This is a genomic window from Psychrobacter sp. M4, from assembly GCF_055699795.1.
This window is the reverse complement of record NZ_CM146740.1, coordinates 3,460,290-3,517,960: the sequence shown is the minus strand read 5'-3', so window position 1 is coordinate 3,517,960 and position 57,671 is coordinate 3,460,290. Positions and strand designations below refer to the sequence as shown.

General features: G+C 43.4%; 41 protein-coding genes, 2 tRNA genes and 3 rRNA genes (2 of these 46 cut by a window edge). 19 read left to right on the top strand and 27 right to left on the bottom strand.

All coding sequences use genetic code 11. The annotated features are described in order from the left end of the window. From ACR63N_RS14775 to ACR63N_RS14710, 14 genes are all read right to left on the bottom strand, one after another. Positions 1-2,121: the 5' portion of an ABC transporter permease gene (locus ACR63N_RS14775; RefSeq protein ID WP_472782256.1), read on the bottom strand. Its footprint begins 519 nt before the window's first position; 2,121 of the gene's 2,640 nt are visible here — the first part of the coding sequence; its start codon is at positions 2,119-2,121; its stop codon lies off the left edge, out of view. Continuing rightward, entirely contained in the window at positions 2,114-2,812 is a 699-nt protein-coding gene (locus ACR63N_RS14770) for an ABC transporter ATP-binding protein (protein WP_472782255.1), read from the bottom strand. The genes ACR63N_RS14775 and ACR63N_RS14770 overlap by 8 nt, the downstream gene beginning before the upstream one ends. Positions 2,813-3,015: 203 nt before the next feature. Then, on the bottom strand, positions 3,016-3,813 hold the full coding sequence (locus ACR63N_RS14765) for an arylesterase (RefSeq protein WP_472782254.1): 798 nt from the start codon (positions 3,811-3,813) through the stop codon (positions 3,016-3,018). Positions 3,814-4,095: 282 nt separating this feature from the next. Then, a complete protein-coding gene (locus ACR63N_RS14760; protein ID WP_472782253.1) occupies positions 4,096-5,145 on the bottom strand; it encodes an alpha/beta hydrolase in 1,050 nt (349 codons plus the stop codon). A gap of 59 nt (positions 5,146-5,204) precedes the next feature. Further along, positions 5,205-6,461 (bottom strand): MFS transporter, encoded by a 1,257-nt coding sequence (locus ACR63N_RS14755; protein WP_472782252.1) that lies wholly within the window; start codon positions 6,459-6,461, stop codon positions 5,205-5,207. A gap of 353 nt (positions 6,462-6,814) precedes the next feature. Continuing rightward, positions 6,815-7,060, bottom strand: a complete 246-nt coding sequence (nqrM, locus tag ACR63N_RS14750) for a (Na+)-NQR maturation NqrM (RefSeq protein WP_367104754.1) — start codon at positions 7,058-7,060, stop codon at positions 6,815-6,817. Positions 7,061-7,200: 140 nt separating this feature from the next. Continuing rightward, entirely contained in the window at positions 7,201-8,328 is a 1,128-nt protein-coding gene (locus ACR63N_RS14745) for an FAD:protein FMN transferase (protein ID WP_472782251.1), read from the bottom strand. Positions 8,329-8,503: 175 nt separating this feature from the next. Then, positions 8,504-8,746, bottom strand: coding sequence for a hypothetical protein (locus tag ACR63N_RS14740; RefSeq protein ID WP_367104752.1), 243 nt, complete (start codon positions 8,744-8,746; stop codon positions 8,504-8,506). 192 nt (positions 8,747-8,938) lie between these two features. Next, positions 8,939-10,174 (bottom strand): NADH:ubiquinone reductase (Na(+)-transporting) subunit F, encoded by a 1,236-nt coding sequence (gene nqrF, locus ACR63N_RS14735; RefSeq protein WP_367104751.1) that lies wholly within the window; start codon positions 10,172-10,174, stop codon positions 8,939-8,941. Positions 10,175-10,302: 128 nt separating this feature from the next. After that, a complete protein-coding gene (nqrE, locus tag ACR63N_RS14730; RefSeq protein WP_367104750.1) occupies positions 10,303-10,911 on the bottom strand; it encodes an NADH:ubiquinone reductase (Na(+)-transporting) subunit E in 609 nt (202 codons plus the stop codon). Continuing rightward, entirely contained in the window at positions 10,911-11,582 is a 672-nt protein-coding gene (locus ACR63N_RS14725; protein WP_367104749.1) for an NADH:ubiquinone reductase (Na(+)-transporting) subunit D, read from the bottom strand. The genes nqrE and ACR63N_RS14725 overlap by 1 nt, the downstream gene beginning before the upstream one ends. 1 nt (position 11,583) lies before the next feature. Continuing rightward, a complete protein-coding gene (locus ACR63N_RS14720) occupies positions 11,584-12,492 on the bottom strand; it encodes a Na(+)-translocating NADH-quinone reductase subunit C (protein ID WP_367104748.1) in 909 nt (302 codons plus the stop codon). Next, positions 12,470-13,708 carry an NADH:ubiquinone reductase (Na(+)-transporting) subunit B gene (locus ACR63N_RS14715; protein ID WP_367104747.1) on the bottom strand — a complete coding sequence of 413 codons (1,239 nt, stop codon included), beginning with the start codon at positions 13,706-13,708 and terminating at the stop codon, positions 12,470-12,472. The genes ACR63N_RS14720 and ACR63N_RS14715 overlap by 23 nt, the downstream gene beginning before the upstream one ends. 5 nt (positions 13,709-13,713) lie before the next feature. Then, entirely contained in the window at positions 13,714-15,063 is a 1,350-nt protein-coding gene (locus ACR63N_RS14710) for a Na(+)-translocating NADH-quinone reductase subunit A (protein ID WP_367104746.1), read from the bottom strand. A 766-nt stretch (positions 15,064-15,829) separates the two neighbouring features. Here ACR63N_RS14710 and hisA point away from each other — a divergent pair. Together hisA and ACR63N_RS14700 are read left to right on the top strand one after the other, a co-directional pair. Continuing rightward, positions 15,830-16,570 carry a 1-(5-phosphoribosyl)-5-[(5-phosphoribosylamino)methylideneamino]imidazole-4-carboxamide isomerase gene (gene hisA, locus ACR63N_RS14705; RefSeq protein WP_367104745.1) on the top strand — a complete coding sequence of 247 codons (741 nt, stop codon included), beginning with the start codon at positions 15,830-15,832 and terminating at the stop codon, positions 16,568-16,570. A gap of 117 nt (positions 16,571-16,687) precedes the next feature. Continuing rightward, positions 16,688-18,310, top strand: a complete 1,623-nt coding sequence (locus tag ACR63N_RS14700) for a mechanosensitive ion channel domain-containing protein (protein WP_367106612.1) — start codon at positions 16,688-16,690, stop codon at positions 18,308-18,310. A gap of 168 nt (positions 18,311-18,478) precedes the next feature. On the opposite strand, the gene rnr is transcribed toward ACR63N_RS14700, so the two are convergent. From rnr to ACR63N_RS14675, 5 genes are all read right to left on the bottom strand, one after another. After that, positions 18,479-20,776 (bottom strand): ribonuclease R, encoded by a 2,298-nt coding sequence (rnr, locus tag ACR63N_RS14695; RefSeq protein WP_367106611.1) that lies wholly within the window; start codon positions 20,774-20,776, stop codon positions 18,479-18,481. 124 nt (positions 20,777-20,900) lie between these two features. Further along, a complete protein-coding gene (locus ACR63N_RS14690) occupies positions 20,901-22,145 on the bottom strand; it encodes a toxic anion resistance protein (protein ID WP_367104742.1) in 1,245 nt (414 codons plus the stop codon). 428 nt (positions 22,146-22,573) lie between these two features. Beyond that, the gene (gene infC / locus ACR63N_RS14685) at positions 22,574-23,077 is read right to left on the bottom strand and encodes a translation initiation factor IF-3 (RefSeq protein WP_367104741.1); all 504 of its coding nucleotides are present in this window, start codon (positions 23,075-23,077) and stop codon (positions 22,574-22,576) included. Between the two features lie 23 nt (positions 23,078-23,100). Continuing rightward, complete coding sequence (gene thrS / locus ACR63N_RS14680; protein ID WP_367104740.1) at positions 23,101-25,035, bottom strand: threonine--tRNA ligase; 1,935 nt, start codon at positions 25,033-25,035, stop codon at positions 23,101-23,103. A 315-nt stretch (positions 25,036-25,350) separates the two neighbouring features. Continuing rightward, positions 25,351-25,791 (bottom strand): GNAT family N-acetyltransferase, encoded by a 441-nt coding sequence (locus ACR63N_RS14675; RefSeq protein ID WP_367104739.1) that lies wholly within the window; start codon positions 25,789-25,791, stop codon positions 25,351-25,353. A gap of 808 nt (positions 25,792-26,599) precedes the next feature. On the opposite strand from ACR63N_RS14675, the gene ACR63N_RS14670 reads away from it, so the two are divergent. The 6 genes from ACR63N_RS14670 to ACR63N_RS14645 all read left to right on the top strand — a co-directional run bounded on the left by ACR63N_RS14670 (position 26,600) and on the right by ACR63N_RS14645 (position 33,533). Then, a 16S ribosomal RNA gene (locus ACR63N_RS14670) occupies positions 26,600-28,138 on the top strand. 64 nt (positions 28,139-28,202) lie between these two features. After that, positions 28,203-28,279 (top strand) — tRNA-Ile (locus ACR63N_RS14665). Positions 28,280-28,371: 92 nt separating this feature from the next. Next, positions 28,372-28,447, top strand: a tRNA-Ala gene (locus tag ACR63N_RS14660). A 397-nt stretch (positions 28,448-28,844) separates the two neighbouring features. Further along, a 23S ribosomal RNA gene (locus tag ACR63N_RS14655) occupies positions 28,845-31,716 on the top strand. A 123-nt stretch (positions 31,717-31,839) separates the two neighbouring features. Then, a 5S ribosomal RNA gene (rrf, locus tag ACR63N_RS14650) occupies positions 31,840-31,954 on the top strand. Together the 16S, 23S and 5S rRNA genes with 2 tRNA genes alongside form the textbook arrangement of a ribosomal RNA operon. A gap of 118 nt (positions 31,955-32,072) precedes the next feature. After that, the gene (locus ACR63N_RS14645) at positions 32,073-33,533 is read left to right on the top strand and encodes a P-loop ATPase, Sll1717 family (protein WP_472782250.1); all 1,461 of its coding nucleotides are present in this window, start codon (positions 32,073-32,075) and stop codon (positions 33,531-33,533) included. Between the two features lie 159 nt (positions 33,534-33,692). Here ACR63N_RS14645 and ACR63N_RS14640 read toward each other — a convergent pair whose 3' ends face one another. Then, positions 33,693-34,586, bottom strand: coding sequence for a pirin family protein (locus ACR63N_RS14640; RefSeq protein WP_472782249.1), 894 nt, complete (start codon positions 34,584-34,586; stop codon positions 33,693-33,695). A gap of 162 nt (positions 34,587-34,748) precedes the next feature. Then, positions 34,749-35,009 carry a DUF1289 domain-containing protein gene (locus ACR63N_RS14635; RefSeq protein WP_367107519.1) on the bottom strand — a complete coding sequence of 87 codons (261 nt, stop codon included), beginning with the start codon at positions 35,007-35,009 and terminating at the stop codon, positions 34,749-34,751. A 201-nt stretch (positions 35,010-35,210) separates the two neighbouring features. Here ACR63N_RS14635 and ACR63N_RS14630 point away from each other — a divergent pair, with 201 nt between their 5' ends. The 3 genes from ACR63N_RS14630 to ACR63N_RS14620 all read left to right on the top strand — a co-directional run bounded on the left by ACR63N_RS14630 (position 35,211) and on the right by ACR63N_RS14620 (position 38,718). Continuing rightward, positions 35,211-35,843, top strand: coding sequence for a YqiA/YcfP family alpha/beta fold hydrolase (locus ACR63N_RS14630; protein WP_367107518.1), 633 nt, complete (start codon positions 35,211-35,213; stop codon positions 35,841-35,843). Positions 35,844-35,978: 135 nt separating this feature from the next. Continuing rightward, entirely contained in the window at positions 35,979-37,868 is a 1,890-nt protein-coding gene (gene parE, locus ACR63N_RS14625) for a DNA topoisomerase IV subunit B (RefSeq protein WP_367107517.1), read from the top strand. A gap of 154 nt (positions 37,869-38,022) precedes the next feature. Beyond that, on the top strand, positions 38,023-38,718 hold the full coding sequence (locus ACR63N_RS14620; protein WP_367105370.1) for a lysophospholipid acyltransferase family protein: 696 nt from the start codon (positions 38,023-38,025) through the stop codon (positions 38,716-38,718). Between the two features lie 79 nt (positions 38,719-38,797). Here the strand turns inward: ACR63N_RS14620 and budC are convergent, their stop codons facing one another. Both budC and ACR63N_RS14610 read right to left on the bottom strand, forming a co-directional pair. After that, positions 38,798-39,580, bottom strand: coding sequence for a meso-2,3-butanediol dehydrogenase (gene budC / locus ACR63N_RS14615; protein ID WP_367105371.1), 783 nt, complete (start codon positions 39,578-39,580; stop codon positions 38,798-38,800). Between the two features lie 172 nt (positions 39,581-39,752). After that, complete coding sequence (locus tag ACR63N_RS14610) at positions 39,753-41,534, bottom strand: mechanosensitive ion channel (RefSeq protein WP_472782248.1); 1,782 nt, start codon at positions 41,532-41,534, stop codon at positions 39,753-39,755. A 419-nt stretch (positions 41,535-41,953) separates the two neighbouring features. On the opposite strand from ACR63N_RS14610, the gene ACR63N_RS14605 reads away from it, so the two are divergent. Then, positions 41,954-42,685 (top strand): FKBP-type peptidyl-prolyl cis-trans isomerase, encoded by a 732-nt coding sequence (locus ACR63N_RS14605; RefSeq protein WP_367105373.1) that lies wholly within the window; start codon positions 41,954-41,956, stop codon positions 42,683-42,685. Between the two features lie 92 nt (positions 42,686-42,777). Here the strand turns inward: ACR63N_RS14605 and argA are convergent, their stop codons facing one another. After that, a complete protein-coding gene (argA, locus tag ACR63N_RS14600) occupies positions 42,778-44,100 on the bottom strand; it encodes an amino-acid N-acetyltransferase (protein WP_367105374.1) in 1,323 nt (440 codons plus the stop codon). Between the two features lie 421 nt (positions 44,101-44,521). On the opposite strand from argA, the gene ACR63N_RS14595 reads away from it, so the two are divergent. Further along, the gene (locus tag ACR63N_RS14595; RefSeq protein WP_367105375.1) at positions 44,522-45,151 is read left to right on the top strand and encodes a hypothetical protein; all 630 of its coding nucleotides are present in this window, start codon (positions 44,522-44,524) and stop codon (positions 45,149-45,151) included. A gap of 96 nt (positions 45,152-45,247) precedes the next feature. On the opposite strand, the gene ACR63N_RS14590 is transcribed toward ACR63N_RS14595, so the two are convergent. Further along, positions 45,248-46,309, bottom strand: coding sequence for a patatin-like phospholipase family protein (locus ACR63N_RS14590; protein WP_472782247.1), 1,062 nt, complete (start codon positions 46,307-46,309; stop codon positions 45,248-45,250). 164 nt (positions 46,310-46,473) lie between these two features. On the opposite strand from ACR63N_RS14590, the gene recG reads away from it, so the two are divergent. Next, on the top strand, positions 46,474-48,813 hold the full coding sequence (gene recG, locus ACR63N_RS14585) for an ATP-dependent DNA helicase RecG (protein WP_472782246.1): 2,340 nt from the start codon (positions 46,474-46,476) through the stop codon (positions 48,811-48,813). A gap of 199 nt (positions 48,814-49,012) precedes the next feature. Here the strand turns inward: recG and ACR63N_RS14580 are convergent, their stop codons facing one another. Then, on the bottom strand, positions 49,013-49,204 hold the full coding sequence (locus tag ACR63N_RS14580) for a hypothetical protein (RefSeq protein WP_367105378.1): 192 nt from the start codon (positions 49,202-49,204) through the stop codon (positions 49,013-49,015). Positions 49,205-49,586: 382 nt separating this feature from the next. On the opposite strand from ACR63N_RS14580, the gene ACR63N_RS14575 reads away from it, so the two are divergent. The 3 genes from ACR63N_RS14575 (at position 49,587) to ACR63N_RS14565 (ending at position 54,794) form a co-directional block, all read left to right on the top strand. Then, complete coding sequence (locus tag ACR63N_RS14575; RefSeq protein ID WP_367105379.1) at positions 49,587-50,942, top strand: efflux RND transporter periplasmic adaptor subunit; 1,356 nt, start codon at positions 49,587-49,589, stop codon at positions 50,940-50,942. Beyond that, positions 50,939-54,040 (top strand): efflux RND transporter permease subunit, encoded by a 3,102-nt coding sequence (locus tag ACR63N_RS14570; RefSeq protein ID WP_367105380.1) that lies wholly within the window; start codon positions 50,939-50,941, stop codon positions 54,038-54,040. The genes ACR63N_RS14575 and ACR63N_RS14570 overlap by 4 nt, the downstream gene beginning before the upstream one ends. Positions 54,041-54,167: 127 nt before the next feature. After that, the gene (locus ACR63N_RS14565) at positions 54,168-54,794 is read left to right on the top strand and encodes a YceI family protein (RefSeq protein WP_472782245.1); all 627 of its coding nucleotides are present in this window, start codon (positions 54,168-54,170) and stop codon (positions 54,792-54,794) included. Positions 54,795-54,844: 50 nt separating this feature from the next. Here the strand turns inward: ACR63N_RS14565 and ACR63N_RS14560 are convergent, their stop codons facing one another. Beyond that, positions 54,845-55,933 carry an alanine/ornithine racemase family PLP-dependent enzyme gene (locus tag ACR63N_RS14560; RefSeq protein WP_472782244.1) on the bottom strand — a complete coding sequence of 363 codons (1,089 nt, stop codon included), beginning with the start codon at positions 55,931-55,933 and terminating at the stop codon, positions 54,845-54,847. Between the two features lie 264 nt (positions 55,934-56,197). Here ACR63N_RS14560 and ACR63N_RS14555 point away from each other — a divergent pair, with 264 nt between their 5' ends. Together ACR63N_RS14555 and ACR63N_RS14550 are read left to right on the top strand one after the other, a co-directional pair. Continuing rightward, positions 56,198-56,629, top strand: a complete 432-nt coding sequence (locus ACR63N_RS14555) for an Lrp/AsnC family transcriptional regulator (RefSeq protein ID WP_472782243.1) — start codon at positions 56,198-56,200, stop codon at positions 56,627-56,629. A gap of 228 nt (positions 56,630-56,857) precedes the next feature. Next, positions 56,858-57,671: the 5' portion of a DUF1852 domain-containing protein gene (locus ACR63N_RS14550; protein WP_472782242.1), read on the top strand. The gene runs 209 nt beyond the window's last position; the window shows 814 of its 1,023 coding nt (coding positions 1-814); its start codon is at positions 56,858-56,860; the stop codon falls past the right edge of the window.

Here is a 57,671-nt window from a genome sequence, read left to right as displayed (position 1 = left end):
TTGGATTTGCGGGGCGGCGGCTAATAGCTCAGGCTTAAATAAAAAGTAAAAGAACGGACTGGGGCCACGCTCAAAGCGCGAGCGGATACTGGTAATCTCTCCAGTTATCTCAATGCCTTGGATATTAAACACCACTTCATCACCCATACCGACGTTTAGCATTTCAGCGGCGCTATCTAATATAGACAAGGGCTGTACTTGTTGTAGCTTTGAGATTTGTGGGTCTTGACCATCGATAGGGCTATACAGCTCGTCATCGGTGACCGCATCGACGATGTATTCGGTGTCCATAATCGTGTCGGCGTAGCTTAAGTTAAACACCCGAGTCGGTTCATCGAAGTCGTCATCGGCGTCGATATCTTCTGCCGCGATGCCTCCAGCGGTGACGATACGTGCGCGAATAACGGGGTAATAGCTGACCGGTGTGCCAATGATATTATTAATCTTGTCGTGTTGTTCGCTTTGCACATCAAGCAAGAATATATTGGGAGCGTCTTCAGGATAGGCGTTGACGAACTGAGCGTTAATACTGTGATTTAAGGTGGTAATCAGGGTCAATACCGCGACCGATAGCGATAGCGTGACGAAGAATAGCGCTGATTGATTGCCTTTACGCGCCAGATTATGAATAGCGATGCGCTGCATCCAGCTGACGTTTTTATTTTTTGCCAAGCGTGATAACAGCCACAGCCAACCGCGAGCCAGCGCCCAAAATATAGCGACAAAGCCAATCAAACCGATAAGCAATTGCGCTGATAAGCGCCAAGAGCCGACTTCATAAGTGAAGAATAAATACAGACCGATAAACATCAACCCGTACCAGAGTAGGGGCAAGCGTTTGTACCTTTTATACCAAGGGGGCAGTTTACCGGACTGTTGGCTTGCGCCTTGGTTGAGCAGGGTAGCGGGTTTAGTGGTGCTCAGCTCATTAAGGCCGCGCTGAGTAATCACCAAGGTCAATATGATAGCGATAATCAGCGTTTTAATGATACTAAGCGGACTAATCGCTAAGCCAAGGTCTTCTGGCAAGATAGCGGTGAGATAAGGCTGGCCGATTTTTAATAGCCCGAGACTAAGCACCACAGCAGCGATACTGGCAATGATGGAGGTGCCCAATAACAGCCGATAGTAGCTGGTTTTGATTTGACGGGCCGGTTCGCCCATCGCCATACGGATGGCGTTGTTGGCTTGCTGTTTGGTGACAAAGGCGGTGATAACGCCATACATAGCGACGGCGGATAATAGCAGTACCGCGATGACCAGTAATTTCAAAAACATGAGCACATTATCAGAGATGCGCGAGACTTGCGTGTCCTCGCTATCGATATCAGACAGCCTGATATTAGGATAGCTGGTTAAAGTTTGCTCTAATTGCTCATTTAACGCGGCTATGGTTTCCTCGTCGCCTGCCATTTCAATACGATAACGTACACGGCTACGCTGACCGAGTAGATTGGTCGCCGCCAGCGCGTCCTCTTGCATCAATACATGCCCGCCAAAATCAAAAGCGCTCAAGGGGCGGTCTGGCTCTTTGGTCAGCACATCGCTGATGGTAAATTGTCCATCGCCAATGGTAACCGTATCGCCAACATCGGCATTTAACCCTTGTAACACCTCTGGCGCGATGACGATAGTGTCTGGCCTTAGCTGTTGCCATAAGGGTTTGCCGGAGGCGGTTTGTGCCTCTCCATACAAAGGATAAGCAGGGGTAACGCCTTTGATGCGCACCAGCAAAGTTTGCTCTTCGGTCACCGCCATGGAGCTAAACTGATGGTCATAAACGACTTGGTCGTCAGGCAAGCTGCGTACTTGCTCTAATACTTGTGCTGGCCACTCTTGATTGCTCTCCAATACCAAATCACCACCGACTAGCGCGCGCTGATTGTCGGTGATATAGGTATTGACCGCTTGTTGAATCGAATCAAGGGTTAGATAAGTGGCGAGCGATAGGGTTAAAGTGATTAAGAATAAAACGGGATACACCCAGCGTCGCCACCAGCTGCGGGTGAGGGCCTTAGTGCCTAGGGTGGAAGCAAAAAGCTGGCTCGTTATACTGTTAGTGGTGTTTGTATCATCGTTGACATGATGAACGGGTTGGTTGTTTTTTGCGAGCTTATCCATTGGCGTAAGTTCCGTCTATCACCCCATCATGCATAGTAATGACTCTATCCGCCATCTCGGCAAGCGCTGGGTCATGAGTCACGACTACCAGCGCTGAACCGGTTTGTTGCCGCAAATCGAGCAATAATTGCATAACTTGGTCGGCGTTTTGCTCGTCTAAATTACCCGTCGGTTCATCAGCAAAGACGATTTTGGGTCTTGACACCAAAGCGCGGGCGACGGCGGTACGCTGCTGTTCACCGCCAGATAATTGATTGGGCAAGCTGTCACGCCGATGCCCAAGTCCGACCGCATCGATGAGTTCATCGACCCGCGCATTATCGGGACGCCGCGCAATATCGAGCGGAAAAGCAATATTTTCTGCCACGGTCAATGTCGGCAATAAATGAAAAGACTGAAACACAAAGCCCATATCACGCTGACGAATAGCGGCCAGCTTATCTTCATCAAGGCTACTTAAGGTTTGCTCGCCTAATTTAACCGAGCCGCTATCCGGATAATCTAACGCTGCTAGCAAACCAAGCAAGGTAGATTTACCCGAGCCAGACTTACCCATAATCACCACAAACTCGCCGGCATCGACATGGATACTGACGTCTTTAATAATCGCTAGCGATTGCTCGCCGACTTGCACGGTTTTATTAAGGTTTGCAGCGGTGAGTAGGGCGTTGTTGGTAGGTGCAGCAGTCATTGGACAGTCTCAATTAACGTATTTGTGGTCATAAATAGTTGGAAATGGAACAATTATATGTAAATGCTTCTGGTATAAATTTTGCGTAGCATCGAAAAGTGACAAAGTTACACAGCAAACAAAAAGAGTTTATACCGGAAGCCCAGTATTCTCTTAAAGTTGACTAGCGATATAGATTATAGTAGATAATTTAATGAGCACTTTTAATTAGTCCTACTTGCTACCATGCTCTCAAGCTCCGGCTCTAGCACGGGCAAAATATTATTATTCACGATAATCGTATAGCCTTCCTTTGTGGGATGAATAGCGTCCGCTTGATTCAAATCAGGGTCGCCGCCCACGCCCTCTAAGAAAAAAGGAATCATCGGCACATTCATGTCTTCAGCGATACGCGGATAAATATCTGAAAATGACTGCACGTATTCATTGCCTAAGTTATCATAAATCTGCATACCGCCTAAGATAACCTCGCTACCATTGTCTTGTAGATGCTTAATCGCAGTACGAATATTTTTTTCAACCGTTGCTACATCGAGACCACGAATAGCGTCATTAGCACCAATAGTGAGTATGGTGATGTCAGGCTCGGTTTGCGTCACCCAGTCTAGACGGTTAACCAAACCCGTGCTGGTTTCACCACTAAGCCCGGAATTGACCACATCAACATTGACGTAGCCCATTTCTTTTAATTTGGCTTCTAACTGCGTGGGGTAATTGCCATCACGCTCGACGCCTAAGCCTTCAGTTAACGAATCGCCAAGAGCTAAAATAGTAATAGGTTGCTCAATTACTTCTATACCACTGGAATCAGTCGAGGTTTCACGTGAAACAGCAGGAGCTGTCTCAACTTGCGAAGCTTCTACTACCGTATCATTAGCCTCAGTCTCATTTTCAGCGGCAGGGCTACAAGCTACTAAGGTTAAGCTAGTTAGCAACGCTAAGCTGATGTTTTTCGACAACAGCAATTTAGATAGATAAGGCTTTATTAAAGGCAAGGACATAGTTATTCCGTTAGATATAGTTAGGACATTTTAAAAGTGGTCAGTGCTGCTGGTATTAATTTCGCGCAGCCTCTGTCAGCGTAGACACAGCACGCAAGGGAAATAAATACCAGCAGCACATTCTAAAAACCGTGCCAGTTTTATTTAGGATTGACTATAGTTATTGGCATTATCTACTCTATATTAGGGCAAGCTTAACGTTCACAAGCTAACGCTATTTCAAATAAGCTAATTATAAGCAAGCAACTTTTAATTTATCATAAACTATCTTACACCGACACTTTACTGAAGGATTTTGCTATCTAAAAATTCATTAATTGCTTGATAGGTTTGCAGGCAGATGTCCGGATTGAGATTTTCCATATTCAGGTAAGCGTGAATAACCTTATCATAAGTAATATGCTGAGTATCGACGCCAGCCTCATTGAGTTTTTTAGCATAAGCGACGCCTTCATCATATAAAGGGTCAACCGCTGCATTAATAATAAGCGCAGGCGGCTGATTTTTAAGCTCGTCCAAGCTAGCAAATAGCGCCGACTTGGCGCGCTTATCTTCGCCATGCTGAAAGTACTGCTTGCCATACCAGCTGATACGATCACGGCTAAGCAAATAACCACTGGCGTATTTTTCAATGGAAGGATAGCTCATAGTAAAGTCAACGCTAGGATAGATAAGCACTTGCGCGCTGATTTTATCCATTATATCTGACGTTCTTACTCTAGGGTCACGCAAAAGATTGGTGACCAAAGCGCTGCCATGACTGTCTCCTGCTACGACAATACCTATAGCATCAATTTGGCGGCGGGCAAGCAGTTTATTAAGGCCAAGCAAAACGGTACACGCATCATTTTGGCCGCAGGGATAAGGGTTTTCTGGCGCTAGGCGATACTCTGGTGCCACGACAATATGCCCGGTATGTTTGGCCAAGCGACATAATATTTGATGATAAACAGAGACGCTACCCGCGGTGCCGCCGCCACCATGAAAATAGAGCATAACAGGTAGTTTGGTGGGTTTAGCTTGGTCGGTGTTGGTGGGCAAGTTAGGATAAAAAAGGCGTACAGGGACATCATAAGCCCCAGTATTAGTAACCTCAGTATCAGCCTCAACGATGTCATCAATCATAAGCGGGACATCCACTGCCTCAGTGACTAAAGTACGAGTTAAATTTGCCAAGCCGTCTCTAGCATTGATAGCATTAGGAATACTACCGGTTTTAATAAAAGCAGGTAGCACCATTTGATTGAGTACGTTTAAGTACTGAGCCACAGCAGGTAGTAGCTCAGGCTGGTTTGTATCGCCTGCTGTTTCTTGATTGATATCGTCGCTCACTTTAAGTTCCTTTTACTCTTTAACTATCTATTTATTGATCGAATACTATACATTGTAAACTAAGCACGGCGACCATCAACCATCACCGGACGACTGACTAACCATGCAATTACCACATTAATGACCATTAATATGAGTATCAGCAATAACGGCAAATCCCAACTGTCTGTCGCTTCATGCAGCCAGCCGGTGCCAAGCGGCCCAAAAAAGGCAATCAGATACCCAACGAATTGTGCCATTCCAGACAGCTCGCTTGATTGATTAGTGGTATAGGTGCGCAGGGAGAACAGCATCATACTCAAAGTAAAGATAGCCGAGCAGCCAATGCCCATCAGCCCCGACCAGAGCCAAGCCAAATTAGGAGATAGATAACTGACTCCCAAGATTCCTATGACGTTTAAAACTGCAGCGAATACTGCCAGTGCTTGAATAGGACGGCCGCGATTAACCAGCCACGTAAGACTCAAAATAGCCACTGGCGCCATAAATTGAAACACGGATCCCATTTGTCCGGCAGTAACCGCTGGTAGCCCTTTACTCACCCAAATAGAAGGCAAAAAACTAGCAACAGTATAAAACAGCAAAGATTGCAGACCCATAAATATCGCAATCTGCCAAGCAAAGGCAGTTCGCCACATAGATATGTTTGAATGATTTGACGTAAGCGGCGCTACTACTTGATGCGTTGACGATCCTAAGCGTAGGCGTAAAAGCACCCAAATAACCAAGGCAAAAAGCCCCAAAATTGACCAGCCACCAAGTGCCCACTGCCAACCGACATATTCAGATAAGGGCAGCACCACACCGGCGACCAATCCAGCGCTCACCGTCATAGTCAAACTAAATAGACCGGTAATTAAGGCAATATGGTTAGGCGTACGCTGTTTGATAATAGGCGCTGCTAAAGTATTGGCAAAACCGATGGCTAAAGTTAGCAGTATCGTACCGCTCAAAAACCCAAGCCAAGTCGGAACTACTGAGCGCATAACCATCCCTAAAGTTAGCAGCGCAATCATAGCAATCAAAGTATTCTCAAGTCCAAAGCGCTTACCAATTGCTGGTGAAATCAGCGCTCCAAAAGCAAAAGTAAGCATAGGCACGGCGCCAAGCCAACCAATTTGAGTCTCAGATATCTCAAGCGCCTCTTGTACCACTGGTGCAATAGAGCCAAGGGCGACGATGGGCGCACGCATATTGGTCGCCAGTAGAATCATTGCGCATAGCACCAGCCAAAAAGTAAATTTTGATGAGGGTAGGTTAACTGCTTTTGAGCTAGCAGAAGGCGCTGTGGATTGAGAATTAGTAGAGGTAGACATAGCAGCACTACACTATTGACGTAAGAAAAAGAACCTATCATTAATTAAGTGCTGACAAAAGAGCGCTCTTATAATGATACCAAAAAAATTCCACCAAAGCGGTGGTCGATATAAACAGTTAAAACTAGATAAATAGTTAAAACTAGGGAAATACTTATAGAGCGTCATTCATAACGTTTTTTATAATATTGAATTATCAAAGCTATGTATAAATGACTACTTCAAGAGATTTAGATAAGAGTATTTAAAAATAGCGTTAAGCATATAAAATTATGCTTAACGCCATTATAAGAAAACACAGGAGTAGGTACTATCAGCGTATGGTAACAAGTAAAGGTTCTATAAGAAAATCCCTATACAGATTTACCAAGCTGCGAGGCTCTAAGTGCAGTAGCTTGCTGCTCAGCTACTAAGGCATCACATTTATTAGGATCATCACCGCAAAACGAGCACTGTTCATCACCCATCAATTTGGCAACGCCGCCACACGAACCTTTTAACGGTTGTTTTTTAAACATATAACCAATACCCATGAAGATAAAGAATAATACAAACACAGTAAAGGTAATGGCAAGCATAGGAAGTAATTGACTAAGCATAGTAGCCTCGGCTTATTTTATTCAGCTCACTTTTGCAAGCTTTATCAAATTTATATCTTATTCTATCACATATTGCTCAGATAAATAATAGGTATATAAATCAGTTAGATACAAATACCAGTTATGCAACTATTTAAGGTTCAAACTTTTTTATCAGCCCGTAGTTTTTGCATAGCAGTCGTTTCTACCACTTGCCAATTATCGGTGCTGTCCTCATTAGCCGTACTACCATCATTGGGCGGAACATTATCAGCTAATACTACAAATAACGCTGCAACATTCTGTTTTTTAGCCGTTGCCAGCGCCTTATCAAAAGGCATGGCAGTCAGCGCGGTTGCCCAAGCATCAGCAAGTGCTACTGAATCCGCAGCAACCGTTACTGACGGCGCTCCACCAGCTATAGGCGCACCTGTAGTAGGATCAATAGTATGACTATAATCTTTACCGTTGAATGTCACTGAATTGCGATAATTACCTGAGGTCGCTAAATTCATTTTATTGTCACTATTTATAGGCTGACGAATAATAGCAATGGTTTGCCGCTCAGTTACGGTACTGCCCTTAATCGGCGCGTCAATAGCAATTTGCCAAGGTTGTTGCTGACTATTGACCCCCGAAGAAGCTACTTCTCCGCCGATTTCTACCATATAGTTGCGAATCTTATAATCTTTTCGCAATACATCAGCAATAACATCGACACCATAACCTTTTGCCACAGCGGAGAAATCAAGACCAACGCCATCTTTAGTTTTATAAATGCTATCACCGTCTTTTATTATACTTTCAAAGTCTACCAAAGCTTTTGCTACAGCGATTTCATCAGGACTTGGCGGACTTTGCAAACGCTCTACAGTCATGGTGCTGCCAAAACCCCAAGTCTCTATGAGTGGCATAACGGTAGGATCAAAGGCACCATTTGCTTGCTCATAAACCTGTCTTGAAACCTCAAGCACATGATCAAAGTCTGCATCGATAGTGATAGGGGTGTCTTTAGTCAATTGATTGAATTTAGAGATGGTAGAGTCGGACTGATAAGTCGACATACTGTCATTAATTTGCTGTAAACGCTCATCAATCGTCGCTTGAATCATCGCCCCATCGACATTTTCAGGTATCTTATAGCTGATGTGATAGCTGGTACCCATTGTCTCGCCGCTTATATAGTTATAATTGGGCGGTTGCTGGCAAGCAGTAAGGTATAAGACACTACTAAAAGCAAAAAAGGACGTTATATGAATGTTTTTAGAATTAATTAGTTTTAGTTGCATTTTGATAAAATCCTAGGAAATTTAGCTTTAAAATTTGTAGCTACAATCTATATATTGTCTCAGACTATGTTTTAAATAACATACTATAATCAGTATCAAGGCAATAAAAAAGGCACTTTATACAGTGCCTTAGGTTACTAAGTAAATAGATTTTGATGAAAGTAGATACTTATTTTTAAGATAATTTTTTACTTGTATATCGATATCCTTCTGCTTCCATACAGGAATTGAATAAGCTTTCTTCTCTGTCGCTTTTGACTTTTGCAATACCTACTTGATAATGACATTTTTGTATGGTGTTGTGTGTATCATACTGAGATATACCTACTTTTTTCCATGTTGGTTTGGGAGCACTTGTTGAACAACCCGACATAACTAACATAGAAGCAATAATACCCGTGAATATACCAATTTTCATGTTACTAATCCTCAATTAAAAATAATTATTCAAAATTTTGTATATATCAATACGTAAATAGATTTAAAAATATCTATTCAAGAAGTATAAAATAGTAACAATAAAATATAGATAATGTAAGGTTTCAGAAACAAAAAAATGGGTATCTTGTTGATACCCATTAAGTTTAAATTAATTCAATAAAATATAGCTTTAACCACCAAAGTCATCAAGCATGATGTTTTCGTCTTCCACACCCAAACTATGCAGCATATCGATAACCGCAGCGTTCATCATCGGTGGCCCGCACATGTAATACTCGCAGTCCTCTGGGTTTGGATGATCTTTGAGATAGTTCTCTAATAAGACATTATGGATGAAACCAGTAGGACCATCCCAATTGTCTTCAGGCAATGGATCAGATAAAGCCACATGCCACTCAAAGTTATCAAACTCTTCTTCTAGTTGGTCATAATCTTCAACGTAGAACATCTCGCGGATAGAACGCGCACCGTACCAAAAGCTAATTTTACGATCGGTTTTCAAGCGTTTGAGCTGATCAAAGATATGTGAGCGCATGGGCGCCATACCAGCCCCGCCACCAACGAATATCATCTCAGCTTCGGTGTCTTTAGCGAAGAATTCACCATAAGGACCAGAAACGGTTACTTTATCACCCGGCTTTAAGCTAAAGGTCCATGAGGACATTTTACCTGGCGGTATTCCGGCCGGCCCGCGTGGTGGCGGAGAAGCAATACGAATATTAAATTTAATGAGACCTTTTTCTTCAGGGTAGTTAGCCATCGAATAAGCGCGGATGACTGGTTCATCAACCTTTGAGACATAATCAAAAATACCGAATTTTTCCCAATCTTCTCGATACTCTTCATCAATATCAAAGTCTTTATAATGTACTTCGTGCGGTGGTGCTTCTAGCTGTACATAACCGCCGGCGCGGAAGTTAACCTCTTCACCCTCTGGAATTTTGAGTACCAGCTCTTTAATAAAGGTGGCGACGTTATCATTAGAGATAACCTCACACTCCCACTTTTGCACATCAAAGAATTCAGGATCAATCTCAATTTCCATATCTTGTTTTACAGGTACCTGACAAGCAAGACGCATATGATCGCGAATCTCACCTTGGGTAAAGTAACCCTCTTCGGTAGGCAAGATAGAACCACCACCTTCAATAACACGGCAGCGACATTGAGCGCAGGTACCACCGCCACCGCAAGCTGATGATAAAAATATACCTTCACTAGCAAGCGTTTGCAATAATTTACCGCCAGCTGCCGTCACTACATCATTTTCAGGATCTTCATTAATGCGAATGGTAATGTCGCCTGAACTGACTAGTCTTGAGCGTGCTGCCAAAATAATGGCAACTAAGCTCATGATAATCACGGTAAACATAGCAACGCCGCCAATCGCCGTAGCATAATCCATGATAAATGTCCTTAATCTATGGAGTAGGGGAGCAGGTATACATCAGATATACCTAAGCCCCTACCGAATAAATGAATTAAATAATTTAAACCGCTAAGCGCATCAGCCGTTTTTAGGAATAATAAAAATTAAATGGACATACCGCCAAAAGACATAAAGCCAAGTGACATAAGGCCTACGGTAATAAAGGTAATGCCAAGGCCACGGAGTGGTCCAGGAATGTCTGAATATTTGAGTTTCTCACGAATACCAGCCAAAGCAATAATAGCCACAGCCCAACCAAAACCTGCACCTACGCCATATACGACGGATTCACTAAAGTTATAGTCACGCTCAACCATAAACAGTACGCCGCCCAAAATGGCACAGTTCACTGTGATCAGGGGTAAGAACACCCCAAGCGCATTATAAAGGGCAGGTACAAACTTATCCAAAAACATCTCTAGGATCTGTACGGTTGCGGCAATCAAACCGATATAACTTAATAAGCCCAAAAAGCTTAGATCAATATTGGGAAATCCTGCCCATGCAAGTGCCCCATCTTTTAGGATAAATTGAAACAATAAATTGTTAAGCGGTACCGTGATGACCATAACTACGATGACAGCAACCCCAAGACCGATAGCAGTAGCGACCTTTTTAGATACAGCTAAAAAAGTACACATACCTAAGAAGTAGGCCAGCGCCATATTCTCAATAAAGACTGAGGTTATAAATAAACTAACATAATGTCCCATTAGTGACCTTCCCTATATGCCATAGCTTTAGATTGCGGTTTCATCACAAAATCAGCTTCCTCAACCTGTTCTGGTTTCCAAATACGAACGATGGTAATGAACAGGGCAATAATAAAGAACGCTGAAGGTGGCAGTAGTAATAAACCATTAGGTAGATACCAACCACCGTCTGTCACTGGCTGCAAAATGGTGATACCAAACCAAGTGCCTGAGCCTAGAAGCTCACGGATAGTAGCCACGAATAATAGTACCGCAGAATAACCAAGACCGTTACCAATACCATCCATAAAGCTTGGCACTGGTGGGTTACTCATAGCAAACGCTTCGGCTCGGCCCATAACAATACAGTTAGTAATGATCAAGCCAACGAAGACTGATAAGCCCTTACTGACGTCATAAGCCACTGCTTTTAGAATCTGATCTACTAAGATAACTAGCGATGCAATGATAGTCATCTGCACAATAATACGAATACTAGATGGAATTCTATTACGAATAATAGAGATAAAAAAGCTTGAGAATGCGGTTACCAATGTCAATGCCACACACATAACCAGCGCATTGGACATGCTGGTGGTTACTGCTAGCGCTGAACAGACGCCTAATATTTGTAAACCAATAGGGTTGTTGTCAAAGATAGGCGTGGTTAAAATACTTTTTACATCAGCCATGTTAAGCCTCCTTGCCGTGTGCTACTGGCGTTGCTGCAGCCAGCTCAATTACGGGATAGGTCTCATTTTGGTTTATATTCTGCTTAGCTTGCGCCTCAGCATTATCAATAGTCTGACCGTTTTCTTGGCGCAGTGAATCTAGATAAGGCTTGTAACCTTGTTCCCCTAGCCAAAACTGAATCATATTACTGACCCCGCGACCAGTCAAAGTAGCGCCGCTAATACCATCAACCCAGTTCTCTTTTGGGTTACCAGCTTTGGTGACACCAGTGGCAACTTCGCCGTTTTCATCATAAGAGTGAATACCTTGCCATTTAGCACGCCATTCTGGCTCTTCAATACGTGCTCCTAGACCCGGTGTTTCTTTATGCTCATAAAAGCTAATACCCTTGATGGTATTCATATCACTCTCAAGCGTTAAGAAACCATAAATGGTGCCCCATAGTCCGTAGCCTTGAATCGGCAGTACTACCATCTCGGGATTACCTGCGTCGTCGTTTTTGACATAGACTTTGGCGTATTTAGGGACGCGGCCAATACTAGCAGGGTCGTTGTCACCCAAATCTTCACTTAGCGCTGCGTTTTTAGTAGCTTGACTGGCATCATAAGCATTGCGATCAGCGATACCAGCAGCTGATAGATCATCATCAGTTAAATAGTTTCCGGCTCTTAGGTCGACTATTTCAACATCGAAATCTTGGAAGCGCTCAGCAACATCATCAGCAGTATCAGACGCAGGATCATACATACCTGCGGCAACCAGAATGTTTTTGTTGCGATCTAAGCGTGCGTTTTCAACTTGTGCTGGCTTTAGCCCAACTGCTACTGCTGAAACCAATACTGAACATACCAGACATAGCGTTAACGCTACGCTGATAGTGGTCATATTATTGCTTTTGGGTTTGGACATAACGAACCCTCCGTGCTGTCTGACGTTTGATATTTGCTTGCGTGACAAAATAGTCAAACAATGGTGCAAATAAATTGGCAAATAAAATGGCGAGCATGATACCTTCTGGGAAAGCTGGATTGACGACGCGAATCAATACCGTCATAAACCCAATCAAAATACCATAAGCCCAGCGTCCTTTATTGGTATGAGCGGCTGATACCGGATCAGTTGCCATAAAGACGGCACCGAATGCAAAACCACCGATGACTAAATGCCAATAAAACGGCATACTCATCATCAAGTTATCTTCTGAACCGATCATATTAAATACTAATGAGGTAAGGATGAGACCCACAACACAGCCGAGCATAATGCGCCATGAGGCAATACGTGACCACAATAAGAATACCGCGCCTATTAAGATAGCTAGTGTCGATACTTCGCCTATACTACCTTGGATATTTCCTAAAAAAGCATCGCTCCAAGTGATGGCTTGACCATAAACATTAGTGAAACTATCTGGTGTCACTCCGAGAGCTGCAAGACCTAAGGGCGTTGCTCCAGAGAAACCATCAACTGCAGTCCATACTGAATCGCCTGACATGTAAGCAGGATACGCAAAGTATAAAAAAGCCCTTCCTGATAAAGCAGGGTTTAAGAAGTTTTTACCCGTACCGCCGAATACTTCTTTGGCGACCACTACGCCAAATATAATCCCTAACGCGACTTGCCATAATGGGATATCTGGCGGCATAATCAGCGCGTACAGTACTGAGGTCACAAAGAAACCTTCATTGACTTCATGGCCACGGACGATGGCAAATATAATCTCACAGGCAATACCCACAGCGAAAGTCACTATATATATGGGTAAAAACTGCATGGCCCCGTAGACAAAACTTGCCCAAATACTATCTGGATTATAACCGACCATGCTGGTGATCATAGTACGCCAGCCCTCAGGTTGTAGGCCAAGCTGGGCAATTGCAGTCAGTGCTTGATGACCTACATTGTACATACCCCAAAACATCGCTGGGAACGTACATAACCAAACGGTAATCATAATGCGCTTAAGGTCGATACCATCACGTACATGCGATGAGGTAAAAGTTGTTGAGCTTGGTTGACGCAAGAATGTATCAAACATCTCAAAAACAGGATAGTACTTTTCGTGCTTGCCACCCTTAGTGAAGGACGGTTCCATACGATCGAACATATTATGTAAAAATTTCATCGTGGTTAACCCTCCAGCTCAATACGCGTCAAATTATCACGCAGAATGTCACTGTATTCATATTTACCAGGAGAGACGAAGGTGCATAAAGCCAAATCTTCTTCGTCCAATTCAAGAGCACCCAAATCAACTGCTGTCACAATGTCTTCAATAATTAGTGCTCGCAATAGCTGCGTTGGCAAATAATCTTGGGGCATAACTTCTTCATAGACGCCAATGGGTACCATCGCTCGCGGTGAACCATTAGTTGTCGTAGTAAAGTTATATTTTTTCTTGAAAAATTGCGAGATATAGATAGGTAGCTTAGAAAAACGGTTTTTACCAGGGGTAAAAAAGTGAAACGCTGGACGTTCATAACCTTCAGCCAATGCACTGATCTGATCATGAAAGCGGCCAAGATAGGCTACATTGTCAAACAACTTACGGCCAGATAGTACTGAACCTGAAATGATACGGTTATCGCCGTCGAGCAGCTCACCCTTGGTGAGAGCAGTGATATCAGCGCCGCGTTCAGTAGCAATTAAACGTGGCTCTTTAACAGCAGGGCCACCCAAGCTTACTAAACGACGCGTATATAGGCGTCCTGTGGTAAACAGTTTACCGATAGCAATCACGTCCTGAAAGCCAATCGTCCATACGGTTACACCGCGACTAATAGGATGCAAAAAATGAATGTGCGTACCTGCCAAACCTGCTGGATGCTTGCCAGCAAAAGCATGATATTCAGTAACATTATTAGGCGCGGTATTCGGTACTGGAGATAATTGCGCATCACCATGATGGCACACGAACGTTTTTGGGCTCAAAGTCGACAGTACAGCAAGACCATCATTAAATGCTTGTATCTGCTCATTAATCAGTAGCATGGGATCGTAAGCTAATGGACTGGTATCCATAGCGTTGACAAAGATAGCATGGGGACGAGAACCAATGTCAGGTGCACGGCTATAAGGACGTGTACGAAATGCTGTCCATTCACCAGAAGCCAAAAGCTGGGTCTCAACGGTTTCGGAGTCAAGATTGGCAAGCTGCTGGGAGTTGTAGCTCTCAAACTCTATCTCTTCACCTGTGGGGTCAATAGCAATCACAAGGCTCTCAAACACCCGGCGTTCACCGCGATTGACCGCAATGACTTTGCCAGCAGCAGGAGCGGTATAGATAACACCGACCCGTTTTTTGTCTTCAAACACAGGTTGACCTTTAGCTACGATGTCGCCTTCTTTGACGTTCATAGTAGGTTTCATACCTACATAATCGTAGCCAATAAGAGCCACTTGTGCAGGCCTGTGCTCAGATATCTCGCGAGAGGGTTCACCAGTGATAGGCAAATCCAAACCTTTTTTAATGGTAATCATAAGCGAAAACTTAGTCCATAGTCTAAAACGATACCAGACGTCCTGTTTGGTATATCGGTAATAGCAGTACAAGCATTACAAAAGGTATTTGATCGTCAAGTCCTTGTTGTAGGATGACGATCAAATATCTAAAAATACTGGCACACTATTATATAAGAATATTAACGCTGACCTTAGACTCCTTAACAACACGTTAATGTCTTACTCGAATTACCACAGTGGCGACTGGCTACCAAGGTGCATACTAAAGCTATCTATCTAAAGTAAATCTCTAATACAAGTTGCTTGCTATAGACATTTATTTAAATAAAGACAGTCTTACCATACGTTTCATTTAACTCTAAAAATCTGTATCTTAAGCATTGAGATAATCGTGTATCATTCGCTATCGAGTGCTCATTACTTTTGAAATAGTGTTAGTAGCTTTACTATCAATACAAATATAGAAACAAGCACTCACTATCAATTATGTAATGATCATGTAGAAACAAACATAAATTTATCTATGATTATACGCTAAATTGACCTAAAATTGCCAGTAAGTATCTGAATTTAGATAATATTAAAGCCAATTTTAGAAGTCAAAACTTATCTTTATAAGTCTAGCGTTTTAAACACCTAACTATGAGATTTTAGTGAAAATGCTAATATACTTTTCAGCGTCTTTAGCGTTCAGATAATTTTACTCAGCGCTATTGTGCCTGTTTTTATCTCATAAGAAATGTTTTAAATAGTTATTCATAATGTATTTTTATAAGGAATGTGTATGTGTGCTGTGCCTGTAATTATTCCAGCGATTGATCTAAAAGACGGTAAGTGTGTGCGTTTGAAGCAAGGTCGTATGGAAGATGATACGGTATTTTCTGATGATCCAGTAGCGATGGCTACGCGCTGGGTCAAAGAAGGCGCGCGTCGTCTACATCTAGTCGATCTAAATGGGGCGTTTGATGGCGTGCCTGTGCACAAACGCGTGGTACATGATATTGCTAAAGCGCACCCAAAGCTGCCGATTCAACTGGGCGGTGGTGTACGTAATATGCATACTATTGAGCAGTATATTACTGCTGGTCTAACCTATATTATTATTGGTACTAAGGCGGTTGAAGATCCAAGTTTTGTAAGCGAGGCTTGCCGAGAGTTTGCTGGACATATTATCGTCGGTATTGATGCCAAAGACGGTATGGTTGCCACTCATGGCTGGGCAAACGTGACCGATGTTAGGGCAACAGAGCTTGCAAAACGCTTTGCTGATGCTGGCGTGTCCTCAATTGTCTATACCGATATCGCCCGCGACGGCATGATGCAAGGCGTCAACGTTGAACAAACAGTCAACTTGGCTCGCGTAGGTGGTCTGCCCGTTATTGCTTCCGGCGGCGTTACTGATATGCAGGACATAAAATTATTAAAGCCTTATGGAGAATATCTTGAAGGCATCATTACCGGACGCGCTATCTATGAGGGCACGCTTGATCTTGATGAAGCTCAAAGTTATTTAGATAGCAAATAAACCTCTGCCTAACTGTCTGTACTTCTGAAATGATTTTAGTTCAATATAGTTGCAGCTGATAACCAGTAGTGACCGATAAATCACCGCTCCACTTAGCAAAGTTAGTAAAGGATATGTATGACGGTTTCTCATTACCATTTAGTAGTACGCAAGTGGCGTTTTATATGCATTCAGCTGCTACTAATAGTAAGTATGCTACTACCGCTACCTTTATATGCTGCTACAGAAGAGCTGGCCGAAGTGGCAACCGTATTAGGTATCGATACAGCAGAAGCGGCTTCTGATAGCAGCGCACCTGCAGATAGCGAAGCCCCCATGCAGACTTCGCCGCCTGCTGCGCCGCCACCAGTTATCAGTGGTGAAAGTACTAACAACGCTCAAATTGAAACCACCCCAACTCCGCAAAAAGACGAAGCTATTCGTCAGCGCATCAGTGGTATTTTTTCTGAAATTGAAGGTTTGCAAGCAGTTAATGTCAGTGTCACTCAAGGCGTAGTGACGCTCACAGGGGAGACACCAAACGAGAAAAAAGCGCAGCAAGCTATTAATTTAACCAATCGTTTGACGGATGTGGTCACGGTAGATGATGAGATAAATCGTACTCTAGATGTACAAGATAATGTCAGCACTGTGTATCAAGGTCTTAAAACTCAAGTCAAAAACTTGATTAAGGCTTTGCCTTTATTACTTGTGGGCATTGTGGTTTTTGGTCTTGTAGCATGGTTTGGTAGTTGGTTGTCTAATCGGCAAAAAATGTGGCAACGCCTTACTCCCAATCCTTTTGTCGCTGAGCTACTAGCACAAACTGTTAAAGTTATCTTTATCATCTTCGGGTTGATATTAGCCTTAAGCTTAATAGGCGCTGAGACCATTTTAGGTACGCTTCTTGGCGGAGCCGGGGTCATCGGTATCGCTGTTGGTTTTGCAGTCAAAGATACCATTGAGAACTATATAGCCTCTTTAATGCTCAGTATCCGCCAGCCGTTTCGTGCTCGCGATCAAGTGGTGATCAATGGGCAAGAAGGCATTGTGGTACGCCTGACCTCAAGAGCCACCATTTTAATGACTTTAGATGGTAATCAGCTGCGCATTCCTAATGCTGAAGTCTTTAAAGGCACGATTCTAAATTATACCAAGAATCCTGAGCGCCGCTTTACTTTTGAGCTTGGCGTCGATGCTAATGATGATCCACTAGCTGCTATTAAGGTCGGTCTGGATGCTATCAAAACCTTAGATTTTGTATTGGACAAGCCCAAATCTATCGCTATTATTACCAATGTGGGCGACTCCAATATCATCCTTGAGTTTCAAGTATGGGTTAATCAATCAGAAACTGACTTTTTTAAGGCTCGTAGTATCGCTATTCGAGAGACCAAGCATGCTTTAGAAAATGAAGGTTTCAGCTTGCCTGAGCCTATTTATCGTCTCCGTTTCAACGATAAATTAGAAAAAGCTTTTGAACAGACGCAAAAAGTTGCCCCCGATATTGAAACTGATACCGATATGACTATCACATCTACGACGCCTGAAGAGGCGACAATGGATACCGAAGCTAGTAGTAACGATGATAAAGAGAAACAACGGGCCAAAGCACGTGCTAAATATATTTTGCAAGGCAGTAGTGCCAATGAAATACTTGATGCTCGTCCTGATGACAAATTGATGGAAAAGGTAGAACAAGAAATTGCAGAGAGCTCTGATGCTACCGACTTATTAAATGCCAATAGTCCGCAGGAGTAATCATAAGTCGCTAAGCATCGAAGACGAGTTTATAGTCAACCATTGAGTAGACAATCATCAAAACATAGGCAACAAAAAAGGACTAAAGATAACTTTAGTCCTATTTGATAAATCAGTTTTTATAGTTAACGATATTTTTTAGGATAGTAATAGTTAGTGTAGTGCAAACTAGCTATTTTTATTGCTGCTCTTACCTTTGCCTTTACCATTGCCATTGCTCTTAGAACTATTGTTTTTAGAGCTTGAGCCTTTGGAGCTTGAACGACTCTTTTTCTTGGTTTGATTCATCTCACTAGCTTTTAGCTTAGCGGTCAAATCAAAGTCGATCTGCAATAAGTCCATATTAACCCCAGCAACTTTTACTTTTACTAAGTCGCCAAGACCAAACAATGTCCCTTTGTCTTTACCAATTAGCTGCTGCTGCTGTTCATCGTAGACAAAAAAGTCATCGCCAACATTGGAGATATGCACCAGACCATCGATATATAAGTCGGTCAAAGTAATAAACAAACCAAAACTTGTCACCGTGGTCACCACGCCTTCAAACTCTTCACCAACGTGATCTTTCATGTAATGACACTTAAGCCAAGTTTCTACGTAACGCGAAGCCTTTTCAGCTCGGCGCTCGGTGTCTGAGGTTTGTGTGCCTGCCGCGTCTAAAGAAAAATCCATAACGGGCTGCTTGCTATGGGTGACCTTAGCCTTGATCCCTCGATGCAGCATCAAGTCAGGATAGCGGCGAATCGGGGATGTAAAGTGGCTATATTCGTCATAAGCCAAGCCAAAGTGACCGATGTTATCAGGAGCATAGTTGGCCTGCATCATTGAGCGTAGCAGCATACTGTGGATACTAATGGCATCTGGACGATCTTTAGTCGCCTCAATAATACGCTGATAGTCCGCCTGCGTTGGACTCTCCTCAGGAAACGGCAGACCAAAGTTCTTGGCATACTCGTGAATACGCATTGACTTTTCGTTATCAGGTTTGTCGTGATTACGATACAAAACAGGTAACTCATTTTTTAGAGCAAAGTTTGCCGCACAGGTATTGGCAAGCAGCATACACTCTTCAATAAGTTTATGCGCATCGCCACGAGTACGGGGTAAGATTGCTTTAATACCGCCCTTTTCATTAAACTTAATATAAGTCTCGACCGTCTCAAATTCCATCGCATGACGCTCTTCGCGTTTTTTGATCAGCAAGTCATACAATTGATGTAGGGTATCTACAGATTTTTTGACGTCTTTATTGCCAGTCAAAGATTTGGGGACACCTTGGTCTTTTGGATTGGCAAAGTAGTCATTGACTTGGTTATAAGTAAGACGCGCTTGCGAATGCATAACTGCCGGGTAGAACTCATAACCGGTGACATTACCTGCTCTAGATACCTTGATGTCAGCGACCATACATAAACGATCGACATCAGGATTTAAGGAGCACAGACCGTTTGATAAGACTTCTGGCAACATTGGAATCACGCGATGCGGAAAATATACTGAGGTACCGCGCTCAAAAGCGTCTTTATCAAGAGGTGAGTTTGGCGTGACATAATGACTGACGTCAGCGATAGCGACCAGTACTCGGTAGTTACCACCAGAGCGTTTTTCGGCAAATACCGCATCATCAAAGTCGCGTGCATCTTCACCATCGATAGTAATCAGCGGCAAATCACGCAGATCGGTGCGACCTTTTAGATCTTTTTCGGTAGGCTCTTCATAATCATTGGCCTGTTTGAGAGCAGCGGCACTAAACTCAGACGGGATATCGTAGTTAAGTAAAGTCGTCTCAATAATCAATTCACGATCATTATCATCAGACAATACTTCAGTGATTTTACCTGTAGCAAATTCATGCTGATTGGGCCAATCAATAATATCAACTTTGACGGGATAACCTTCTTTGACTTCTAAAGCTTGTACGTTATCGTCGCTCACCGTGATCGGCTGATGATTATTAGGACTACCCAGCTCCACGCAGTAGCCATCCTCATCTTTTGCAAGTGTACCAATAAACTGATTTTGTTGACGCTCTATCACATCGACGATACGTCCTTCGGTACGACCTCGATTGTCGGTTGAGGTGCCAATAGCATTGACTGTATCACCGTTGAACACCCAGCGCATCTGCTTTTCGTGTAAGAACAGATCCGGCATATCCTCTAGTACTACAAAGCCAAAACCTTTAGCGTGGGCAGATACTATGCCTGTTACCACATCTTGTTTGGTTACCGTACGATAGCGATAAGGGCGTCCTTCGCGGTTAACTTGTCCATCACGTGCCATGGCCTTGAGACGATTGCCTAAAGCGTCGAACTGCTCAGGATCTTCTATGCCAAAAATTTTTGCTAATTGTTGATGCGTGGTTTCACCCTGATCACTGATCGTGCTTAGAATAAGCTCGCGACTGGGTATAGGATTGTCGTATTTTTGTGCCTCACTTGAAGCGTTTGGATCATTCCAACTCATAAAGTACCGTATCTATTTTTAAAATTATTAATGGGAGCTATCTTAACACGAACGATGCGCCAATATCTTGCATCAATCGTCTTGTATGTATGTGACTGTATATTGTCACGGCTCGACAGCTAACTTATATATCGATATCAACAGTATTAGATTCATTGGTAATCTTTTTACTGTCTAATTCTTTGGACACTTCAAGAACGGTAGTTTGGTTTGATTTGTCTAAGTACTTCTGTGCTTTGTCCACCTCAGTAGTCAAAGTATTTACCGTCTGCTTCATATTCTCTAGCGCTTCAATCTTATAATTGCTGATCATGTCCATCGTCTCATAGACGTTATTGAAGGCATTTTGTAATTTATCAAGCTCAATGGTGCTACTAGTCGCTTGTTCATGAATCTCTCCTGATTGACGCTTGAGCATAGCGGAGGTCGATTCAATAAGGCTACTAGTGGTTTTGTTCAAAGCGGTAATCTGATCGAGTACCAATTTTTGATTAGTCATCGCTTGGGCGACGACAACAGCAGTACGCAGCGCTGATACGGTAGTGGTAGTGGCACGATCCACCCCTTTGATCAGTTCTAAGTTATTTTTGCGAATCGTGTCAAGAGCCAAATACCCTTGTACGTTAACCGCCAACTGAGTCAAAAAGTCAGTATTTTTTTGGCGCACATAAAACAGCATCTCTTCTTTTATAATGCGTGCTTTTTCAGGGTCTGTGGCTTCGATCGCATAGATTTTTTGCTCAAGCTGTTCATCAATCTTTTTACCGACATAGATATACTGGCGAATAGATTGCATCAGCTCCCACATATTGACCTTTTCTTGCTCAATCATAGCATTGTCTTTGAGCAGCTCATCTTTACCATTATAAAGGCTGGTCACTACCGCATTGATATGCGACTGCGCAGATTCGTACTGGCGAAAATAATCCTGAACTTTGTTACCAAAAGGGATAAGGCCAAACAATTTACGTGAGCTGGTCAGCTCTTTTTTACTAGGATCTAAATCCTCTACAATACCGCGTAGCTCAGTCAAAGATTTGGCAATCGGCGAGTTATCAAACAAGCTATCGTTGAGGCTTTTTGCCGGTAGCTCTAACATCCGGTTAGAGACTTGGGCGGACTCACGAATCTCTTTGTTGCCCAGATTATGAATAGACTGCACATTTTGCTGAAACTCAGGACTATGCACAGAATTGGTCAGCACATGATCGACGAATGCATCTACTTTTGCATCAAGCTCGGGTATTTGGCTCTTATCTAGTTTCACCATTTGATCAGCTTCACTTTTTTGTACTTCTTGCACCGGCTCAGGCGGTGTCAGTGAGATGCTCGGCGTAGTAGAATTTTCAGGTGGGGTCAACTCTTGCATAAGACGTCCTTTAAATAATGAATATATAAAATATTTGGGTTGATAGTGTTAATTATAGTTATCTGTACTATCAAATAGATGTTTTTTTAATAGATAGGGCTATTAAATCAGATAAAAGCCCAACAGACTTTTAGATTACCGCGTAATCAAAAAAGTGAGAAGACTGATTTTGTAAAATAAAATCAGTACGTTAAAATTGCGGATTGTAGAGATTCTGCTCAAATCTATCGGTAATAGTATACCTTAGATTTTAAAAAAAATTATTAAGCCCTTTTTGTCAGACCCTATAGCGAAAAACCATCAATATCCCGCAGCATATTGATGGTTAGAAATGGAGCTACTGATTATGGGCTTGTTCGCAATATATTTTGTTCACGATATATTATAGTTACTACATTACAGCTACTAAGTTATAGCAGACATGCTGGCTATTTTTTCTTAGTAGGGCCTAGCAACATACCCATTTGACGACCTTCCATCTTAGGAGGTTGTTCGACATTCGAGATATCAGCCGTGTCTTCAATAATACGATCGAGTTGCTTGCGACCAATATCTTGGTGAGCCATTTCACGACCACGGAAGCGAATACTGATCTTAACCTTGTCCTGATCTTCTAAAAAGCTAATAATTTTACGCAGTTTTACTTGATAATCGGCTTCTTCAGTACTAGGACGCAGCTTCATCTCTTTAAGCTGAGTTTGTTTTTGGTTCTTTTTAGCCTCTTTCGCTTTTTGCTTTTGATCATAGAGATAATGTTTATAATCCATAATCTTACATACGGGCGGTTTGGCATCCGGAACCAATTCAACCAAATCTAAATTATCATCACGAGCCGCTTTCATCGCGGTATCAATATCAACCACGCCCATCTGTTCGCCATCTTCTTTGACCAACCGGACTTCTTTAGCACTGATATCTTCGTTGATATTCAAACGGTTTGACTGTTTAATAGGTATTACTCCTCATCTGTTTTTTGTTTTAGTCGGCCTTTATCACTAACAGCTTTTTGTACTAAGGTGATAAATTCGGCAACTGACATCACACCAAGGTTTTCACCTTCGCGGGTACGGACGTTAACGCTGCCTGACTCGACTTCTTTATCCCCTAATACTAGCATATAGGGGATACGTTCTAATGTTTTCTCTCGTATCTTAAATCCTATTTTTTCGTTACGCAAGTCACTAATAGCACGAATACCTGCGTTTTTGAGCTCATTGACTACATTTTTACAAGCATCCGCCTGTTTATCGGTAATATTCATCACCGCTACTTGCTTGGGAGCGAGCCATACTGGCATCCAACCGGCGTAGTTTTCGATCAAAATGCCAATGAAGCGCTCAAACGAACCAAGTATGGCTCGGTGCAACATAATTGGGGTTTCGCGCTCACCTTGCTCATTGACAAATTCAGCATCCAAACGCTCAGGCATATTAGGATCAACCTGAATGGTACCGCATTGCCACACGCGCCCTAAGCTGTCTTTAAGACTAAACTCAATCTTCGGGCCATAAAATGCGCCTTCGCCCGGCAAGTATTCCCAATCTAGACCTGAGCTATCAAGAGCATCCGCCAAAGCTTTTTCGGCATAATCCCAAGACTCATCGCTACCCACGCGCTTCTCTGGACGGGTCGAGAGCTTCATAATAATATTATCAAAGCCAAAGTCTTCATATACGGCCAAGGTCAACTTAATAAACTCTGCTACTTCTTCTTGAATCTGCGCGGGCGTACAGAATATATGCGCATCATCTTGGGTAAAACCGCGCACTCGCATCAAGCCATGCAGTGAACCTGAAGGCTCATTACGATGACAAGAGCCAAACTCTGCCATACGTAGAGGCAACTCGCGGTAAGATTTTAGACCTTGATTGAAGACTTGCACGTGACAAGGACAATTCATTGGCTTTACCGCATAATCACGGTTTTCGCTAGAGGTCGTAAACATATTGGTCGCATAATTGCCCCAGTGTCCTGAGCGCTCCCACAAACTACGATCTACAATTTGCGGCGTCTTAATCTCTTCATAGCCATTATCGTATTGTACTTTACGCATATACTGCTCAAGCACTTGATAAATCGTCCAGCCATTAGCGTGCCAAAACACCATACCCGGTGCTTGCTCTTGCATATGAAACAGATCAAGCGCACGGCCAATCTTACGATGGTCACGTTTTTCTGCTTCTTCAATACGCTGGATATAAGCCTTTAAATCTTTTTTGTCCGCCCACGCCGTACCATAAATACGTTGTAGCTGTTCATTCTTAGCATCACCGCGCCAATAAGCGCCAGACATTTTGGTTAACTTAAATACCTTTAAGAAGCGCGTATTTGGTACATGCGGCCCACGGCACATATCGACGTATTCTTGATGATGATACAGGCCAAAAGCCTCTTCGCCTGGCATATCATTAATCAGCTTGAGCTTGTAGTCCTCACCGCGCTCTTCAAAGATCTTAATCACTTCATCACGTGGGGTTATCTTCTTTATGACGTCATAGTCCTGCTTTATCAACTCCATCATGCGTTTTTCGATAGCTTCCATATGCTCAGGCGTAAATGGCGTTTCACTATAAATGTCGTAATAAAAACCATCTTCGATCACAGGGCCAATGACCATTTTTACGTCAGGATACAGCTGCTTTACCGCGTGTCCTAATAAATGTGCGGCCGAGTGACGAATGATATCCACGCCGTCAGCGTCTTTTGGAGTGACAATCTCAACTTTGGCATCATCAATGATAGGATCGGAGGCATCTACCAAATGACCATCTACTCGTCCAGCAACCGTTGCTTTTGCAAGACCTGCGCCAATACTTTGCGCCACTTCCATAACGGTGGTGCTGCCCTCAAACTCTTTTACGCTACCATCGGGTAAAGTAATCGCTACCATAGTCTTAAATCCAAATGTTATTGAAACGCCACTACATATATGAGTGCATAAAGGTGGCTATTAAAGCAGAAAAACCGGCAACAATGCCAGTCATAGTATATAGGTGATAACAATGTATAATATCAATGCCGCCTATTATAAACGATTTTTGATAGCTAATCTTGCTATTTGCTTATACCATAGTTATCGATGCTAACAACAAATTATCAAGGGTAACAATAAGCAGTTGCTCAAGTTTATAATAAGCTCATAGTCTTACGTCTATTCATCGCAGCATCAATAAATCTGTATTGCTAAATATCGTTACGCTCAAGGCTATGTATCGATACGTTCAAGCTCGGTCAGTGCATGGTTGCGATAGTAAAGATCATCACGGATATTAAACCCCATCTTGTTCCAGAAGCTATTACCACTATAGTTATCTTGGAAGATGAACAACCCTACTTTACTTATATTCAATGCTTTCATCTCATCCAATACGTTTTTTATTAATTCTTGAGCGATACCTTGGCGACGATAGTCAAGATGCACAGCGGTATGGTAGATATAGCCGCGCCTTCCATCCTGTCCAGCTATAATTACTGCAACTAGCTGATTATCCTTTTCTGCTATAAAGCTTAATGTCGGGTTACGCTGCAACATACGATTAATTCCTTGCTCAGAATCATCGACATCGTTTAGTCCCATTCTCGGAGTAGCAAGCCACAGGTTATAAACGTCGGTATAATCCTCAATTTGCATTCGGCGAACAGTCATTGCATCTCTCCTTGTTGGATAAAGTATATTAGCTATCTATAATAAGTAGGATAGTCGAACTAACAAGGTATTAGAAAGTGAATAGAGTGTATCTAATGCACTAATTGAATGTAAAAAGCGCGAGTAGGGTGCGCCCCGCGCACCAACAAGGTATAGCAAGGTGTTTCACAATTTATAAAATACCAAATTCAAAATAAATTCAAAACAGAGCTTGACGGATAAACTAAACCACGTATAATGCCACCCAGTCGAAAGGGAAGGCGGATTGAGAATAAGTTATCATTCTAAAAATCAAAGCCTACTAAATTAATTTTAAAATAAAATAATTTAATCCTTGACTTACCAATTAAAGCGTCTATAATACGCACCTCACTAAGGGATAGAGACAGATTAAAGCTAACAAATTTAGCGAAATCAGAATCTTAACTTACTGAAACAAATGATAAAAAAGCTTGACAGAACATCAAACTATGATATGATAGTCAGCTCGCTAGACAGAACCACCCGTAAGGGATGGGGAGAATTTAGCAAATAGAATACAAGATATACTTACATACTGGACGACAGATGTAGGACACTATTTAAAAGCGAAACTAAAGAACAACTTGTGTGGATTTTTGCTGAGACAGAATGCTAAACATAAAGTTGACTATCTTCTCTTTTCGGGGAGGTAATTAACTATAAAAATTATCATTTAATCAGTAAAGAAACTCGAAGTTAATTCATTACGAACATATACGAAGAGCGTAATTGCCAGATTAGATGAGCCAAGTTTAGTAACCTCTTTAAAGGGTTACATAGCAAGATTAAACTGAAGAGTTTGATCATGGCTCAGATTGAACGCTGGCGGCAGGCTTAACACATGCAAGTCGAGCGGTAACATTTCTAGCTTGCTAGAAGATGACGAGCGGCGGACGGGTGAGTAATACTTAGGAATCTACCTAGTAGTGGGGGATAGCTCGGGGAAACTCGAATTAATACCGCATACGACCTACGGGAGAAAGGGGGCAACTTGTTGCTCTCGCTATTAGATGAGCCTAAGTCGGATTAGCTAGATGGTGGGGTAAAGGCCTACCATGGCGACGATCTGTAGCTGGTCTGAGAGGATGATCAGCCACACCGGAACTGAGACACGGTCCGGACTCCTACGGGAGGCAGCAGTGGGGAATATTGGACAATGGGGGCAACCCTGATCCAGCCATGCCGCGTGTGTGAAGAAGGCCTTTTGGTTGTAAAGCACTTTAAGCAGTGAAGAAGACTCAATGGTTAATACCCATTGACGATGACATTAGCTGCAGAATAAGCACCGGCTAACTCTGTGCCAGCAGCCGCGGTAATACAGAGGGTGCAAGCGTTAATCGGAATTACTGGGCGTAAAGCGAGCGTAGGTGGCTTGATAAGTCAGATGTGAAATCCCCGGGCTTAACCTGGGAACTGCATCTGATACTGTTAAGCTAGAGTAGGTGAGAGGAAGGTAGAATTCCAGGTGTAGCGGTGAAATGCGTAGAGATCTGGAGGAATACCGATGGCGAAGGCAGCCTTCTGGCATCATACTGACACTGAGGTTCGAAAGCGTGGGTAGCAAACAGGATTAGATACCCTGGTAGTCCACGCCGTAAACGATGTCTACTAGTCGTTGGGTCCCTTGAGGACTTAGTGACGCAGCTAACGCAATAAGTAGACCGCCTGGGGAGTACGGCCGCAAGGTTAAAACTCAAATGAATTGACGGGGGCCCGCACAAGCGGTGGAGCATGTGGTTTAATTCGATGCAACGCGAAGAACCTTACCTGGTCTTGACATACAGAGAATCCTGCAGAGATGCGGGAGTGCCTTCGGGAATTCTGATACAGGTGCTGCATGGCTGTCGTCAGCTCGTGTCGTGAGATGTTGGGTTAAGTCCCGCAACGAGCGCAACCCCTATCCTTAGTTACCAGCGGTTTGGCCGGGAACTCTAGGGACACTGCCAGTGACAAACTGGAGGAAGGCGGGGACGACGTCAAGTCATCATGGCCCTTACGACCAGGGCTACACACGTGCTACAATGGTAGGTACAGAGGGCAGCTACACAGCGATGTGATGCGAATCTCAAAAAGCCTATCGTAGTCCAGATTGGAGTCTGCAACTCGACTCCATGAAGTAGGAATCGCTAGTAATCGCGGATCAGAATGCCGCGGTGAATACGTTCCCGGGCCTTGTACACACCGCCCGTCACACCATGGGAGTTGATTGCACCAGAAGTGGATAGCCTAACCTTTTAGGGAGGCGTTCACCACGGTGTGGTTGATGACTGGGGTGAAGTCGTAACAAGGTAGCCGTAGGGGAACCTGCGGCTGGATCACCTCCTTATAGACGGCATTCGCTCAGCAAGAATTCACAACAAGTTGTTCTTTAGTTTAGTTTAAGAAGATATGGGTCTGTAGCTCAGCTGGTTAGAGCACCGTGTTGATAACGCGGGGGTCAGTGGTTCAAGTCCACTTAGACCCACCATTATCTGGGTAAGGCACAAACCAGCAAATCCCCTTTAAGGGATTTACTCTTGCGCTCGGGATGAAGCAGTGCTTCATCTATATCCTCGCTCAGGGGCCATAGCTCAGTTGGTAGAGCGCCTGCCTTGCACGCAGGAGGTCAGGAGTTCGACTCTCCTTGGCTCCACCACTTAAACGAAAAGCTTTTATAGGTTAATACAGAATTAAGTGATCGTAGATGATTATTTAGTTCTGTTTTATACGGAAACCTATACTCTGACGAAGAGATAGGAACTATTTAAAAACATAGATATGAGTCTGGGTTAGGAAGAGCGTGTTCACGCGCACTTTCTAACCTTAATAACTCACCTCTTAACGACATTGTTGTTATCCCAGGGGTGGGTTATTAAAAAAGTAAAGAGAACTGAATCAAGCGTAAACATAGGTGATATCGTTATAATTGCGAGACCAACCTGTTAAGTATTAGATTTATGCATTGGTTAAAACACCTCGGATTACTTCGAGGTTGTCTTTAACCAATAGTAAAACGAAACTTAGCAATTAACCAAGACTACTTGGGGTTGTATGGTCAAGTAATTAAGCGCACATGGTGGATGCCTTGGCAGTCAGAGGCGAAGAAAGACGTGACAGCCTGCGATAAGCTTCGGGGAGGCGGCAATATCCTGAGATCCGGAGATTTCTGAATGGGGAAACCCACTTAGCATAAGCTAGGTATCATATACTTTGTATATGAGGCGAACGAGGGGAAGTGAAACATCTCAGTACCCTTAGGAAAAGACATCAAATGAGATTCCCCAAGTAGCGGCGAGCGAACGGGGAGGAGCCGATTGATACTAGAATAGAAGAACAGATTGGGAAGTCTGGCCATAGTGGGTGATAGCCCCGTATTTTAAATTCTAGTATTGACATATTAAGTAGAGCGGGACACGAGAAATCCTGTTTGAAGATGGGGGGACCATCCTCCAAGGCTAAATACTCCTGACTGACCGATAGTGAACCAGTACCGTGAGGGAAAGGCGAAAAGAACCCCTGTGAGGGGAGTGAAATAGAACCTGAAACCGTGTGCGTACAAGCAGTGGGAGCGAGCTATCTACTTGTAGATAGTCTTGTGACCGCGTACCTTTTGTATAATGGGTCAGCGACTTATATTCTGTAGCGAGGTTAACCGTTTTGGGGAGCCGTAGGGAAACCGAGTCTTAATAGGGCGATGAGTTGCAGGGTATAGACCCGAAACCGAGTGATCTATCCATGAGCAGGTTGAAAGTGCCGTAACAGGCACCGGAGGACCGAACCCACTGTCGTTGAAAAGCCAGGGGATGACTTGTGGATAGGGGTGAAAGGCTAATCAAACTCGGTGATAGCTGGTTCTCCCCGAAAGCTATTTAGGTAGCGCCTCGGACGAACACCATTGGGGGTAGAGCACTGTTTCGGCTAGGGGGTCATACCGACTTACCAAACCGATGCAAACTCCGAATACCGATGAGTGATATCCGGGAGACACACAGTGGGTGCTAACGTCCATTGTGGAGAGGGAAACAACCCAGACCGCCAGCTAAGGCCCCAAATTCCTAGTTAAGTGGGAAACGAGGTGGGAAGGCATAGACAGCTAGGAGGTTGGCTTAGAAGCAGCCATCCTTTAAAGAAAGCGTAATAGCTCACTAGTCGAGTCGGCCCGCGCGGAAGATGTAACGGGGCTCAAACTAGGAGCCGAAGCTGCGGATTTGAATTTGTTTTCAAGTGGTAGGGGAGCGTTGTGTAAGCCTGAGAAGGTGCATTGTAAAGTGTGCTGGAGGTATCACAAGAGCGAATGCTGACGTGAGTAACGATAATGGGTGTGAAAAGCATCCACGCCGGAAGATCAAGGGTTCCAGTCCAACGTTAATCGGGGCTGGGTGAGTCGACCCCTAAGGCGAGGCCGAAAGGCGTAGTCGATGGGAAATCGGTTAATATTCCGATACTTGTTTATGATGCGATGGAGGGACGGAGAAGGTTATGCCAGCCTGGCGATGGTTGTCCAGGTGAAAGGATGTAGGTTTATAGCTTAGGTAAATCCGGGCTATTTTATACCGAGATCTGATAGCAAGCGGTACTTGTACCGTGAAGTGGTAAATACCATGCTTCCAGGAAAAGCTTCTAAGCGATAGTCATAAACGAATCGTACCCTAAACCGACACAGGTGATCAGGTAGAGAATACCAAGGCGCTTGAGAGAACTCTGCTGAAGGAACTAGGCAAAATGGTACCGTAACTTCGGGAGAAGGTACGCTGCTGGAGGTGAAGGACTTGCTCCGTAAGCTTCTAGCAGTCGCAGATACCAGGCTGCTGCAACTGTTTATTAAAAACACAGCACTCTGCAAACACGAAAGTGGACGTATAGGGTGTGATGTCTGCCCGGTGCTGGAAGGTTAATTGATGGGCTTAGCGAATGCGAAGGTCTTGATCGAAGCCCCAGTAAACGGCGGCCGTAACTATAACGGTCCTAAGGTAGCGAAATTCCTTGTCGGGTAAGTTCCGACCTGCACGAATGACATAATGATGGCAGCGCTGTCTCCAGCAGAGACTCAGTGAAATCGAAATCGCAGTGAAGATGCTGTGTACCCGCGGCTAGACGGAAAGACCCCGTGAACCTTTACTACAGCTTTACATTGAACTTTGACCTGACTTGTGCAGGATAGGTGGGAGGCTATGAAACCGAGACGCTAGTCTTGGTGGAGCCAATCTTGAAATACCACCCTGGTCATGTTGGGGTTCTAACTCAGGTATAACAGTACCGAGGACAATGTATGGTGGGTAGTTTGACTGGGGCGGTCTCCTCCTAAAGAGTAACGGAGGAGTACGAAGGTGCGCTCAGAACGGTCGGAAATCGTTCAAAGAGTATAAAGGCAAAAGCGCGCTTAACTGCGAGACCCACAAGTCGAGCAGGTACGAAAGTAGGTCTTAGTGATCCGGTGGTTCTGTATGGAAGGGCCATCGCTCAACGGATAAAAGGTACTCTGGGGATAACAGGCTGATACCGCCCAAGAGTTCATATCGACGGCGGTGTTTGGCACCTCGATGTCGGCTCATCTCATCCTAGGGCTGAAGCAGGTCCTAAGGGTATGGCTGTTCGCCATTTAAAGAGGTACGCGAGCTGGGTTTAGAACGTCGTGAGACAGTTCGGTCCCTATCTACCGTGGGCGTTGGAAATTTGAGAGGAGCTGCTCCTAGTACGAGAGGACCAGAGTGGACGAACCACTGGTGTTCGGGTTGTCATGCCAATGGCATTGCCCGGTAGCTACGTTCGGATGGGATAACCGCTGAAAGCATCTAAGCGGGAAGCCCACCTCAAGATAAGATTTCCCTAAAGAGCCGTTCAAGACTAGGACGTTGATAGGCAGGGTGTGGAAGCGCAGCGATGCGTGTAGCTAACCTGTACTAATTGCTCGTTTGGCTTGACCATACAACACCCAAGTGGTTTGTATCAAGCATTATATCGATATCACCTTTATCCTTGATTCAGTTAGGATAAGTGATACTTAGTCAAATAAGTAAAACAAACACAGACTCATATCTAACCCCCTTTGCTGACGACAATAGCACGATGGCACCACCTGATCCCTTCCCGAACTCAGCAGTGAAACATCGTAGCGCCAATGGTAGTGTGGCTCCGGCCATGTGAGAGTAGGTCATCGTCAGCTCTCTATTCCTGAAAAGCCCCAACATACGTTAGTATGTTGGGGCTTTTTTTATGGTTTAATATTTTTGAGTTGTTATTTTTTGATAGAATACATTTGCTATTATTCAGGAATTCAAAGAATGTTGAGAATCAATTTAAAAGATAGAAAAATATTTGGTAACGAAGCTGGAGAGGATGAGAATCTTGAAATTCTCAACTCATATTATATAGAACACCCCAACTTTGATGATTTCTTTGATTCAGATGAAAGATTATCCATAGTTTCTGCTAGAAAAGGAATGGGTAAATCTGCTTTACTATCAAGACTACACTTTAAGCTTATTAATGAAGATAAGTATCATAACCCTTTGGTAATTAGAGTAAAAGGTAATGAGCTACTGGGCCTTGGTGATTTTAAAGGTGAAAATCATTCATATTTAGAAAACTATTGGAAGCAAATCATTTGTAAACGTATAATTATTGAAATTGGCTCTCAAATTGGATTTGCACTGACTAGCGATGATATGTCGTTTGTTGAACTGTCAGAGTTAGAAGGTCTAAAGAGTAAAAATCTAATAGGAGGATTACTTGCTAGAGTAAAAGGTAAGCTTCCAGGAACAGAAATAACGATTGATAAAGATATACCAGAAAATCTAGATAAACTATTAAAGCGTTATCAAAATAGTGAAAGTTCTCCAAGTGTCTGGCTTCTAATTGATGACATTGATGCTAAATTTCAAAATACAACTGAAAATCAAGCTCGAGTGGGTTCTTTTTTTAGTGCTATAAGATCATTATCTTTCGATAACGAAAACTTAAATATTAGAGCTACTGTAAGGAGTGATGTATGGTCTTGTCTGCGCCATTTGGAAGATTTAGATAAATTACAACAATATATGATAGATATCTTCTGGAGTAAAAAGTATATGAGAGATATGCTTGCTCAAAGAATACTAGTTTATATCCAGAAAAATTTTCCAGACTCAAATGAAGCAAAGTTCAAGCTAAAAGGCGATTACAATAAAATAATAGATACTGTTTTTAAATCGCCTATTGATTGGCGTGGTGATAAAGAGGCTAAACTTTTCGATGCAATTAGTGCTTTTTCAAATAGACGACCAAGATGGATGGGTCAGCTCTGTCGTATGGCAAGTAAAAACGCTAGTGAACATATTCAAGCCAAAAAAGTGAATCTTAATCATATCAATAATATACTTTTAGACTTTGGAGCGTTAAGAAGAGATGATCTAATTAAAGAACATGATCATCAGTTTGACGAACTATCGCAGCTCATAGACTCACTAAGATCTACTCAGAAAGAGTTTACACAAGCTGAACTACATTTAGTTATAGATAAGAACTTCATTCGAGGAAGAGATTTAGCAGCTATCCCTAAAATACATGGAAAACAATATATCGAACCCGAGGACTTAGGTGATTTCTTGTATAAACTTGGACTTATATCTAGAGCACATGACGATGGCAAAAAGTTTACACACTATACTGATGATCCTGACTTATATCGTTCTATAGAGAATAGAAACGATAATATAATTTGGTCTATACATCCAGCATATAGAACGTTTTTGAACATAAAATGAAGAATAAAAAATTATTATTTATAGAATTGCCTTAAAGTATTCTTAATACTCATGAGTAATTCAAACACGGAAGCTACTAAATTATAATTTAAAGCCCATATTAGCGAACTAATACGGGCTTTAACATTCAATAGATTATCTAAAAAACTAACTTAACTATTAAGCACCTTCACCAAATTTGCCACTTTGGAAATCAGTGACGGCTTGCATGATTTCTTGCTGACTGTTCATCACAAAGGGACCGTATTGAACAATGGGCTCACGTAGTGGGCGACCCGTGATTAAGATCACTTTGGTATCTTCACTACTATCGGCGGTAATAGTAACGCCATCCGCACTCTCATTGTTTTCAAGAATAGCCATGGTCTTAGTTGGCACTTCTCGACCTTCGATATCTACCGTACCGTGATACACAAAGGCAAATGCATTATGCTCGCTTGGAATGGCTTGGCTAAAGCTCGTTCCTGCTGGTAGATGGATATCCAAATAAGTCGGTTCAGTAACTTCGCGGGTGACTGCACCTTCAACGCCGTGCGATGTACCCGCGATTACGGTAACGTCGACGCCATCTTCTGTAGTATATTTAGGCAAGTCATCACTTTGGAAGTCTTTATACCAAGGGTCATTCATTTTATCTTTGGCAGGCAGATTAAGCCAAAGCTGAAAGCCTTCCATCGCGCCATCTTCTTGTTCCGGTAGCTCTGAATGGATCACCCCACTGGCTGCTGTCATCCATTGTACGCCGCCGTTTTGTAATAACCCTTCGTTACCCGCGCTATCACGATGGCGCATACGGCCCGTAATCATATAGGTAATAGTTTCAAAACCGCGATGTGGGTGGTTAGGGAACCCAGCGACATAATCATCTGGATTGTCGCTTTTAAAGTTGTCTAGCATCAAATAAGGATCAAGGCGTTTTTGCAACTGCTGCGTGAGTACGCGAGTTAGCTTAACACCCGCACCGTCTTGAGTATCTACCCCAGCATAAAGCTCTTGCACTTGACGTGATTGGGTTACGGTATCTTCTACGTTATTCGCTATAGTGTCATTCATTATTATCTCCTGCTTTTTTCAACAACTGTTAATAATCATTGAGTTTTATCAATCTTCAGTTATATATTTGAGGTCAGGAATATAAATTTCAATAATACTATGTAGAATTATTATATTGATATTACTTATTATTAATAATAATTTAATAGTTATATTTTCTCATTAAAACAATTCGCCTGTTTCAATAACTTCTTCAAAATCAAAGCCTAATTGCTCGCCTTTACGCTGCTTTATTTGTTCAATACGCTGCCGACGTCCTACTATCAGTCTGAGTACCTCTCGGCGCTGCTCGTTGTTCATATCATGCCAAAGCTGACGCTCAGGACGACTACGCAAACAGCCAAAGCAGTAGCCTTTTTTATTACTTTGACAAACGCCAATGCACGGATTAGCAATCTCAAAGAGCTCAAACTGCTGATTCATGCTTCCTCTCCATTTAATATATCATTCCCTTGCAAACTCAGTACTATGTTAGCCTCAGTATTTATAATTTTAGCTATTATATTATGGCTTAGCGCTTAACACTTATATTGATTGGCTTGTAATGCTATTCTTGAGGTTTAAACCGTTCTTTAAACAGTGCTATATCTTATATCATAACAAAATTAATAAGTGAGGCTATACGTGAACATTGTTTATATTCATGGCTTAGATAGTGATGCTAGTTCTATTAAAGGATTATTACTTGAGCATTATTGTGAGCAGAATCATCCAGATATTGCAGTCTATCGTCCCGACTTAAACCAGTCGCCTGAACAAGTCTTTGGCGACTTAATCGACTTAGTCACCAAATTGAGTAAGGAAGCTAGAACCATATTGGTAGGTAGCTCATTAGGAGGCTACTTTTCGACGTTAATCAGTAATCATACGGGTTGTTCAGTATTGCTATTGAATCCTAGCACTCAGCCTCATATTACTTTACAGCGTTTTTATGAGGAATCTAGTGTTGATAATAACCTTGATAGCCTTAATAACAGTGATGCAGATACGAAGGTACTTTATACTACAACGGGCGGTTGGAACATCACAATAGCAGACTTAAAATGGTTTGCTGATCATAAGCTGTCCGGTGTTGAATATCCCAGCCAAGTAGTCGCCTTGATTAAAGAGGGCGATGAGTTACTCGATCCCAATTTATCTGTAGATTTCTATCGACAATATGGCGCGAAGGTTATTTTACAAGCAGAGGGCGACCATCGCTTCAGTGATTTCTCCGAGCAGTTGCCTGTCGTTATGGACATCATACAGCGGCTATGATGATAGGTAGTGGACGACACGACATGACGTATATTATTAACAGTTGCCGCTAGTGTAGCCATTTTTCGTTATAATGGTTTATTGGAATTAATAGTTTGTAAATACTTATAGTTTGTAGACATTAAGGAAAGCATTTTGAGTCAATATAATGCGCAGTCATTAGAAGTTTTAGAAGGTCTTGAGCCCGTTCGCCGCCGTCCCGGCATGTATACCGATACTACCCGTCCCAATCACCTAGCCCAAGAGGTTATCGACAACTCTGTTGATGAGGCCTTAGCAGGCTATGCCAAAACCATTAAAGTACAACTGCATGAAGATGGGTCATTGTCGGTAGAAGACGATGGCCGCGGTATGCCGACTGATATCCACCCTGAGTTTGGGCAATCAGGAATTGAGCTTATCTTAACGCGTCTGCACGCGGGTGGTAAGTTCTCGACCTCCAATTACCAAGTATCAGGCGGTCTGCACGGGGTTGGTATCTCTGTCGTTAATGCTTTGTCAACGCGCATTGAAGTCACCGTATGGCGTGAGGGTACGCAGTTTGACATGGCGTTTGAGAATGGTGCTCCTGTGACACCGCTTACCGAATCAGTCAGCTCTAACAAGCGCAAACGCGGCACCAAGGTACGCTTTTGGGCAGATGGTAGCTTCTTTGATACGCCTAAATTTAATGTGAAACAGCTCAAACATAACCTAAAAGCCAAAGCGGTGTTAGCGGCTGGTCTCATTATTGAATTCGTTGATAACATCAATAATGAAAAAGTGGTTTGGCAGTTTACCGATGGCGTGGTCGAATATTTAAACGAGCAGTTAGATGGACTTGAGACGCTGCCACCAGAGCCGTTCTATTATAATTATGAGGCTAAAGACGGCAATGGCACAGGTATTACCTTTGCGCTATCTTGGTTGCCTGATGGCGGTACCCCTGTACAAGAAAGTTACGTCAATCTTATCCCGACCGCGCAAGGAGGCACGCACGTTAATGGGCTACGTACCGGTATTTTAGAAGCTCTGCGTGAGTTTTGTGAGATTCATAATCTGTTGCCGCGTAGTGTGAAGCTAACGGCGGAGGATGTTTGGGATGGGATTAATTATATTCTCTCGCTTAAGTTCTCTGAACCGCAGTTCTCAGGGCAAACCAAAGAGCGCTTGTCGAGTCGCGAGGCGGCAGGGGTAGTGCAGACATTAGCCAAAGATGCTTTTAGTTTGTGGCTCAATCAACATGCAGACTTAGGTGCTCAGATTGCCGAGCTGGCGATTAATAAAGCCGGACGTCGTCTAAAATCAGCAAAAAAAGTCGCGCGTAAAAAAATCAGTCAGGGTCCAGCACTGCCGGGTAAATTAGCAGACTGCCGCGGCGACTTGCGTGATGGCGCGGAGCTGTTTTTGGTAGAAGGAGATTCGGCAGGGGGCAGCGCTAAGCAAGCACGGGATCGTCATTATCAAGCGATATTGCCACTGCGCGGTAAGATACTGAACACATGGGAGGTCTCATCTGATACTGTACTCTCCAGTCAAGAGATTCACGATATCGCCATCGCTATCGGAGTTGATCCGGCCTCAAACGACTTGTCCGAGTTGCGTTATGACAAGATCTGTATCTTGGCCGATGCGGATTCTGATGGACTGCACATTGCTACTTTGATTTGCGCGTTATTTGTTAAGCATTTTCCAGCTTTGGTCGATGCAGGTCATTTGTTTGTCGCGATGCCGCCCCTGTACCGAGTGGATGTGGGAAAAGAGGTGCACTATGCCTTAGATGAGCCTGAGCTTGAACATATTCTATCGAATGTTCCGGGCAATAAAAAAGCGCAAATCACGCGCTTTAAAGGGCTTGGTGAGATGAGTGCCGAGCAGCTACGCGAGACGACAATGAACCGTGATACGCGCCGCTTAGTACAGCTGGATATGGATGACATGATATTAACCAATAGCGTCATGGATATGCTACTTGCCAAAAAACGCTCTTCTGATCGTAAGTCTTGGCTTGAAGATAAAGGCAACTTAGCTGATATCGCTTTATAGCTATCTATGCTTTGAAACAAGTAGTTTTATTAAGATGTCCTTGTTTAATTTACGAGTAGTATGAAAACTATAAAAAATACAATAGAAGTCAATTTAATAGTGTCTAATTAATGTTATTATATTGTTAAATCAATTTTTATCGTTCAGTACTATTATGAAATTCAATTCTGCTACGCAAACTACAACTTCGAATACTAAAACATTTGCTAAATTACCTAAACTCAGTAGAAAAGACTTAGGTCATTTGATTCCAAAACGTGGAGGGGTAGTCACGCCTCCTATAGCAGCGTGGCTTATGAAAATAGCAGGTTGGCGTACGGTTGGCGAGATTCCTAATATTTCGCAAGCTGTAGTACTGGCGCTTCCGCATACTTCAAACGTTGATGGGGTTTATGCCTTACCTAGTTTGTTTGCTCTGGATATAAAAATTAGCATTATGGGCAAGCATACTTTATTTAAAGTACCAGTGCTGGCGCAGTTATTACGCTGGATGGGTATTATTCCTATTGATCGGGGTAATAAAGGCTCTGTCTTACAAGCAAGCATCGATAAATTCAAAGCAGGTCAACCGCTCTTTTTGGGACTATCACCAGAAGGCACACGTCAGTATACCGAGAACTGGAAAACGGGATTTTATTATTTAGCACTAGGCGCTAATGTACCGATCTTGCCCGTGGCTTTGGATTATAAAACTAAACAAGTGCGTTTTTTATCGCCGGTTTATCCTACGGGCGATATCGAGGCTGACTTACCAAAGATTTATATTCAATATCAAGGCATAGTACCGCGCTATCCTGAGCGTTTATCGCAGCCCCTACAGGACGTGAACGACATTGATATAATCTTATAGTGTAAGTAAAAAAAGATCGAACATATGGCCCTTATAAACATATAGCCCTTATATTTACTAAGGGCTATTTTTTAAGATTTTAGAAATGCGGCTGGCCGTTAGAGGCGCTAACGCCGCCATCAACTGGCAAGTTAACGCCAGTAATCATTGAGGCATCATCACTGGCCAAAAAAGTAATAGCCGCGGCGATATCTTCAGGTGTAGCCAGACGTCCCAGCGGCGAGCGTGCTAGAAACTGATCTTTTTTATCATTATTGTCCTGAATAGCGCTAGTCATGTTGGTTTTGGTAACACTTGGATTAACCGCATTAACACGTACGCCATCAGCGCCATGATCCAAAGCCAGGGTCCGTGTCAGATTGGTGACGCCAGCTTTAGCCGCGTTATAAGCGGCCATATTCCAATCGCCGCCAATGCCTGAAAGTGAAGAGACATTGACAATATTACCTTTAGTCTCAATTAAGTGTGGGATAGCCGCCTGACAAACATAAAAGGTACCATTTAGATTGACATCAATGGCCGACTTCCAGTCGTCAGCAGATAAGTCAGTGATTCTACCTTGGATGGCTTTACCAGCGTTATTGACTAGTATGTCGATTTTGCCAAATTTTTCTACCGTCCGTCTTACCATTTCTTGTACCTGGCTTTGGACACTGATATCGCAAGTAACCGTCATATAAGTATCAGTATGAATCCAAGTACGATCTAGCGGTAACTCCTTTGCAGTCTCTTCCAAAGTTTTGGCAGTACGACCAACCAAAATCACACTAGCACCTTCATTAGCGAATCGAATAGCAGTGGCACGACCAATACCTGAGCCGGCACCGGTGACAATTACCGTTTTTTCCTTAAATCTTTTCATGGTGTCTAATCCTAATAGGCATAAATGGTGGAAAAGTAAATGACTTCTTATCATAACAAGCCATTATTATGAAAGCGATATTAAATAGTATGAAAGTGTTTAAATCTTTAGCACAAAAAAAGACAGCCTAAGCTGCCTTTTTTACTGATATAAATAAGATAGTTACTAGGAATTATTTATCCTTATCGTAACCCTGATCACCAACCAAACCGCTACCTGGTAATATGTCTACGTCATTAGTATTACTATTAGTGTTGTCAGTATTACTAGGGGTGTTACTGTCATTACTCAAGTTGCTAGTATCAACAGAGTCTGTACCTAGCTTACTGGTATCAACAGTATCAGTAGTTAAATCATCAGTAGCTAGACCAGTAGTAGTTGGATCAGGTCTATCGATGCTAGTTGTTGTCGCACTAGGTGTGTTTGCGCGAACAGCGTCAGCTACTTTGTCTTGTGTATCCGTCGTTGTCTTGGTATGACGAGTCGTTTCTACTTTAAGACCAGTACGCTCTTCATCCATTTTGTCCTGCATTTTGCGTAAGAAGCGAGCGGCAGCTTCTTGACCACCAAGACCAAATGATAGTGCAAACGCCACTGCCACAGCGCCTAAGGTGAGACCAAACGCTAGGTTGACGATAGAGTCAGCAATGCCCATCGCTTTTAAACCCATGGCAAGTACTAAGCCCATGATCAATACACGTACGATATTGGCTAAGAACTGTGAGCCTTTTTCAGAACGCTCAACGACACCAGCGATGATATTGGCAAGCCAGAAACCGATAAACAGAATAATGGCACCTAAGATAATATTGGCACCAAAGGCGATGAACATAGTAATAATAGCTGAAATAGGCTCAAAACCTAATAAGTCAGAGGCTGCAATTGCTGCAAACAGCATAGCAAAGAAGATAATAGCATAACCGACCAAATCAGAGATTTGTTTGTCGCCCATGGTTTCTTGTAAACCTACTTTAGCGGGCAATTGGTTAATTTCAGTATTTTCGATTAGACCTTTGATGATGTTAGCCACCATACGCACTACATAATAGGTCACAATTAAGATCGCAGCTGCCATAAAGATATTGGGCAGGGCGGCCATAATTTTATTGAGCATATTTGTCGCAGGGCGAGCAATGACCTCAATTCTTAGCGCTTCTAGAGCAGCTACAATAGTTGGGATAATGACCACTAAAAAGGCTAATGATCCTGCAATGTTAGGTAAGCTGTTTTTCTCGCTCAGCCCAGCTCTTGAGGCAAGCTCTTGAACGTTGAAGGTAGAAACTAGATTGGTCACGATACCGCGTACGACTTTAGCGATGATATAACCCACCACAAACACCACAATGGCGATAATGATGTTAGGAATAAAGCCAAAGATTTTGTCGACCATATTAGTTAATGGTGCAAACAAACCATCAAGTTCTAATTGACCTAGAACCATGGTTAAAACAATGAGCAAAATGAACCAATAAACCATATCAGCAATAGTATTGCTCATAGGTTTGACGCCAGCATGAGCACTGAGACGCTCATCCATTGAGGTTTTTGAAAGACCAGTATTGATCGCTGTGCGAACCACAGTAGCGATAACCCAACCCAGAACACCAACTGCAATAGCGGCGATAAGATTAGGAATAAATGCCAGTACTTGACCTACCATATTGGCAAAGGGTACTGAGATTGAATTTAAATTAAGCTGATCAAGCGCCATTGAGATGGCAATTATAAATATAAACCAAAAAACAATTTTAGAGATGATGCTTTCTAAATCGTATTTTTTACCAGTTGAGGTATTCATACGCTGATTGAGGTTTACTTTAGCCAGTACTCCTCGAACCACACCTGCGATACCAAGTGCTACCAGCCAGCCAATGATAAAAATCAAAATGGCACCAATGATAGAACCGATTGGCCCACCCAAGTAATCATTGAACGATATATATGTTGGATTCATCTTATCCTCCTTTAATCATCATGTATCTTGGATAAGAAAGAGAATACGTATTCTCAAATTTAATAGATACACGAATATATAAAAACTCATGAGTATTTAGAAACTATAATATTTTATTTCAGTAAAAGTAAACCATTTCATTAAATAGTCATATTTAGTTACTTCTTAACGAGTTTAGCTTATCTTATCTAGTGTTGTAGTTAAAGATAGAAAGCTTAACTCAACGCTATAATTGTGTGATAAGTTGTTATTTTGATAAGCTGCAGTAACAAATACTATACATTACGTCGTTAATTTTACTAGAAACATAGCCCCTAAAACCAAGATTTGTTATGATGTGCTGCAATTATTTTTAAATAAAATTCACTGTTTCTACAGTGTTTTCAATAACTTGTTTTTCAATAACTTGAGAGTACCCTATGAAAAAAATCACTACCTTGACTATTAGTAGTTTAGCCGCTGCTATGTTATTAGTGACAGGTTGTAGCACCAATAACGGCAATCAAGAAACAGCAACTCAAAGCGTATCGGTCACAGAACAAAGTCCGCCAAATGAAAAAGTAGGCTATAGTTTGGGCTTTATGATGGCTGAAGGCAACAAAGAGGCGGTACAAGATTTAGACCTTGATACCTTTGAACAAGGTTTTCGCGATGGCTACGAAGGTAAAGACTCAGCTTTGACTCAAGAGCAGATGGAAGAGGTTTTGCTTGCTTATCAAAAGGAACAAGAAGAGCAGTTCGTAGCAGATATGCAGTCCAAAGCTGAAGATAATAAAGCGACAGGCGCTGCATTTTTAGCAGAAAACGCTAATAAAGAAGGTGTGCAAGTGACTGATTCTGGTCTGCAGTATAAAGTACTTACTGCCGGTACGGGCGCTTCACCAAAAGCCACTGATGTCGTAGTGGTCAATTATGAAGGTAAGCTGATAGATGGTACGGTATTTGACAGCTCTTATGAGCGCGGTGAGCCTATTGAGTTTCCGTTGAATCAAGTTATCGCTGGCTGGACTGAAGGTCTACAGCTCATGAAAGAGGGCGGTAAATATGAGTTTTATATTCCATCAGACCTCGCTTATGGGGAGGCGGGCAACCAAGGTATCGATCCTAATAGTACGCTGATCTTTACCGTTGAGCTATTAGAAGTAAAATAGCTTATATCAAAGCACTATATTAAGTGCTAACAAAAAAGCTCTCATAATATATGAGAGCTTTTTTTATGGAACTGAGTGTCTAAAATATAGTTCTATAGCTTTTTTTGAAAGACTTTAGAATTACGACCATTATGATATCTTTCGCGTCTAGCTTCTGGTAGGGCATCAGCATCAGTCTCAGCAAACCCTTGTTCTACAAACCAGTGCGCCGTACGCGTGGTCAATACAAACAGCTTGTGTAGTCCATGACTGCGTGCTTGCTGCTCTAAAAAGGCAAGCAGGTCGGCACCGCGGCTACCATTACGATACTCAGGATGTATCGCTACGCAAGCCACTTCTGCGCTATCCGCCCCCAGCGGATATAAGGCAGCGCAGCCTAAGATCATACCATCACGCTCAATCACGCTATAATTATCGATCTCTTGTTCTAAGCGCTCACGTGAACGACTAATCAAAATACCTTGCTCCTCGAGCGGCTTGAGCAATTCAATCAATCCGACTACATCGTCGATATCGGCATGGCGAATCTCTTCATAAGGGTCATGACTGATCAGCGTACCAGAACCATCACGTGTGAACAGCTCCTCGAGTAGCGCTCCATCTTTAGCATAGGAGATGATATGAGTGCGATGTACGCCTTGACGACAAGCTTGACTAGCACAGTACAAAAAGTAGTTGATTTCGTTGCTTAGATCACGTTCTCGTAAGAAACGATCTACTTCGTTGGGAATCATATCACTAAGCAGACGATCGTTATCGTTGATACCGGCTTCTTCACCTAAGAAAATCAGCTTGTCAGCGCCCAATGCCACAGCAGCACTCAAGGCTACGTCTTCTCCTAATAGGTTAAAGACTTCACCTGTTGCCGAGTAGCCCATCGAACCCAAAATCACAATATGATCGTGGAGCAAGTTGTTTTTAATAGCATCGACATCTATTGAGCGCACCTCGCCTGTCATCTGATAATCGATACCGTCACGGATACCATAAGGGCGGGCAGTGACAAAGTTGCCAGACACCGCGTCAATGCGTGAACCGTACATTGGGGAGTTGGCAAGCCCCATCGACAGCTGCGCTTCGATCTGTAGGCGAATTGCGCCGACCGCTTGCAAAATGGACGGCATTGCCTCACGCGGGGTCACTCGAATATCTTGATGTAGCGGCGAGGTGACACCAATCTCTGCTAAGTTTTTTTCAATCTGCGGGCGCGCGCCATGTACTAACACTAGTTTGATACCCAAACTGTGCAGTAAAGCAAAGTCATGGATAAGCGTACTAAAGTTGGGGTGGTTGACGGCCTCACCACCGAACATAATCACAAAAGTTTTGCCGCGATGCGTATTGATGTAGGGCGCAGAGTTACGGAACCAATGGACGTATTCAGGATTGATCTTGGGCATAGCGCTAGTAGTCATAATAAAGGCAATAATAGTAGGTATAGTAAAAGATGGAGGATAAAAATATTTTTAGATACTTGTTTTTATATACTAAAGATTTACCATAGCAAAAATCATCGATATGAGCTATCTTTTTATTTTAGCTATTTGCTTTGATATTTTTAACGAAGATATAGAGACGGGACGCTATATACACAACCTAAACACGGGGTTATTATACCTATAAAAGCTTTTTGCTATGCTAAGTGCTGTTTCATCAAAACTGATGAATTTGACTGTATATTTGTTTAATTACATCTTTGTTTAACTATACTTTTGCTAGATCATCAATTTTGGAAGGTTAGTAGAGTCTTGTAATAAAAAATGCAAGATACCGTTTAATCAATACTGTTTAATCAGTACCGTATTACCGACACTTTAACTAGGAATAACGAACATCATGAAAAAAATAAACCATTTAGCCAATCCTTTTGCGGCTTGGACAGGTCATCGCTTGTTTCAAGTGGTTGCTGGTACGCTTATCGGGGCAGTAGTGGCTACAAAGGCATCTGCCGCGCTACCAACACCGGAGCCTGCACTTGATAACAATGCGGCTGCTATGCAATCAGCGGCAACTAATACTGGTAGCTTGAACAACGTATCTGCAGCCAGTAACAATAATACCAATTCAAGTGTAGAGGCGATTGACAGTAAGATTACCGCTTCTTTGGTTAGCGTTGATCCTAATGGACAAGAAACTTTGGTTCCGGTAACCGCAGATACTCGTTTGCAACCGGGCAATATTGTAGAGTATCAAGGGTTTTTTACTAATACCAATAGCGACCGGGTACGCAAAATGACGGTCACTTTGACTATCCCTGAGCAAGTAGAGCTGCTGCGTGTGGTAGCTCCTGACTTCCCGTATGGTAGCGCTGATGGTAATACTTTTGCTCGTATGCCACTACGCGGTAAAGTTGACAATCAATTACAAGAGATTCCTCTAGAGTACTACAAAGCAGTGCGCTGGGATATTGACGATGTCGGCCTCAACGATACGGTAAAAGTACAATATCGCGCCAAAGTTAAATAAGGCCAGCTTTTGATATGGTTAAGAGAAAAGCACTGCATAGGATAATGCCAGTGCTTTTTTTTGCCGTTGCTTTAAGCATAATGAACAAAAGTTTTGCTAAAGAGTAGTGTATTTGCTATACGTTTTGTCTGTGATCAGTTGCTTAATAGCTTTGATTTGAGGAATAGTAGCTTCTGTACCCGCTTTAATAAGCGTGCTACGCTGGCTGGTATCTAGTGAGCTGATGTGGCCGACCTCAGGAATAATAACAATATCTGCACGCTGACGCTCAGCAGGCATTGATACTACATTTTTGCTTGGCGCATTGCTATTAACGTTCAGGATAAAGTTATTTTCAAGTAGTGCCCAAAAACTACTTAATGAGGTGACAGCAGGTAAGATACTATTAATAGAGGTTTTTTGAGCGGGACTAGAAGCGGTCACATCGACAGCAATAACAATATCAGCGCCTAAGTCGTAGGCGCTGTCTACAGGAACTAAGCTGACTACGCCGCCATCGATATATTTTTTGCCAACCTTTTCAGGGATTCGCGGTGCGATAAAAATATTGGGCACGCTACAAGATGCTTGCACCGCCAGTCCGGCGTCCCCTTGAGTGAATACGACCTTTTTCAAAGTATTTTTTTCAGCCGCGATGGCGGCAAAGCTGATCGGGAAATCTTCTATCAGCTGTCCATTAACCTTAGCATTGATAAAGTTTTTAAGCTTAATACCTTCGATAAACCCTTGGTTGGACAAGGTAAAGTCGGTGAGTGCGCTATCGGGTGTGGTCAGTGCCAACTGCTCAAGATCGGCTGCGCTGTAGCCGCTGGCATACAAGCTACCAACCAAGCTGCCGACACTAGTGCCGACTACTATTGTCGGGGTGATACCATTTTCTTCTAGCGCCTTTATAACTCCGACATGAGCAAAACCTTTCGCGCCGCCGCCGCCTAGCACAAGCGCCACGCTTGGTTTTTCTATCCTAGGTTGTAGGGGTGTTGAGGTTTTGGGCGTCAAGCTACTACAAGCGTTGACAAAAATAGCCAGTACACCTAGTAAGCTTAGGCGTAACAAGGTAGCTGCCTGATGCTTAGTATCAAAAAAATTAGTAATAAGAAAAACTTTCGTAAGCGCAAGACTTATCAGAAAAGTAAAAAAGCGCAGAGAGGTCAGCATAAAAGTTCCATTGCAAAATATAAATAGCCTAACATAATGAGCTATATTGTCAGTTATAATGCTAAACACGATGCAGTTATTATAATTGTAGTTACTAGCATTTTAGATAGCACATTATCTAGTATCAGTTATCAATTTCAGAGTCATTTTGCAAAGGTTTTTTGATGCCAACATCTGTAAGTCAAATACTAAGTTACCCTATAGATAATGTGTCTGCCTCAGCGCTGGATATGGCAGTGTCGGCGCTTGGCGGCGTGGGACCAAAAGTGGCTGAGCAGCTTGCGCAACTGGGTATCGTGCGTATATTTGACTTATTATTGCATCTGCCGCGTGATTATGAGGATCGCAGCCGATTAGTCGCTATCAGCGATATAGCGCATGGACAAGCAGCACTGGTGACTGGTCGCATCGTCCACGTTGATAATAAACGTAGCGGCATGACGGTAATCGTAGATGATGGTAGCGCTACCTTGTCTCTGCGTTTTTTTAAGGTTTATCGCGGCCTTATGCAAACGATGAGCTTGGGCAGCCAGCTGCAGTTGTTTGGCGAAGTCAAAGTTAGCCGTTACGGCAAACAGATGCACCACCCTGAATATCAGATTATCACCGATAGTGCGGTGCTGACCAATACCGGATTGCAGCCCATTTATCCAACGGTTAAGGGTCTACATCAAAATAAGCTACGTACCTTAATTAAGCTGGCGCTGCAAACGGTGCGTAGTCAAGGTTTGCCCATGACGCTATTTGATAAAGACGACTTTGCTGTGGTCGCTGATTTGCCGCTTGCGCCTTTTATTCCCACAGTATCATCGGTTTATAACGACGACTCTGAGGATATATTCTCAGCGCTGGCGCGTAGTGTGCCAGACAATGATGTTAATAATAATAGCAATAGTGTCCATAAAACCAGTCCCAGCGCTTATACGACAACTAGCGATACGGTTATCAATACAGCAGCCAACAGTAACGTCTATAATTTAACTATATTTGAGGCGTTAGTACTGCTACATACGCCGCCCACTTATACTGATACCGCTCAGCAATATAAATTACTAACTCAGCTAACCGCGCGTACCCATGCTGCTTGTCAGCGTTTGATTATTGAGGAGCTGACCGCGCATCAGCTCAGCCTACTCTATCGGCGTCAGCAATTACATAAATACAAAGCGCCCAAATGTGCTTTGAAAAGCCCGCTTACTGACAATCTATTTGCCGCGCTACCTTTTGAATTAACGGGCGCGCAGCAGCGGGTGATGAGAGATATCACCGCGGATATGGCAATCTCTATTCCGATGCTGCGGCTTATACAAGGCGATGTTGGTTCGGGCAAAACCTTGGTTGCTGCAGGGGCAGCAGGATACGCGCTTGATAGTGGCTGGCAAGTGGCGGTCATGGCACCAACTGAAATCTTGGCCGAGCAGCATCTGCTTAATTTTAAACAGTGGTTTGAACCCTTAGGCGTGGGTGTAGGCTGGCTCGCTGGCAAGCAAACCGCCAAACAGCGCCGCGAAGCGCTAGAAGCGGTGAGCGAGAACAGCGTGCAGATCGTGGTCGGAACTCATGCGCTGTTTCAAGAGCAGGTGCAGTTTGCTAAATTGGGCTTGGTGATTATTGATGAGCAGCACCGCTTTGGCGTTGAGCAGCGTATGGCGCTGACTAATAAAGGCGTTGCTGGTAGCACCCCGCATCAGCTGATTATGACGGCAACGCCGATTCCGCGTACGCTAGCGATGAGTGTCTACGGTGATATGGATACCTCTATCATTGATGAATTGCCACCCGGACGTACGCCGATTACTACGGTCACTATCGATCGCAATCGACGTGATGAGGTCATTGAGCGCATCGCTATCAACTGCGAGGCAGGGCGGCAGGCGTATTGGGTATGCTCGCTAGTAGAAGAGTCTAGTGTGCTCGATGCACAGGCCGCTGAAGCGACTTATGAGGATTTAAATGAGCGCTTAGACATTCGCATTGGACTGGTGCATGGCAAGATGAAAGCCGCTGAGAAGCAAGTGGTCATGCAAGATTTTAAAGCGGGCAAGCTTGATTTATTAATTGCGACAACAGTGATTGAGGTTGGCGTCGATGTACCCAATGCTTCGTTGATGGTGATCGAAAATGCTGAGCGTTTAGGGTTGTCACAGTTGCATCAATTGCGCGGACGGGTCGGGCGCGGCTCGACCAAAAGCTTTTGTGTGCTGCTGTATCAGACGCCATTGTCTGAAACGGGTATTGAGCGTCTAAACGTACTACGCGATAGTACCGATGGTTTTGTCATTGCGCAAAAAGATTTGGAGCTGCGCGGTCCTGGTGAGCTATTAGGTAAGCGGCAAACCGGTAATGTTGGCTACTATTTAGCCGATTTGATCCGTGATGAGCAGCTATTTGCCATTGCCCAGCGCTTGGCTAAACATTTAATCTCAGACCCTACGCGCAAAGCGGATGTCAGCCAGCTCATCCACCGCTGGATGCCGGAGGCCAGCCGTTATACCAATGCTTAATACCAATGTTTAATACTAATGCATAAAAAGTGCTTAGCAAGATTAGACAGTAATTATGGTATGTGCTTGTCACACTCATGTTATATTTATTATATAAAATTGACGTTAATTTATGATAAAAAAATAAAAATCAGGACAGCTAGTGCCGTCCTGATTTACGTGCTCAAAAAATGAGTTTAAAACGCAGCTAGAAAAAACCCTATTTATCCTTTTTCTTAGCTTTTTTCTCAGGTTTTTCTTTTTTAGCTTTCTTTAGGTCTTTTTTGAGATCTTTGAGTTTTTGTTGTTGCTTCTTCATTGCTTTCTTAATTTCTTTCTCGGCTTCTTTGATCTCGTTTTTAGTCTCTTTGATCTCATTCTTAAGCGCTTTTACCTTTTCTTTGTTAGCCATAATAAACTCCTTAATTTATAATTTAAAATGCTGGCCTGTACTAGGCTACGTAGCGTTTTAACAGTAGTAAAGATCAACAAATATTGATGCAATCTTAACTATGTCAATAAACCACATCATGACTCCATGGTAACAAACCTGCCTAAGAACACAAGACTAAACTGTAAGGGTATGGTTAGTACATAATAAAACCCATACATTAATAACGATAAAGTAGATCAGATATTCAGGTCAGTAAGGGTCAAAAGTTGACGCCTCAGATACGTAGCACAATTGACGCATCGGTAAGATAGTCTACAATATTCAACACCTTCCTTGTTTTTAGCTTTTTTATTTGTGATGAGCGGTATGCTATTACTGTACTTATCTATTGAGACCGATTATGAGTGACCTTGAACGCCCTGATAATAAGCAAGCGTCTACTACTGAGCCTAGCATCAACCCTCAGACCTCTTCTGAATCTGAGCTGCCACCCTACCGCCAATCTGAAGTAGCCAACAAACCTGTCTCTAAGATGCCGCCGTGGCTTATTCCGGTATTGATAGCTATGCTAGTAATCGGTGTTCTGCTCGGTAGATATTGGGGCAGTAGTGAGGTGACAGCTGGGGATCAGCAGCCTGTGAGTACGAGCACAGCGACTAGTACGTCAGCTGATGGCGCGGTTACTGAACAGTCTGTCCTATCGGTAGAAACCATCATGCCAAGCCAAGGTAGTATCGGTAATACTTTGACAGCTGATGGTGTGATTGCAGCCAAAGATATCGCTAATGTCAGTGCCAAGGTCAACGGCGTCGCTATTGAGCAAGTATTGGTTGAAGAAGGAGGGCAGGTTAAAGCAGGTCAAGTCTTGGCAGTGTTTGATACCGATGCTATGGAGCAGCAAATACTACAAGCACAAGCTGATGTAGCCGAAGCGGAAGCTACCCTTGCTAATGCCAGTGCTGATGCGGCGCGTGTACTACCGCTGCTTGATATAGATGCAATAAGCCGTCAAGAAGCGGATCGTTATCGCACCTCAAAACTGCGTGCTGAAGCGTCACTACAAGCGGCTAAAGCACGTTTGAGCAATCAGCAATTAACGCTTAACAATGCCGAAGTCATTGCTCCTGTCAGCGGTATTATCAGTGAAAAGATAGCTGAGGTGGGTATGGTGGCAGGAGGCGAGCCGCTATTTACCATTATCAAAAACGGTGTTTTGGAGTGGCGCGCAGATATCGATCCCAAGCTTGTCAGCCAGATCAACGTGGGTACGCCTGTGCAAGTAAATCTGCCGCAAGATCAAGCGGTCATGGGTGAGGTGCGCCGTATAGCGCCAACTGCCGATAACAATCGTCAAATTACTATTTATGCCAGCTTAGCCAATAACCCAGCGGCGCGTGCCGGCATGTATCAAACGGGCGAATTTCTACTCGGTAGCGAGAACCTACAAACGGTACCCAATACGGCTATCGTCAGTAATGATGGCTACGATTATGTCATGCTCGTCACCAATATCACCACCCAAGACGGTAAGACGGTCGGTCGCATTTTGCAGCAGCGTGTGAGTCTAGGGGAGCGTATTGGCGAAAATGTGGCCCTTATAGAGCCGCTACCTGAAGCTAGCCAACTGGTTAAGCAGGGCGGTAGCTTTTTAAATGACGGTGACTTGGTACGGGTAGTTGAGGTTGCTGATACTGCTACTAATACTAATGCTAATGCTAATGCTGCTAACAGTACCGCTACGCAGGCGACCTTATGAACATGAACGTCTCTACCTATTCGATCAAAAACCCTTTAGTCGCCATCTTGCTATTCGTACTGCTTACATTGGGCGGTATTTATGGCTTTATGCAAATGAAGGTACAGCAGTTTCCTGATATTGACCTGCCCGCAGTAGTGGTGACAGTAACGTTACCGGGCGCGGCACCAACCCAGCTTGAAAACGATATTGCCAAAAAGATTGAAAATAGGCTAACTAGCATCGAAGGTATCAAGCATATTCGCACTACTTTACAAACGGGCGCGGCGACCATTGCTACGGAGTTCACTTTAGAAAAAGACATTCAAGAAGCGGTCGACGATGTGCGCTCAGCGGTCGGCGAGGTACGCGGAGATCTGCCCGCAGCCGCCAACGACCCTATTATTACTAAGGTGACCACCGCAGGCTTTCCAGTTGTCACGTATTCAGTAAGTGCCGACAATATGAGTGTTGAGGACTTATCTTGGTTCGTTGATGACACCATAACCAAGCGCTTATCAGATATCCAAGGCGTTGGTTCGATTAGCCGTATTGGCGGCCTTGAGCGCGAAATTATCGTCGCTGCTGACCCGATAACGCTCAGTGGTTTGCAGCTGTCTATTACCCAGCTCTCGCAGCAGCTGGCTGGCATTCAACAAGATAGCTCAGGCGGTGAGGCGGAAGTGGGCAATACCACGCAGACCATTCGCGTGCTAGGCGCAGTGGAGCGCGCCCGCGAGCTTAATGATGTGCAGATTGCCGTCCCTACTGGCGGCACACAAGCGCTTGGCCGTATGGCACAAGTGACCGATGGCGCCGCTGATCCTACTTCCATTGCCAAGCTTGATGGTCAAGCGGTGGTAGCATTTAACGTGATACGCTCGCGCGGCGCTAGTGAAGTTGAAGTCATGGAGCGCACAGACGCGGCACTTGCGCAACTGAGTACCGAGATGGGCAACATCACTATCGAAAAAGCTTACGATAGAGCAACCCCAGTAGCCGAAGATTATGAGGCATCGCTACGAATGCTCATTGAAGGTGGTATCTTAGCAGTTATTGTCGTATTTCTATTTTTGCGCAACATCCGCGCCACTATCGTAGCAGCAGTGGCGCTACCCTTGTCGGTGATTCCTACCTTTTTAGGGATGTATCTATTTGATTTTAGCCTAAATATTATCTCTTTACTGGCACTATCATTAGTGATCGGGGTGTTAGTCGATGATGCCATCGTTGAGGTTGAAAATATCATTCGCCATTTGCGCATGGGTAAAACGCCGTATGAGGCGGCGATGGAAGCGGCGGACGAGATTGGGCTTGCCGTTATTGCTACTACTTTTACCTTGATCGCGGTATTTCTGCCCACCGCCTTTATGGGCGGGGTAGTCGGGCAGTTTTTTCGCCAGTTTGGTTGGACGGCAGCGATGGCGATTTTTGCCTCGCTACTGGTGGCGCGTCTTATCACCCCTATGATGGCTGCCTATATTCTAAGGCCAGAAAAACATCACGTTGAAAAACAAAGCGTGCTGATGACTTGGTATTTAAAGGTAGTCTCTTGGACGCTGCAGCATCGCTGGCTGACCATGGGAGCTACTCTGATTTTATTTGTGGCATCCCTTGGATTGGTCAAACTGCTGCCCACCTCATTTATTCCGGATAATGATATCGATCAAACGCGAGTAGCTATTGAGCTGACCCCTGATGTTGAGCTTATGCAGACTGAGCGCGTAGCTATGCTAGCGCGCGAGCGTATCTTAGACCTGCCTGGTGTGACCCATGTGTTTACCGCGGTTGGAGAGGCGCAAGAAGCTATGGGACCAAGCTCTGGCAGTGGTGATGCAGAAAACATCGCTAGCCTAGATATCGTGCTAGCACCGCGCGCCGAGCGCCGCTCCAAAAAAGAGATTGAGCAGCAAATTAGTACGCTACTATCTGAGGTGCCAAGCGCGCGCTTTACGGTAGGACTATCGAGTGGCGGTGAGACCGGTTATAGCTTTTCATTGACCAGTACCAACCCGCAAGTACTTGAGCAAACGGTGCAACAGGTCATGGCGGATATCCGTGCACTGCCTATTGCAGGGTCGGTCACCAGTGATCGCAGTTTACCGCGCCAAGAATTAACCGTGATGCCTGACAGATTGGCCATGGCAGATAAAGGCGTGACCACTCAAGATGTCGCTGATACGCTGCGCATAGCGACAGTTGGTGACTATGAGCAGCGCTTATCCAAGCTCAACCTTGATACGCGTCAAGTACCTATCGTAGTACGTCTGCCCGATGTCGCCAAGCAAAATGTCAGCCAGTTGGAAGGTTTATATGTGCCAAGCGCGCGCCCAGCCGGACAAGGGGTGCGCGTAGGCGAAGTGGCTGATCTAAGCTTTGGTACGGGTCCTGCGCAGATCAACAGGCTTGACCGTGAACGCTCTATCACTATCACGGTGCAGCCTGCTGATGGTGAGCTTGGCGAGTTGGTACAAGCGGTGAAAGCTGTCCCAGCCATGCAACAGATACCGGCGTCTATTACGGTAATTGAACAAGGGCAAGCAGAGAACATGGCTGAGCTATTTAGCGGTTTTATCATCGCTATGTCGGTAGGCATTATCTGTATTTTAGGGGTGCTAATCCTCCTATTTGGTCGAATATTACAGCCTTTCACTATTTTAATGGCTCTGCCCCTATCAATAGGCGGCGCGTTTGTGGGCTTGGTGATTACCAATAGTAGCTTGTCCATGCCCTCAATGATTGGCTTTATTATGCTGATGGGTATTGCGACCAAAAACTCTATTTTGCTCGTCGATTACGCCTTGATTGCGCAGCGACGCGGCTTGGCGCGTTTTGATGCTATTCTTGATGCTTGTCGCAAACGCGCGCGACCCATTATTATGACCACTATTGCTATGGGCGCGGGCATGTTGCCGCTAGTATTTGGCTGGGGCGAGGCTGATCCTACCTTTAGACGTCCGATGGCGGCGGCAGTATTGGGCGGACTGGTCACCTCGACGCTACTAAGTTTGGTGGTTATTCCAGTAGTCTATACGCTCATGGATGATGTCTCAGGCTGGTTTGCTAAATGGCTAATTCCGCACGGTAAGGATAACGATCCAGTCATTGAAAAATCATAATGCAGTTAGTGCGTAATGTTTTTATATAAAATTGATCCTATTAAAGCGTGTCATAAGTTATAAATAAGAGTAGGCTAGAAATAGTACCGTAAAACTAACCAGCTATTACCAATAAAGGACTATAGGGATGAGCCGACTTTCACTTTTTAAAATGAAATGTTCTAAAACGACATGCAGGTGCGTTAAATCTTTAGGAGCGTCATTATTGCTTATAGGTGGGATCGCTAGTAGTCACGGCGCTACCTATTTACTAGAGCCTGCCAACAGCAACGTACGTTTCGCAATCGATCACTTTAATACCTCGACCAATACCGGCGGCTTTTATAATCTGACCGGACAGCTGGAGTATGATCAAAGGGCAAAAACGGGCAATGTCTCTTTAGTCATTCCTATTAATACTTTAAATACAGGCAATAAAGCCTTTGATATTGTCCTTAGAAGCGATGAATTCTTTGATATGAAAAAGTATCCTTGGGCTTACTTTAGGTCTACCAAATGGCATTTTGCTGATGACAATACGGGCGATGTGACCCGAGTCGATGGGGAGTTAACTATTCGCGATATTACTCATCCAGTAACGCTAACCGCTACTAAGTTCAATTGTTATTTTAGTTTTATAGCGAAAGGCTCAGTGTGCGGTGGTGATTTTACGACAACTATTGACCGCAGAGAGTGGGATATCAGTAAGTACACGCGGCTTGGGATCACAGAACAGGTAGATTTGAATATTCAGATTGAGGCAGCGAAGCAGTAGTGATAGTAAACTTCACAACTTAAACTTTATAACTAATGTATATCTCAACTCTATACCGCTCCCCATTCTAAACGCTCTTTTTCTACATAAGGTGAGGTCATAGCTTGCAACAAAGTGGGATAGTTGATATTGAAGCTTAATATATCTCCAACTTTAACTGAGCTATTTTGTACGTTTAAGACCATATGATCGCTACTGCCGCCGAGAATTTGGATATTTTCGTCGATAGGTATCAGGCCCTCAATGGGAATATCTTGGCGCCCAATAGCTGCAATAGCGCGGGAGTGCAGTCCAATATCTTCAAATGTTGGCGTTCTACCAAAAGCGTCGGTTCCAGTTTTTCCTTCTGGAAAAGAAGGTTTTACTTTTACTTCAATTATTTCGGCTTTTAGAGTAAATATATCGTCATGCATGCCAGCGATTGAGGCTTTCAAAATAGTACTATCTCTACCTAAGAATAGAGCTTCACCCAGACGAAGCTGATTAATACCTTCTGGCATATCATCATTAAGCATTAAAGAAAGTGTACTGGTGTTTCCGCCAGATATTACCGCAAGCTTATGGCCTAACTCATATAAAATACTGTCTTTTATTTTAAGCAAACGCTCCATCTTTTCTTTAGTAGGCAACACGCCGCTATAGCAAGCAAGATTGGTACCAATGCCACACCAGTCAATATGATCTTGCTTGAGAATAAAGCGACCCATCTCAAGTATATCTTTGGGTAGCACCCCTTCACGCAAATCTCCTAGCTCAACCATCAGAATAACGCGATGTACCACTCCCGCCGCTTGAGCTTGGGTCTGTAACCTTGTTAAAGTCTCTATCTCGGAAACCATGCTTGTATCTGCATATTGAATGGTATCTTTTATTTCATGAAGACCCGGCAAGCGCAGAAGTAAAGTTCGACAGTCGTTGGAGATTGATTTGATAGCTTGAAGGTTTTTTATTCTAGAGTCCGCTATCTCAGTTACTCCTTCATCGAGTAAAACTTTAATAATATCTGGATAGGCACAGACAGATTTGGATACAGGAATCCATGTCATGGGCCAGCTTTGAGCCGCAAACAACTGGTTTAAAAAGCGGATATTGTCACGCAATTTAGTCTCACTCCATACTAGTTTGGGAAACTTTTCCATAGTTAATTACCTTAGCGATAATCAAAAAAACTATCTTGCAAGAGAAGGTGGATGACTAAATTTAAGCTCATTGATTAAAAATAACCAACTTTTATTTGCCATACTTACACTAGGTACGTGATTGCTATTGCTATAGAATATCTTAGCAAGGTGGAGTGCTAGTTAAAATGCAATAAAATTATAAATTTCTTATTATTTTTTGACATTTTGCTAAGATATACTATACTTTTTGATAAATAGATCCCGTAATAAACAAGAGCGCTTATGAAACCCTATATTTATGATACTTTAGACAGTGAGCTTATTTCAGAGTTAAGAAAAGACGGGCGGGCGACGATTTCCTACCTTGCCAAAACGCTAAAAGTGTCTCGAGCAACGGTACAAAACCGACTTGATCGACTTATCGCCAGCGGTGCGATTCTCGGGTTTACCATTCGCGTACATGACGCTCTAGATCAAGATACTGTAAAAGCCATTATGATGGTTGAGTTATCCGGACAGTCGACAGCTCAGGTCATAAGAAAACTGCGCGGTATTCCAGAGCTAGTAAAGCTGCATACTACCAACGGTGCTTGGGATCTTGTTGTCGAAATACATACCGCAACCTTGAGCGAATTTGATGAAGTTTTGCGTAAAGTTCGGGAAGTGGATGGTATTTTAAATAGTGAAACCAGTCTGCTACTTTCAAGCTTGTAAAACTAAAGCAAATTTCACTAGCTCTTTTTTCTAATATAGCTCAATCTTTTAGTAAATAAGTCGCCAAAACGTCCACTATTTCATCTTATCTATCGTAACCACCTTATCAACATGAATAAAATTCATCTTTTATTAAAATAGTATCGTTTTTATTCATGTAGTAATTTAGGTATGATTTATCCCATACAAAATTTAGCTTTATCCAAGATAGCAAAGTAGGGGATCATCATGAGTAAACCTTTTACCTATTCCATCTCAAGCATTCGTTTTGATGAAAACTATCAGCCTGCAGATAGCACACGTCTAACGACGAACTTTGCCAATTTGGCGCGCGGCGAGAGTCGTCAAGAGAACTTACGCAAAACGCTGACTATGATAAATAACCGTTTTAATGATCTCGCGCATTGGGATAACCCAACAGCCGACCGTTATTCTGTTGAAGTCGATATCATCTCTGCAGACTTAGATATCGAAGGCAATGGCCACACATTTCCGGTCATTGAGACGCTGAAAACAACGATTATCGACCATAAAGAAAACAAGCGTATTGACGGCATGATTGGCAACAGCTTCTCATCTTACGTGCGCGATTATGACTTTAGCATCGTACTGCCAGAACATTTTGAGAAAAACCCAACATCGCCACCAGCAGCCGATTTTGGCGATTTGCACGGCAAACTGTTTCAACATTTATTGAACTCAGAAGCCTATCAAACCAACTTTAACAAACAACCTGTGATTTGCCTGAGTGTGTCAAGCAGTAAAGTCTATCAGCGTACTGGCAATCAGCATCCGGTATTAGGGGTTGAATACAAGCAAGATGAGTACTCCCTAACCGATGACTATTTTTATAAGATGGGCTTAACCGTACGCTATTTTATGCCTGCCGGTAGCGTGGCACCGTTAGCATTTTACTTTGCCGGAGATTTGCTCAGTGATTACAGCGATTTTGAGCTAATCAGTGCTATCAGCACCATGGAGACCTTCCAAAAGATTTACCGCCCTGAAATTTATAATGCCAACTCAACCGCGGGTCACGTAT

Excerpts from the sequence above, each read along its gene's own strand:
- ACR63N_RS14770 (WP_472782255.1), bottom strand. The coding sequence starts at position 2,812 with ATGACTGCTGCACCTACCAACAACGCCCTACTCACCGCTGCAAACCTT.
- ACR63N_RS14765 (WP_472782254.1), bottom strand. The coding sequence starts at position 3,813 with ATGTCCTTGCCTTTAATAAAGCCTTATCTATCTAAATTGCTGTTGTCG.
- ACR63N_RS14755 (WP_472782252.1), bottom strand. The coding sequence starts at position 6,461 with ATGTCTACCTCTACTAATTCTCAATCCACAGCGCCTTCTGCTAGCTCA.
- nqrM (WP_367104754.1), bottom strand. The coding sequence starts at position 7,060 with ATGCTTAGTCAATTACTTCCTATGCTTGCCATTACCTTTACTGTGTTT.
- ACR63N_RS14745 (WP_472782251.1), bottom strand. The coding sequence starts at position 8,328 with ATGCAACTAAAACTAATTAATTCTAAAAACATTCATATAACGTCCTTT.
- ACR63N_RS14740 (WP_367104752.1), bottom strand. The coding sequence starts at position 8,746 with ATGAAAATTGGTATATTCACGGGTATTATTGCTTCTATGTTAGTTATG.
- nqrF (WP_367104751.1), bottom strand. The coding sequence starts at position 10,174 with ATGGATTATGCTACGGCGATTGGCGGCGTTGCTATGTTTACCGTGATT.
- nqrE (WP_367104750.1), bottom strand. The coding sequence starts at position 10,911 with ATGGGACATTATGTTAGTTTATTTATAACCTCAGTCTTTATTGAGAAT.
- ACR63N_RS14725 (WP_367104749.1), bottom strand. The coding sequence starts at position 11,582 with ATGGCTGATGTAAAAAGTATTTTAACCACGCCTATCTTTGACAACAAC.
- ACR63N_RS14720 (WP_367104748.1), bottom strand. The coding sequence starts at position 12,492 with ATGTCCAAACCCAAAAGCAATAATATGACCACTATCAGCGTAGCGTTA.
- ACR63N_RS14715 (WP_367104747.1), bottom strand. The coding sequence starts at position 13,708 with ATGAAATTTTTACATAATATGTTCGATCGTATGGAACCGTCCTTCACT.
- ACR63N_RS14710 (WP_367104746.1), bottom strand. The coding sequence starts at position 15,063 with ATGATTACCATTAAAAAAGGTTTGGATTTGCCTATCACTGGTGAACCC.
- hisA (WP_367104745.1), top strand. The coding sequence starts at position 15,830 with ATGTGTGCTGTGCCTGTAATTATTCCAGCGATTGATCTAAAAGACGGT.
- ACR63N_RS14700 (WP_367106612.1), top strand. The coding sequence starts at position 16,688 with ATGACGGTTTCTCATTACCATTTAGTAGTACGCAAGTGGCGTTTTATA.
- rnr (WP_367106611.1), bottom strand. The coding sequence starts at position 20,776 with ATGAGTTGGAATGATCCAAACGCTTCAAGTGAGGCACAAAAATACGAC.
- ACR63N_RS14690 (WP_367104742.1), bottom strand. The coding sequence starts at position 22,145 with ATGCAAGAGTTGACCCCACCTGAAAATTCTACTACGCCGAGCATCTCA.
- thrS (WP_367104740.1), bottom strand. The coding sequence starts at position 25,035 with ATGGTAGCGATTACTTTACCCGATGGTAGCGTAAAAGAGTTTGAGGGC.
- ACR63N_RS14675 (WP_367104739.1), bottom strand. The coding sequence starts at position 25,791 with ATGACTGTTCGCCGAATGCAAATTGAGGATTATACCGACGTTTATAAC.
- ACR63N_RS14645 (WP_472782250.1), top strand. The coding sequence starts at position 32,073 with ATGTTGAGAATCAATTTAAAAGATAGAAAAATATTTGGTAACGAAGCT.
- ACR63N_RS14640 (WP_472782249.1), bottom strand. The coding sequence starts at position 34,586 with ATGAATGACACTATAGCGAATAACGTAGAAGATACCGTAACCCAATCA.
- ACR63N_RS14635 (WP_367107519.1), bottom strand. The coding sequence starts at position 35,009 with ATGAATCAGCAGTTTGAGCTCTTTGAGATTGCTAATCCGTGCATTGGC.
- ACR63N_RS14620 (WP_367105370.1), top strand. The coding sequence starts at position 38,023 with ATGAAATTCAATTCTGCTACGCAAACTACAACTTCGAATACTAAAACA.
- budC (WP_367105371.1), bottom strand. The coding sequence starts at position 39,580 with ATGAAAAGATTTAAGGAAAAAACGGTAATTGTCACCGGTGCCGGCTCA.
- ACR63N_RS14610 (WP_472782248.1), bottom strand. The coding sequence starts at position 41,534 with ATGAATCCAACATATATATCGTTCAATGATTACTTGGGTGGGCCAATC.
- ACR63N_RS14605 (WP_367105373.1), top strand. The coding sequence starts at position 41,954 with ATGAAAAAAATCACTACCTTGACTATTAGTAGTTTAGCCGCTGCTATG.
- argA (WP_367105374.1), bottom strand. The coding sequence starts at position 44,100 with ATGACTACTAGCGCTATGCCCAAGATCAATCCTGAATACGTCCATTGG.
- ACR63N_RS14595 (WP_367105375.1), top strand. The coding sequence starts at position 44,522 with ATGAAAAAAATAAACCATTTAGCCAATCCTTTTGCGGCTTGGACAGGT.
- ACR63N_RS14590 (WP_472782247.1), bottom strand. The coding sequence starts at position 46,309 with ATGCTGACCTCTCTGCGCTTTTTTACTTTTCTGATAAGTCTTGCGCTT.
- recG (WP_472782246.1), top strand. The coding sequence starts at position 46,474 with ATGCCAACATCTGTAAGTCAAATACTAAGTTACCCTATAGATAATGTG.
- ACR63N_RS14580 (WP_367105378.1), bottom strand. The coding sequence starts at position 49,204 with ATGGCTAACAAAGAAAAGGTAAAAGCGCTTAAGAATGAGATCAAAGAG.
- ACR63N_RS14575 (WP_367105379.1), top strand. The coding sequence starts at position 49,587 with ATGAGTGACCTTGAACGCCCTGATAATAAGCAAGCGTCTACTACTGAG.
- ACR63N_RS14570 (WP_367105380.1), top strand. The coding sequence starts at position 50,939 with ATGAACATGAACGTCTCTACCTATTCGATCAAAAACCCTTTAGTCGCC.
- ACR63N_RS14565 (WP_472782245.1), top strand. The coding sequence starts at position 54,168 with ATGAGCCGACTTTCACTTTTTAAAATGAAATGTTCTAAAACGACATGC.
- ACR63N_RS14560 (WP_472782244.1), bottom strand. The coding sequence starts at position 55,933 with ATGGAAAAGTTTCCCAAACTAGTATGGAGTGAGACTAAATTGCGTGAC.
- ACR63N_RS14555 (WP_472782243.1), top strand. The coding sequence starts at position 56,198 with ATGAAACCCTATATTTATGATACTTTAGACAGTGAGCTTATTTCAGAG.